This is a genomic window from Photobacterium sp. DNB22_13_2 (assembly GCF_052873915.1).
Genome location: NZ_JBNNXU010000014.1, coordinates 57,042 through 114,712, shown reverse-complemented (window position 1 = coordinate 114,712; position 57,671 = coordinate 57,042). Strand labels below are relative to the sequence as shown.

Annotated in this window: 50 protein-coding genes (2 of these 50 cut by a window edge); 22 read left to right on the top strand and 28 right to left on the bottom strand. The window is 44.8% G+C overall.

Annotated features, from left to right (window positions below):
- Nucleotides 1-1,928 carry the 3' portion of a helicase-related protein gene (locus tag ACVA58_RS19025; RefSeq protein ID WP_446511937.1) on the top strand. It extends 451 nt beyond the left edge of the window, so 1,928 of the gene's 2,379 nt are visible here — the last part of the coding sequence; its start codon lies off the left edge, out of view; the stop codon is at nt 1,926-1,928.
- 144 nt (nt 1,929-2,072) lie between these two features.
- Here ACVA58_RS19025 and ACVA58_RS19020 read toward each other — a convergent pair whose 3' ends face one another.
- Together ACVA58_RS19020 and ACVA58_RS19015 are read right to left on the bottom strand one after the other, a co-directional pair.
- A complete protein-coding gene (locus ACVA58_RS19020; RefSeq protein WP_446511936.1) occupies nt 2,073-2,369 on the bottom strand; it encodes a DUF3861 domain-containing protein in 297 nt (98 codons plus the stop codon).
- 54 nt (nt 2,370-2,423) lie between these two features.
- The gene (locus ACVA58_RS19015; RefSeq protein WP_446511935.1) at nt 2,424-2,915 is read right to left on the bottom strand and encodes a DUF2798 domain-containing protein; all 492 of its coding nucleotides are present in this window, start codon (nt 2,913-2,915) and stop codon (nt 2,424-2,426) included.
- Nucleotides 2,916-3,015: 100 nt separating this feature from the next.
- Between ACVA58_RS19015 and ACVA58_RS19010 the strand changes: the two genes are divergently transcribed.
- Both ACVA58_RS19010 and ACVA58_RS19005 read left to right on the top strand, forming a co-directional pair.
- The gene (locus ACVA58_RS19010; protein WP_446511934.1) at nt 3,016-3,450 is read left to right on the top strand and encodes a MarR family winged helix-turn-helix transcriptional regulator; all 435 of its coding nucleotides are present in this window, start codon (nt 3,016-3,018) and stop codon (nt 3,448-3,450) included.
- A 96-nt stretch (nt 3,451-3,546) separates the two neighbouring features.
- Nucleotides 3,547-3,915, top strand: a complete 369-nt coding sequence (locus ACVA58_RS19005; RefSeq protein WP_446511933.1) for a hypothetical protein — start codon at nt 3,547-3,549, stop codon at nt 3,913-3,915.
- A gap of 117 nt (nt 3,916-4,032) precedes the next feature.
- Here ACVA58_RS19005 and ACVA58_RS19000 read toward each other — a convergent pair whose 3' ends face one another.
- The 3 genes from ACVA58_RS19000 to ACVA58_RS18990 form a co-directional block, all read right to left on the bottom strand.
- Nucleotides 4,033-4,662 (bottom strand): SGNH/GDSL hydrolase family protein, encoded by a 630-nt coding sequence (locus tag ACVA58_RS19000; RefSeq protein ID WP_446511932.1) that lies wholly within the window; start codon nt 4,660-4,662, stop codon nt 4,033-4,035.
- A 129-nt stretch (nt 4,663-4,791) separates the two neighbouring features.
- Complete coding sequence (locus ACVA58_RS18995; RefSeq protein WP_446511931.1) at nt 4,792-5,253, bottom strand: tellurite resistance TerB family protein; 462 nt, start codon at nt 5,251-5,253, stop codon at nt 4,792-4,794.
- 194 nt (nt 5,254-5,447) lie between these two features.
- The gene (locus ACVA58_RS18990) at nt 5,448-5,981 is read right to left on the bottom strand and encodes an LA_2272 family surface repeat-containing protein (RefSeq protein WP_446511930.1); all 534 of its coding nucleotides are present in this window, start codon (nt 5,979-5,981) and stop codon (nt 5,448-5,450) included.
- A gap of 181 nt (nt 5,982-6,162) precedes the next feature.
- Here ACVA58_RS18990 and hrpA point away from each other — a divergent pair, with 181 nt between their 5' ends.
- Both hrpA and ACVA58_RS18980 read left to right on the top strand, forming a co-directional pair.
- Nucleotides 6,163-10,077 (top strand): ATP-dependent RNA helicase HrpA, encoded by a 3,915-nt coding sequence (hrpA, locus tag ACVA58_RS18985; protein WP_446511929.1) that lies wholly within the window; start codon nt 6,163-6,165, stop codon nt 10,075-10,077.
- Between the two features lie 305 nt (nt 10,078-10,382).
- Nucleotides 10,383-11,180: a hypothetical protein gene (locus ACVA58_RS18980; RefSeq protein ID WP_446511928.1), complete on the top strand. Its 798-nt coding sequence runs from the start codon at nt 10,383-10,385 to the stop codon at nt 11,178-11,180.
- Between the two features lie 34 nt (nt 11,181-11,214).
- Here the strand turns inward: ACVA58_RS18980 and ACVA58_RS18975 are convergent, their stop codons facing one another.
- Entirely contained in the window at nt 11,215-12,141 is a 927-nt protein-coding gene (locus ACVA58_RS18975; RefSeq protein WP_446511927.1) for a LysR family transcriptional regulator, read from the bottom strand.
- Nucleotides 12,138-13,142 (bottom strand): LysR family transcriptional regulator, encoded by a 1,005-nt coding sequence (locus tag ACVA58_RS18970; RefSeq protein WP_446511926.1) that lies wholly within the window; start codon nt 13,140-13,142, stop codon nt 12,138-12,140. The genes ACVA58_RS18975 and ACVA58_RS18970 overlap by 4 nt, the downstream gene beginning before the upstream one ends.
- A gap of 166 nt (nt 13,143-13,308) precedes the next feature.
- Here ACVA58_RS18970 and ACVA58_RS18965 point away from each other — a divergent pair, with 166 nt between their 5' ends.
- From ACVA58_RS18965 to ACVA58_RS18945, 5 genes are all read left to right on the top strand, one after another.
- Entirely contained in the window at nt 13,309-14,346 is a 1,038-nt protein-coding gene (locus ACVA58_RS18965; RefSeq protein WP_446511925.1) for a DUF1214 domain-containing protein, read from the top strand.
- 84 nt (nt 14,347-14,430) lie between these two features.
- Nucleotides 14,431-15,270: a hypothetical protein gene (locus ACVA58_RS18960; RefSeq protein WP_446511924.1), complete on the top strand. Its 840-nt coding sequence runs from the start codon at nt 14,431-14,433 to the stop codon at nt 15,268-15,270.
- A 322-nt stretch (nt 15,271-15,592) separates the two neighbouring features.
- On the top strand, nt 15,593-18,019 hold the full coding sequence (locus ACVA58_RS18955; protein ID WP_446511923.1) for a DMSO/selenate family reductase complex A subunit: 2,427 nt from the start codon (nt 15,593-15,595) through the stop codon (nt 18,017-18,019).
- Nucleotides 18,020-18,029: 10 nt separating this feature from the next.
- Nucleotides 18,030-18,647, top strand: a complete 618-nt coding sequence (locus tag ACVA58_RS18950; RefSeq protein ID WP_446511922.1) for a DMSO/selenate family reductase complex B subunit — start codon at nt 18,030-18,032, stop codon at nt 18,645-18,647.
- A 1-nt stretch (nt 18,648) separates the two neighbouring features.
- Nucleotides 18,649-19,428, top strand: a complete 780-nt coding sequence (locus ACVA58_RS18945) for a dimethyl sulfoxide reductase anchor subunit family protein (protein WP_446511921.1) — start codon at nt 18,649-18,651, stop codon at nt 19,426-19,428.
- A gap of 82 nt (nt 19,429-19,510) precedes the next feature.
- Here ACVA58_RS18945 and ACVA58_RS18940 read toward each other — a convergent pair whose 3' ends face one another.
- Complete coding sequence (locus ACVA58_RS18940) at nt 19,511-20,713, bottom strand: multidrug effflux MFS transporter (RefSeq protein ID WP_446511920.1); 1,203 nt, start codon at nt 20,711-20,713, stop codon at nt 19,511-19,513.
- Nucleotides 20,714-20,726: 13 nt separating this feature from the next.
- Between ACVA58_RS18940 and ACVA58_RS18935 the strand changes: the two genes are divergently transcribed.
- Complete coding sequence (locus ACVA58_RS18935; protein WP_446511919.1) at nt 20,727-20,855, top strand: hypothetical protein; 129 nt, start codon at nt 20,727-20,729, stop codon at nt 20,853-20,855.
- A 331-nt stretch (nt 20,856-21,186) separates the two neighbouring features.
- Here ACVA58_RS18935 and ACVA58_RS18930 read toward each other — a convergent pair whose 3' ends face one another.
- Both ACVA58_RS18930 and ACVA58_RS18925 read right to left on the bottom strand, forming a co-directional pair.
- Nucleotides 21,187-22,491 (bottom strand): inosine/guanosine kinase, encoded by a 1,305-nt coding sequence (locus tag ACVA58_RS18930; RefSeq protein ID WP_446511918.1) that lies wholly within the window; start codon nt 22,489-22,491, stop codon nt 21,187-21,189.
- A gap of 315 nt (nt 22,492-22,806) precedes the next feature.
- A complete protein-coding gene (locus tag ACVA58_RS18925; protein WP_255042984.1) occupies nt 22,807-23,502 on the bottom strand; it encodes a DUF2786 domain-containing protein in 696 nt (231 codons plus the stop codon).
- A 274-nt stretch (nt 23,503-23,776) separates the two neighbouring features.
- Here ACVA58_RS18925 and ACVA58_RS18920 point away from each other — a divergent pair, with 274 nt between their 5' ends.
- Nucleotides 23,777-24,739: a hypothetical protein gene (locus tag ACVA58_RS18920; protein WP_446511917.1), complete on the top strand. Its 963-nt coding sequence runs from the start codon at nt 23,777-23,779 to the stop codon at nt 24,737-24,739.
- 71 nt (nt 24,740-24,810) lie between these two features.
- Here the strand turns inward: ACVA58_RS18920 and ACVA58_RS18915 are convergent, their stop codons facing one another.
- Together ACVA58_RS18915 and ACVA58_RS18910 are read right to left on the bottom strand one after the other, a co-directional pair.
- Complete coding sequence (locus tag ACVA58_RS18915; RefSeq protein WP_446511916.1) at nt 24,811-25,260, bottom strand: DUF411 domain-containing protein; 450 nt, start codon at nt 25,258-25,260, stop codon at nt 24,811-24,813.
- 120 nt (nt 25,261-25,380) lie between these two features.
- Nucleotides 25,381-25,761 (bottom strand): hypothetical protein, encoded by a 381-nt coding sequence (locus ACVA58_RS18910; RefSeq protein ID WP_446511915.1) that lies wholly within the window; start codon nt 25,759-25,761, stop codon nt 25,381-25,383.
- 272 nt (nt 25,762-26,033) lie between these two features.
- Between ACVA58_RS18910 and ACVA58_RS18905 the strand changes: the two genes are divergently transcribed.
- On the top strand, nt 26,034-26,390 hold the full coding sequence (locus tag ACVA58_RS18905) for an XRE family transcriptional regulator (RefSeq protein WP_446511967.1): 357 nt from the start codon (nt 26,034-26,036) through the stop codon (nt 26,388-26,390).
- A 149-nt stretch (nt 26,391-26,539) separates the two neighbouring features.
- Here the strand turns inward: ACVA58_RS18905 and ACVA58_RS18900 are convergent, their stop codons facing one another.
- Together ACVA58_RS18900 and ACVA58_RS18895 are read right to left on the bottom strand one after the other, a co-directional pair.
- Entirely contained in the window at nt 26,540-27,418 is an 879-nt protein-coding gene (locus ACVA58_RS18900; protein ID WP_446511914.1) for an AEC family transporter, read from the bottom strand.
- A 197-nt stretch (nt 27,419-27,615) separates the two neighbouring features.
- Entirely contained in the window at nt 27,616-28,368 is a 753-nt protein-coding gene (locus ACVA58_RS18895) for a phosphatase PAP2 family protein (RefSeq protein ID WP_446511913.1), read from the bottom strand.
- 102 nt (nt 28,369-28,470) lie between these two features.
- Here ACVA58_RS18895 and ACVA58_RS18890 point away from each other — a divergent pair, with 102 nt between their 5' ends.
- Both ACVA58_RS18890 and ACVA58_RS18885 read left to right on the top strand, forming a co-directional pair.
- Entirely contained in the window at nt 28,471-29,406 is a 936-nt protein-coding gene (locus ACVA58_RS18890) for a Gfo/Idh/MocA family protein (RefSeq protein WP_446511912.1), read from the top strand.
- Nucleotides 29,407-29,669: 263 nt separating this feature from the next.
- Nucleotides 29,670-31,244: a BCCT family transporter gene (locus ACVA58_RS18885; RefSeq protein ID WP_446511911.1), complete on the top strand. Its 1,575-nt coding sequence runs from the start codon at nt 29,670-29,672 to the stop codon at nt 31,242-31,244.
- Between the two features lie 80 nt (nt 31,245-31,324).
- On the opposite strand, the gene dgcA is transcribed toward ACVA58_RS18885, so the two are convergent.
- Nucleotides 31,325-32,293 carry an N-acetyl-D-Glu racemase DgcA gene (gene dgcA / locus ACVA58_RS18880; RefSeq protein WP_446511910.1) on the bottom strand — a complete coding sequence of 323 codons (969 nt, stop codon included), beginning with the start codon at nt 32,291-32,293 and terminating at the stop codon, nt 31,325-31,327.
- A 10-nt stretch (nt 32,294-32,303) separates the two neighbouring features.
- The gene (gene dgcN, locus ACVA58_RS18875; protein WP_446511909.1) at nt 32,304-33,308 is read right to left on the bottom strand and encodes an N-acetyltransferase DgcN; all 1,005 of its coding nucleotides are present in this window, start codon (nt 33,306-33,308) and stop codon (nt 32,304-32,306) included.
- 168 nt (nt 33,309-33,476) lie between these two features.
- Here dgcN and ACVA58_RS18870 point away from each other — a divergent pair, with 168 nt between their 5' ends.
- Nucleotides 33,477-34,817 carry a patatin-like phospholipase family protein gene (locus tag ACVA58_RS18870; protein WP_446511908.1) on the top strand — a complete coding sequence of 447 codons (1,341 nt, stop codon included), beginning with the start codon at nt 33,477-33,479 and terminating at the stop codon, nt 34,815-34,817.
- Between the two features lie 408 nt (nt 34,818-35,225).
- Here the strand turns inward: ACVA58_RS18870 and ACVA58_RS18865 are convergent, their stop codons facing one another.
- The 4 genes from ACVA58_RS18865 to ACVA58_RS18850 form a co-directional block, all read right to left on the bottom strand.
- Nucleotides 35,226-36,764, bottom strand: coding sequence for an efflux transporter outer membrane subunit (locus tag ACVA58_RS18865; protein WP_446511907.1), 1,539 nt, complete (start codon nt 36,762-36,764; stop codon nt 35,226-35,228).
- On the bottom strand, nt 36,757-39,888 hold the full coding sequence (locus ACVA58_RS18860) for an efflux RND transporter permease subunit (RefSeq protein WP_446511906.1): 3,132 nt from the start codon (nt 39,886-39,888) through the stop codon (nt 36,757-36,759). The genes ACVA58_RS18865 and ACVA58_RS18860 overlap by 8 nt, the downstream gene beginning before the upstream one ends.
- A 13-nt stretch (nt 39,889-39,901) precedes the next feature.
- On the bottom strand, nt 39,902-41,080 hold the full coding sequence (locus ACVA58_RS18855) for an efflux RND transporter periplasmic adaptor subunit (RefSeq protein ID WP_446511905.1): 1,179 nt from the start codon (nt 41,078-41,080) through the stop codon (nt 39,902-39,904).
- 104 nt (nt 41,081-41,184) lie between these two features.
- A complete protein-coding gene (locus tag ACVA58_RS18850; RefSeq protein ID WP_446511904.1) occupies nt 41,185-42,072 on the bottom strand; it encodes a LysR family transcriptional regulator in 888 nt (295 codons plus the stop codon).
- 405 nt (nt 42,073-42,477) lie between these two features.
- On the opposite strand from ACVA58_RS18850, the gene ACVA58_RS18845 reads away from it, so the two are divergent.
- The gene (locus tag ACVA58_RS18845) at nt 42,478-43,995 is read left to right on the top strand and encodes a hypothetical protein (protein WP_446511903.1); all 1,518 of its coding nucleotides are present in this window, start codon (nt 42,478-42,480) and stop codon (nt 43,993-43,995) included.
- 90 nt (nt 43,996-44,085) lie between these two features.
- On the opposite strand, the gene ACVA58_RS18840 is transcribed toward ACVA58_RS18845, so the two are convergent.
- The 7 genes from ACVA58_RS18840 to ACVA58_RS18810 all read right to left on the bottom strand — a co-directional run bounded on the left by ACVA58_RS18840 (nt 44,086) and on the right by ACVA58_RS18810 (nt 50,835).
- Nucleotides 44,086-44,646, bottom strand: a complete 561-nt coding sequence (locus tag ACVA58_RS18840) for a hypothetical protein (protein WP_446511902.1) — start codon at nt 44,644-44,646, stop codon at nt 44,086-44,088.
- A gap of 185 nt (nt 44,647-44,831) precedes the next feature.
- Entirely contained in the window at nt 44,832-45,548 is a 717-nt protein-coding gene (locus ACVA58_RS18835; RefSeq protein ID WP_446511901.1) for a DUF3581 domain-containing protein, read from the bottom strand.
- Between the two features lie 717 nt (nt 45,549-46,265).
- Nucleotides 46,266-48,035 carry a bifunctional molybdopterin-guanine dinucleotide biosynthesis adaptor protein MobB/molybdopterin molybdotransferase MoeA gene (locus ACVA58_RS18830; protein ID WP_446511900.1) on the bottom strand — a complete coding sequence of 590 codons (1,770 nt, stop codon included), beginning with the start codon at nt 48,033-48,035 and terminating at the stop codon, nt 46,266-46,268.
- A complete protein-coding gene (mobA, locus tag ACVA58_RS18825; protein ID WP_446511899.1) occupies nt 48,032-48,616 on the bottom strand; it encodes a molybdenum cofactor guanylyltransferase MobA in 585 nt (194 codons plus the stop codon). The genes ACVA58_RS18830 and mobA overlap by 4 nt, the downstream gene beginning before the upstream one ends.
- Nucleotides 48,600-49,307: an ATP-binding cassette domain-containing protein gene (locus ACVA58_RS18820; RefSeq protein WP_446511898.1), complete on the bottom strand. Its 708-nt coding sequence runs from the start codon at nt 49,305-49,307 to the stop codon at nt 48,600-48,602. Before ACVA58_RS18820 ends, mobA begins: the two co-directional genes overlap by 17 nt.
- Before the next feature lie 13 nt (nt 49,308-49,320).
- On the bottom strand, nt 49,321-50,022 hold the full coding sequence (locus ACVA58_RS18815) for an ABC transporter permease (protein ID WP_446511897.1): 702 nt from the start codon (nt 50,020-50,022) through the stop codon (nt 49,321-49,323).
- Nucleotides 50,023-50,835 carry a substrate-binding domain-containing protein gene (locus tag ACVA58_RS18810; RefSeq protein ID WP_446511896.1) on the bottom strand — a complete coding sequence of 271 codons (813 nt, stop codon included), beginning with the start codon at nt 50,833-50,835 and terminating at the stop codon, nt 50,023-50,025.
- 286 nt (nt 50,836-51,121) lie between these two features.
- On the opposite strand from ACVA58_RS18810, the gene ACVA58_RS18805 reads away from it, so the two are divergent.
- The 3 genes from ACVA58_RS18805 (at nt 51,122) to ACVA58_RS18795 (ending at nt 55,462) form a co-directional block, all read left to right on the top strand.
- Complete coding sequence (locus tag ACVA58_RS18805) at nt 51,122-52,615, top strand: sigma-54-dependent transcriptional regulator (protein ID WP_446511895.1); 1,494 nt, start codon at nt 51,122-51,124, stop codon at nt 52,613-52,615.
- A gap of 8 nt (nt 52,616-52,623) precedes the next feature.
- Nucleotides 52,624-54,663, top strand: a complete 2,040-nt coding sequence (locus ACVA58_RS18800; protein ID WP_446511894.1) for a sensor histidine kinase — start codon at nt 52,624-52,626, stop codon at nt 54,661-54,663.
- 409 nt (nt 54,664-55,072) lie between these two features.
- Nucleotides 55,073-55,462 (top strand): hypothetical protein, encoded by a 390-nt coding sequence (locus ACVA58_RS18795; protein ID WP_446511893.1) that lies wholly within the window; start codon nt 55,073-55,075, stop codon nt 55,460-55,462.
- 43 nt (nt 55,463-55,505) lie between these two features.
- Here the strand turns inward: ACVA58_RS18795 and ACVA58_RS18790 are convergent, their stop codons facing one another.
- Nucleotides 55,506-56,699 (bottom strand): transglycosylase SLT domain-containing protein, encoded by a 1,194-nt coding sequence (locus tag ACVA58_RS18790; protein WP_446511892.1) that lies wholly within the window; start codon nt 56,697-56,699, stop codon nt 55,506-55,508.
- 221 nt (nt 56,700-56,920) lie between these two features.
- Between ACVA58_RS18790 and ACVA58_RS18785 the strand changes: the two genes are divergently transcribed.
- Both ACVA58_RS18785 and ACVA58_RS18780 read left to right on the top strand, forming a co-directional pair.
- On the top strand, nt 56,921-57,436 hold the full coding sequence (locus tag ACVA58_RS18785) for a lecithin retinol acyltransferase family protein (protein ID WP_446511891.1): 516 nt from the start codon (nt 56,921-56,923) through the stop codon (nt 57,434-57,436).
- A gap of 171 nt (nt 57,437-57,607) precedes the next feature.
- On the top strand, nt 57,608-57,671 hold the 5' end (the start) of the coding sequence (locus ACVA58_RS18780; RefSeq protein ID WP_446511890.1) for a polyhydroxyalkanoic acid system family protein. The gene runs 218 nt beyond the window's last position; the window shows 64 of its 282 coding nt (coding positions 1-64); the start codon lies at nt 57,608-57,610; its stop codon lies off the right edge, out of view.

Below are 57,671 nucleotides of genomic sequence, written 5' to 3'. Positions count from 1 at the left end.
GCGAACGACTGGCGACTTACCTTCAAGGTGAGTGTTTACGGGCTGAAGGGCGAAATTTCCAGGTAACAGTTGAACATATTGCGACCGATAGCCGCAACATGCCAGACAGCCGCCATGTTGAAAAGAAGGTTAAAGAAGCAGTCGTAACCCGGTATGAAGATCATCAAGATATCTTGGTGTTCTTGCCGGGCCGAAAAGAAATCGCGCAATGTCTTTCGACGCTGAAGCAGGCTTTGCGAGATCACATTGAATTGGGTGTGCTCGACATCATTCCTTTGCATGCTTCGGTCAGTGATGATGAGCGTCATCGCGCGCTGACCGAAAGTGATAAACAGCGGATTATTCTGGCTACCAATGTAGCGGAAACCTCGCTGACGATCCCCGGCGTGACCTTGATTATTGATACTGGTCTAGAGCGCCGAACTCACCAGCGCAATGGCCGAACAGTGCTGGGGTTACATGCGATTTCCAAGGCCAGTGCCGAGCAGCGAAAAGGGCGGGCAGGGCGAGTGACGGACGGTACGTGTGTCAGGTTATATGGCAAGGCTGCACCGCTTGAGTTTATCACCCCTCCAGAAATGCACCGTGAAGAGCTCGTTGAGTCCATGCTTGCAGCAGCCTGCTGTGGTTACCCATTCGAGACCTTGGGCTTTGTTGATACCGTACCTGAAAAATCTATGTTGCTTGCTAAGGATAAACTTTTGCAAATGCAGGCAATCAATAATGACGGGGCGGCGACAGAGCACGGGAAAATCTTATATCCACTACCCATTGATACATTGTTTGCCCATCTAATCACGGCGATGCCTGATAAAGCCAGCCGTGAAGCCATGGTCGATCTTGCTGCCTCGCTGAGTGTCTATCAGAGGGTTTGGCAGATGCCGTCGGGTGAAGAAGCCCGTGAAAAACTGGCGCAATGGGAACCAAAGCACTGTGACGCGATGGCGCTTATTAAGCTATTGCGCGGTAGTGAGCCGGAATGGCTAAGTTTTGACAAGGATGTGTTGGCTGAAGCGAGAATGCTATCTGAGCAGATGCGTGAGGCCCTCGGGTTGCCAGCACTTGAAGTGGCGTCTTCGGTAAAAAGAGATGTATGGCTGATGGCAGTAATGAAAGCGGCTCCTGAGTTGGTTTTTGTCTGTCGTCAGAAAAGGCGGCAGGCATTAGGCAATGGTTTTAGTGAAGTGAGTACAGGTCGTGAGAGTCGCTTCCCTGAAAATGCCGAAGCTGCGATTGTGTTTGACCAGTTTGCGTTGCCAGGTAAAGGGGTTAAACAAAATTTGGTGTTGGCTACATGTATGGCACCAATCACTTTTGATTTGATGAATCAGGTCGATATGGGGGAAGCGATCTTCGGCGAAACGCGTGTGTCGGATGACGGTTGTTTGGTTGAAAAACAGCAGGTATATGCCGGACGCGTGATTAAATCTGACTGGGTAGCACCGGAAGGGGCCTCTGCTCACGATACATTTGTCGATATGATTCTGGCTGGTTTAATTTTGCCTGGGTTAAGCGGAAAAATCACAGCTGATATCCATCAATGGAATTTGTACTTGGCTATGGGCAAATACCAATCTGATGTGTGTACTCGTGCAGCACAGCCTGTAGAAGTTCGCCAATGGCTTAGTGAGCAAATAGAAGCGCTTGGGGTCGAGTCAGCTGAAGACTTCGAGTTATTCACGACTGATGACTTCATTTTTAATGGTATACCTGATTGGGAGCGCGCCGATTTTGACCAAGCCTATCCTTACAAGGTTTTGTTGACCGATCTCACCATGCGGATTGAATACCATATAGCCCGAAAACTGGTATTGGCCGTCCATGAAAGCGGGAATCGCAAAGCCGATCCAAAGCGCTGGGAACTGCCACGCTGGCAAGGGTGGAAGGTACAATATCGTAAAGCCAGTCGGACGATTGATGTGAGGTAGTAAGGTCAGTCTATGGTATGGGGCAATTTGTAGCGAGCTCGCTAGATGCTACGATTAAGTTGAGTCATGGCTTGCTGTATAAACCTGAAGCTGCCTATATAATGCCGATGGAAATTGGGCAGCTTGGTTTTTCTATATTTAAGATTAACTGTTGTCTTTCAACTTGCTTTTCAAATTCTGCATGAATGTTTTGAAGTGCGGGAAGAAATCTACAAATACAGGGTGCTTACGGTCTTGCATCATCGCAGGACCAAGTAGACGCAACGCAACACCAACACGGGTAGACGTTTGCTCATCCAAGCCGCTGCCTTGCTTTAGCTTTTCAACAATAGCAAACATATCTTCGCGGTCTTGCATTTCAAACTGCAACGTTTGTGCGCTGTTTTCACTTTCAGTATTTGTGTGCTCGATAGTAATACGGTAGTGGTTTGACTGTTTCATGTTTCTCTCCAGATTTATCAATGCTTCATTCGCCAATTTATTCAATGGAATAACTTAGCTTTTTAGAAATCGTTCGATTTTCGGTTTAATTGTTAATGAGATCAAAGTGATCAAAGTTAGGCCAACAGGCAGGGCTGCAAGAAAGCCTTGTAGCCAACTATGGGTAAACTGATTTACGTCGCTAAAACCAATGTTATTCGCGGTCGTCGTAAAGGCCATAATAGACTCCATAATTACGGCCATACTCAAACCCACGACGAGGTTTCGTTTATGCTCGCTTGCATTTGGCATAAGCTTGGTAATGAGTTTGGTGACCAATGTCATCATGACCATCCCGATTGGCATCATTAGCAGGACAGTTTTAAGGAATGAAGTTAGCCAGTCTATTAAGAATGTGTCGGTGAAACCGACGTTCGTGTATGTCATGACTCCAGTCAAAGTGCCCCCCATCAAAGTCATCATTCCTAACACTACCAGTACCTTGTAGATCAAAGGTGTTTTCGTTTGAGTGGGAAAGGGGGCTGTCATTGTTGTTTCTACAGTCATCTTATTCTCCAGACTTGAATTTGCTCTCAATTAAGTTGATAATGTCAACTATAGTGTTTTGGTTGATAATGTCAACTAAATTTTATTTAAGGAGACCTGGATGTCAGAGTCAAAGTCACTAGAAAGCGTATTTCACTTAGTCCATATGCTAAAGCGCCACATGCATGAACATATTGAGCAACTGGATTTGAGCATTACGCCAATGCATATGCGTGTACTGAAAATTATCAAGAAAAAACAAATATGTACTGCTGTTGATATTGCTCAATTCTTAAATCGCGACAAAGCTCAGGTGACCCGTTTGCTCAATGAATTGATTAAACAGAGCTTGATCGAAAAAGTGCCAAACCCAGAAGATAAACGAAGCCAACGTTTGTTGGTTACTAGTGAAGGCAGTAAGATTTTGGCGAATCTAGCCATTATTGATGGTCAGATGAATGAGAAAATGATGAAAGGGATTAGTAACGAAGAGCTGAAAGAATTTGAGCGCATCACGGGGGTGATGACTGAGAATCTAGCAAAAAAAGAGCATTAAGTTAGATATCAAATAGATATTGACATTACTTTACCTAAAAAAACGTTATTTTAAATAAATTAATGTACAGTGTTCATAACAGAAAAGAGGTCCGTTATGAATTTACATCCGTATGCTAAAAAAGGTGGTTTAAATCCACATACAGTGAAATCTATTGTCACAGCCTTTGTGATTGTATGTGGCTTGGGTATGTCTTCGGGAGTTGAAGCAAAAAAGCATAACCACAATCCTAACAATAAAAGCAATAAGGTTACCGTTGTGAAAGCACCTGCAAAAAAGTCACCAACAAAGGTCGTTGTTGTTAACAAAAAACCGGCTCCATCACATAAACATTATCAACGAAATAGTTTGCCTAAGATCGCAACATTTGCGGTTATTTCTGGGGTAAGTTATGCGATCGTTGATAACTTTTACTATAAACGTCAAGGTGATAGCTATATTCATGTGGATAATCCACGCAGGTAGTGCAATAGAGCCAGAAGTCAGATATCTCTAGCTTCTGGCTGGCATCACGAGGTTAAAAAAATTTCTACAATGATATTGTGTTTTCCATATCCTATCGTAGATTCTTTACATGCTAACTTATGTTGTTGGCAGTAGAGTAGGTATGATCTCTGCTAACTTTGTTGCAAACTTCTGATGTTGGTCAACTTGCCAATGAATACCTTCTCGTTCACATGGGGTGATGAAGGTTGCTGCATCTAGAAAATGGCAGCCTAATTCTTTTGAGCGTAGCGCATAGTAATGAGAAAGCTCTTTCGACTTCGCTTCAGCATTAGTAAAGCCTTCTTTCAATGGGTCCACTTCGTATACATGAGCGGGAGAAACCAACAAAACTTCAGGTGCTTTTGGCATAAATGAATGCTTAAAGTTCTGTATGACCTGAACTAAACGTGCAGCACCTTTGGATATATCACTGGCGGTGACATTGAAGCGAGATTTAAGATCGTTAGTGCCAAGTAAAATTACAACGAGATCAGGATGGTGGCTCTCCAGACAAGGCAAAAGGTAATCGAGTCCTTTTTTACCTGGCTCATAAGGATCCTCAAGCACTGTTGTACGGCTATTCTGACCTTCTTCAATTATTCGGTAATTTGGTGCTAGATGTGACTGGAGCAGCATTGTCCAGCGCTCATCAGTATTGTATCTGCGTGGTAAATCAGGAGAACAGCCCCAAGTATTCGAATCACCAAAACATAAGATTGTTTTCATTTGCTCACACTAAGAATTATTTGAGAAACATTTGAAATATAATAATACAAAACGGTTTGGCCGTTGTCACTCACTTCTAGTTCACAAGTGCTTAAAAATAGATACTTAAAGATATTCTATGGTTAGGTGTTAGTTGTCCTTCAAGCTTTTCTGCACCGCTAATTTCGCACGAATAAATTCGGAGTGGTCGACATAGATCAGTTCGGCCACTTGGCGGATCACTGCTTCTTCCATCGGATCTAATACACCGTCGGCATAGGCAACCTGCCACATAGCTTCAATAAGCTCATAACGCTGCTCTGCTTCTAAGGTGCGTAGTTTACTTGTGAAGTCGTACAGGGATACGGATGACTTACTTTGCATTCGCGCTTTATCCAGTAGCGCATCGGCATTCTCTTCACTGATATCTAGCAAATAAACAAGCTGGTGGCGCTTGGCTTGGATTTCTCTTGGATCATCACTGTGATCGGCATTGGACACCTCACAAAGCAGGCATGCCATGGAGAGGTGAAGGGTCGGGGTATCTACAGCGCCGCCATCAGTTCCTTCATTCATGACTTGGCGGAAAATCGTACGCAATTGTTTGAACATGCTGAGCCTCAAGTTTCATTTCTATTAAGTATATGACTCTTTAGATAGGCTTGGAGTTCCTTACGCACTGTTTAGTTGGGTGTTTAGTCAGCAGTTATTCAACAAAAAGGGTCGGAGAGAGGGGGCAGGAATTACTGAAAAATAGCAGTCTGGAGTCTTGGCTCCGGACTGCAATCATTTATCAGTATTGGTAATTAGAAACGGGCGTTGATAATCGGGAATACTGGGATATCTTTGCTGATGAAAGTACCAGATTTGTCATAGTTGATTAGACCAATCTGAATACCTTTCTCAATGCGGTCAGTGGCGTTGATGAAACCAAACTGAAGACCGTTTAGGCTACCTGCGTAGTTAAGCGCACCAAACTGAAGGCCAGTGAATTGGCTGCCTGTGTAGTTGGCAAAGCCAAAATCTGCACCTGTTGCTGTGTTGTCGTTCCAGTTAGCTAGACCGAATTTAACACCGGTAGAGTCACCCGTAACACGGTTGGCACCAAACAGAATACCGAAGCTCAGACCTTTGAAAGTCTGAGATTCAGCCAAACCTAGCATAGGTAGCTGGAAACCCGTTACAGATGGAGTCTGTCCGTAAAGAAGAGAAGCACGGAAACCATGAACATTGCCGTCAGGCAGGTTGTTGCCTGGTACTGAAAGCTGTACAGGTTGGTTAGCAAAAGCAGGTGATGCCATCACAGCTGCAAGCGCAAGGCTAACTAGTGTTTTTTTCATTATTTTTACTCTATATATGAAGTTGCGACAAAATAATACCTGAAGACATAAAACTGCTGCAAATTATGTCATACATTTATTCTGAAATTGGGCTGCAATTCTCGTATGCCGCAAAACCAGAGAATTGTGGTAGAATTCGTCCAATTTTGTGAAATACCCAGCTGAAATATCAGGAATTCCATTGACTCAGTCGAATACTCCTCAGGCTAACGTTTTAAACAACGACAAAACCCTTAAAGCCGCGATTAAAGATTGCATGATTCGCGATCAGTTTCGTTTGCACAAGCGCGTGCAAGGTGCGGCCAGAATCAAGAAAGAGCAGGCAAAGCATGCCGTGTTTGATGAAATTGCACTAGACATTGCCAAGTCGATGCAAACCGTTGAAATGCGTACTACCCAGCGTCCGAAAATCTCTTATCCAGAGTTGTTGCCGGTCAGCCAGAAAAAAGATCAAATTGCCGAAGCTATTAAGAACAATCAGGTCGTGATTGTTGCCGGTGAAACCGGTTCAGGTAAAACGACCCAGCTTCCAAAAATCTGCTTGGAGCTTGGGCTTGGTACCAAGGGCATGATCGGCCACACTCAGCCACGCCGTTTGGCGGCACGCTCGGTAGCGAGTCGTATAGCTGAGGAGCTTCAGTGTGAATTGGGCTCGTATGTTGGCTATAAGGTTCGATTTAACGATAAAGTATCGGATCGTAGTCAGGTCAAGCTAATGACTGACGGTATCTTGCTGGCCGAAATTCAGAACGACCGCTTCTTGAGCCAGTATGACACCATCATTATCGATGAGGCCCACGAACGCAGTCTAAACATCGATTTTATCATGGGTTATTTGCGTGAATTGCTGCCAAAACGCCCTGATTTAAAAGTCATTATTACATCGGCAACCATTGACCCTGAGCGTTTCTCTAAGCACTTCTTCAATGCCCCTATCATTGAGGTGTCAGGGCGTACTTATCCTGTAGATGTCCGTTACCGTCCAGTATCTGAAGACAGCGAAGACAACGACCGTGATCAGCTTCAAGCGATTTTTGACGCGGTTGATGAACTTTGCGATGAAGGGCTAGGTGACATCCTGATCTTCATGAACGGTGAACGAGAAATTCGTGATACCGCCGATGCACTAGAGAAGCGAAACCTGCGCGATACCGAGATACTGCCACTTTATGCCCGATTGTCGGCAGGTGAGCAGAATCGCGTGTTCCAGTCTCATGCTGGCCGCCGTATCGTACTGTCGACTAACGTGGCTGAAACCTCGTTGACGGTGCCGGGCATCCGCTATGTTATCGACCCAGGTACTGCGCGCATTAGCCGTTATAGCTACCGTACGAAAGTACAGCGTCTTCCTATCGAGCCTGTTTCACAAGCGAGTGCTAATCAGCGTAAAGGTCGATGTGGTCGTGTGGCTGAAGGTATTTGTATTCGTCTGTACTCGGAAGAAGACTTCTTGTCTCGCCCTGAGTTTACCGATCCAGAAATCCTTCGTACTAACCTAGCATCAGTTATCTTGCAGATGACGGCAATTGGTCTTGGTGATATTCAAGCTTTCCCATTCGTTGAAGCGCCAGATAATCGCAATATCCAAGATGGTATCCGCCTGCTTGAAGAGTTAGGTGCTATTAATCCCAAGGCAACAGATCCGCGTAAGCGCTTGTCAGTGATTGGTCGCCAGTTAGCCCGTTTGCCGATTGACCCACGGCTTGCCCGTATGGTGTTGGAAGCGCCTAAGAATGGTTCATTGCGTGAAGTGATGATCATTGCTTGTGCACTGTCTATTCAAGACCCGCGTGAGCGACCATCGGACAAAAAACAAGCATCTGATGAAAAGCACCGTCGATTCAATGATAAAGAGTCGGATTTTGTGACTTTTGTTAACTTGTGGGACTACATTCAAGAACAGCAAAAAGCGCTGTCCGGTAATCAGTTCCGCCGACAGTGTAAGAAAGATTACCTCAATTACATGCGTGTACGTGAGTGGCAGGATATCTACTTCCAAGTTAGCCAAGTTGTCAAAGAGCTTGAATTCCGTATCAATGAGCAAGAAGCAAGCTACCAAGGTATTCATACTGCAATTCTTGCCGGTATGCTTTCTCATATTGGTCTAAAAGATCAGGAGAAGAATGAATACCAAGGTGCCCGTAATGCACGCTTCAATATCTTCCCGGGCTCAGGCATTTTCAAGAAACAGCCCAAGTGGGTAATGGTCGCCGAGTTGGTGGAAACATCACGCTTATGGGGCCGTATTGCGGCTAAGATCCAGCCGGAATGGGTTGAGCCGCTAGCGGAGCACTTGCTGAAACGTAGTTACAGTGAACCTCACTGGGAGAAGAAGCAGGCATCTGTCGCTGCCTTCGAGAAAGTGACGATTTATGGCATTCCGGTAGTTGCTAAGCGGAAAGTCAATTACGGCAATATTGATCCTGTTATCTCTCGTGAACTCTTCATTCGCTCGGCATTGGTAGAGGGGGATTGGGATACCAAGCACAAATTCTATCAGCAGAACCGCAAGTTATTGCGTGAAGTTGAAGAGTTGGAGCACAAGTCTCGCCGCCGCGATATATTGATCGACGATGATGAGCTGTTTAACTTCTATGATCAGCGTATTGAACACACTGTGGTATCTGGCCGTCATTTCGATTCTTGGTGGAAGAAAGCCTCGCGTGAAAATGCTGAATTGCTTAACTTTGAACGTGAAATGCTGTTCAAGGGCGATGCAAGCCATGTTACCGATTTGGATTATCCTAACTTCTGGCATCAGGGTAACTTGAAACTTAAGCTGAGTTATCAGTTTGAGCCAGGTGAAGACAGTGACGGTGTAACGGTACATGTTCCGCTACCTATTCTAAACCAAGTAGAACCCGACGGCTTTGATTGGCAGATCCCAGGCTTGCGTCAAGAGCTGGTGGTGTCGCTAATTAAATCGCTACCAAAACCGGTACGTCGTAACTTTGTGCCTGCGCCCAATTATGCTGATGCGTTCTTGTCCCGTGCAGAAGCAATGGCCATGCCGCTGCTTGACTCGATGGAAAAAGAGCTCAAGCGTATTTCTGGTGTGACGGTATTGCGTGAAGACTGGAACCTTGAACAGGTACCGGATCATTTGAAGATCACTTATCGTGTTGTTGATCATCGCAACCGTAAACTGCGTGAGAGTAAAGATCTTTATAGCCTAAAAGATGGCTTGAAAGAGAAGGTTCAAGAAACGTTATCGAAAGTGGCCGACGATGATATCGAGCAGGAAGGATTGAAGACATGGAGCTTTGGTCAGTTACCTGAACGCTATCAGCAAAAACGCGGTGGTTTTGAAGTGAAAGCTTACCCTGCAATCGTCGATAACAAAGATTCTGTCGGTATCAAGCTGTTTGAGACCGAAGAAGAGCAGCGTACAGCCATGCAGCAAGGTCAACGCCGTTTGGTTTTATTGAACGTACCTTCACCGATTAAATATCTGCATGCTAACTTGCCGAACAAGTCGAAGCTGGGCTTGTACTTTAACCCTTACGGGCGAGTGATGGACTTGATTGATGACTGTATCGCTTGTGGTATCGATAAATTGATCGATGAAAAGGGCGGCATTGTTTGGCAACCTGAAGCGTTCGAAGTGTTGAAAGAACATGTGCGTGGAGAGCTCGGTGATACGGTAGTGGATATCGCCAAGCAAGTTGAAGAGATCCTAACCACAGCATTCAATATCAACAAGAAACTCAAAGGCCGTGTTGATCTATCGATGGCCTTTGCGCTGTCTGACATTAAGGCGCAAATTGAAAGTTTGATTTTCAAAGGCTTTGCGACGGAATGTGGTTGGAAGAAGTTGCCTGATATTCTTCGCTATATGCGGGCTATCGAGCGTCGAATGGAGAAGTTGCCAATCGATCCGAATAAAGACCGTATGCATATTCTGAAAATCGAATCGGTGGTTTCTGATTATAAAGAGCTACTGAATAAGATCCCTAAAGGTCAGCCTGTCCCTGAGAAGGTGAAAGAGATCCGCTGGATGATTGAAGAGCTTCGTGTGAGCTATTTTGCCCAGCAGTTGGGTACCCCTTACCCGGTGTCGGACAAACGTGTGCGTAATGCGATTAATGATTGTTAAGTAATTCTGCTTGTTTCATGTGATGAAAAGGCAACCCACTTGGGTTGCCTTTTTTATTGGGGAAAATGCTATGTGAATTAAAGGACTTTTTTAAAGCGTTCTGATTCCATTTAAGAAAATCCATTCGTCGTTTAAATTACTTCTATCGAAATGAACAGGCCGCAATAGCGAGGTGTTTCGCTAACGATATATGGCAATAAACCTGCCATCACTACTCAAAAGTATTCAAGGAAAATTCGCACAGGGATTGTGCCTCTTAATTGCGAATTAAAGCAGAACAAAATTTAAAGCTATAGGCACAAACAATGAAAAGCAGCAAAACGATTCTTTCTCTTAGTCTTATTACGGCGATATCATTTTCAGCACCTGTATTGGCTTCAGACACAGATGTTCAAGATATGTCAGACCCACTTGCTGTCTACACGCAAGCGGGTATTGGCTATACAGACAAAGGCTTTAATTTCAAAGTTGGTCAAACGTATGATACTGGCAGCGATACCACCATGGGTATGAATGTGGTTGAAATAAAAGGGGTTGCCGGAGATGCGCTAGGCTGGAATGGTCGTGGGGCTGATGACAGCATAGACTCTATCCGATACCGTAACTTCAATGTTGATTTGACTAACGGGCGTGGTGCACAGCTGGATGTTAATGTGGCATTTACGGAAGAGCAGGGTACACAAGGGACAGCGTCATATAGTTTCATTCAAGCTCTGCCAAAGATGGGACCGGTAAACCTTTACCCCCTAGCTGGTGTTGGAGTCGCATTTGGTGAGACGTTGGACGGCAGTGGGAAAGGTGCAGATTCAGCTCAAGAGCGTTGGGACTTGCATGGCAGTTTTTATGTGGTTGGGCTATACGGCAAGTTAGAAATTACAGATAAAATTTGGCTGAATTATAACCCTATGTATATGGGAACAATGTCGGGGTCAGACACCTTCAAGAACTATGGCTTGGAAAATGACGATAGTGTATTACTTCATGAAGCCGCATTGAGTTACCAAATAAACCCTCGTGCTAATGTTCGTTACTTTGCCAACTGGAGCGAAAATACAAATTATGCCAATGGTGATCATAGGATAGAAGTTAACTATCAGTTTTAATGCAAAAGCCCTCAGTCAAAGAGGGCTTTTTGTATTAATAAAGTTCATCAATTGCTTCTTGTATCACCTGGATCAACCATTGTGAGTAAGGTGTTACCTTTAATTTATGAGAGAGGTAACAGGCGATGGGAAGGTGATGGACATCTTCCCAATGGTTTATATCGACCAATACCAACTCTTCAAACAACTCTTTTTGAACAACTTCGCTGACCACCATAAAACTAGGTATTTTACGTACCGTTTCTAGGCAAATATCAACTTTGTCGGAGCGTAATAATATTTTAGGGGTCAAACCACGTTTTTTAAAGTGTTTAATTAAAAGACTTTCTTTTTGATTGAAACTTGGCTGAATGGCTAAGACTATTGGATAGTTAGCAACTTCATGAGGCGTGACAGATTTATTCTTTGCTAATGGACTATCTTTATGAAAACACAATTTGAATTCAGGATAACAAATTGGAATTTGGGTAATGTCTTTTGATAGTTCTAATGGATAGAGATTGATACCTAGATCTACAGTGCCTTGCTTGATATTTTGCTCAGTAATAGGAGACCAGTTTTCTAATACCAGAGTTGCATTTGGGGCCAATGAATGAATTTTCTTAAATAGGTTTGCCATTATGCCGTAACTCAGTACTGAGTTAATTTGAATTTTTATGTCTCCAGTATAATTCTCGGGGTTAAAGTCACTTAGTCCACCATAGAGATCGTCTAAACAGCTCATAACGGTAGGAAGTCGATTCAGTAATCGAACACATTTTTCTGTAGGCTCTAAACTGTATTTTTTGCGGATGAACAAATCGTCATTGAATTGCTCCCTTAGCCTGCTCAACGCCTTGCTAACGGCCGATTGTGTGATGTATAGGCGTTGAGCTGCTTGTTTGCTGCTCTTCTCCTCTCCAAGCACTTTGAGTAGTTTTAGGCTATTAAAGTCAATCTTAAATAAATCCTCGTCTTTCATGATTGACCGCTCTTGTAGTATTCTGGGGTGAGTCTTGGATAGGTATATTGGTGCTGTGGGTTTTTATACATCAATGTAAGGTCATTTATCACCTCTGTTACTATCTGGATTAACCATTCGGAATAAGCGGAATCTTTTACTCTATTATTAATAAAGTATGCGATTGGATAATGTTCGACATCATCAAGGTGATCAACATCAATTAGAATTAAACCTTCCTCTTCCATGATAGGGCTTACTATTTCACTTACAGGGCATAGGCTATTAGTCATCTTGATCACCTTGCTACAAACTTCTAATTTGTCAGTGCGAAGCAGGACGTTAGGAATATAACCACGGCGCTTTAAGTAAGTTTCAATATAATTTTCTTTGTTATTATATCCTGGCATGATGGCCAATACTAACGGTGAATTAGCGATATCATCTAATGTTATCCTATCTTTTAATGCAATTGGATTGTCTTTGGCACAGCATAGTTTAAATTTTGGATAACAAAGTGGCTTTTGAAAGATTTCTTGTGAGACATTTATAGGATAGAAATTGATTCCCAAGTCTATTTGGCCGATTTTTATCTGTTGCTCTGTATTGTATGACCAATCTTCAAATTGCAGTGTTGCTTTGGGAGCAAGCTGATGAAATTTTTCAATCAGAATACTGGTTAAGGGATGACAGAGTGAGGCATTGATATGAATCTTAATGACCCCGTCGAATTGATCTGGTTCGAATGTATGGTTATCCCTAAAGAGTTCTTCGATTTCACTTAGCACATGAGGAAGACGGGTAAGCAGAAGCTCACATTTCGGTGTCGGCTCTAAACCATGGAGTTTTCGAGTAAATAATGGGTCATTAAACTGCTCTCTTAAGCGTTTCAATGTTTTGCTTACAGCCGATTGACCCACCTTCAAGCGTTCTGCTGCTTTATGTGTGCTGCTCTCTTCGCCAATAATTTTCAATACTTTCAGGCAGTTGAAGTCTAGCCTGAACATATCTTCATCATTCATTTTTCATCCCTTACTTTAGGATTCTGTCTTTAGCATATATGAATTTTAGGACTTTTTAAAAGTATCTTGATTCCATTTGAGAAACAGCACTTGTCGATTAAATTACCCCTATCGAAACGAATGAGCCGCAATAGCGCGGTATTTAACAGACGATAAGAGGCACAAAATGTGGAATCTAACTAAATCACGTATCACTTTAGGCGTAGCACTAGCATTATCATTCAATGTTGTAAATGTTGCAGCAGAACCAGCTCCAAAACCTGTAACAGTAGAGAATTTTGCTGAGGTTGAAATGGATGCACGTATATACCGTTTTTTCGACGAGGGTGGAATGAACCATGGTCTGGTTTATGAGGAGCCAACACCAACAGATAATCAGCCTGTTCCTCGAATGAACCGCGATACACTTTATGCGGGCATTCCGGTTGATACCAGTGAAGGCTACAGCATTACTATCCCAGAGCATGCTGATGACAGATATGTGTCTGTTTATGTGTTGGATAATGAGCATAAAACCTTGCATATCCTTAAAGGCGCTGGAACTACTCATACTTTCGACAAACAAGAATTTTCTCGCTGGGTAGTGGCTATTCCTCGTATTCAGCTATTTGATGCGACGGATGAAGCAGATATCGCAATTGCTCGTGATGTGCTTGCAGGCGTGAAGGTTGAATCTGGCAGCATGGAGCCAAAGCCAATGGTTAATTGGGATTGGCAGGGCATGCTTGAGATGCGCTCGACATACGAAAAAGGGATGCGAGATACCATTACTCAGTATCCGAATGATTGGCAAGGTGAAAGAGGAAAGGTCGATCGCTATGAAGGGCATAACATGGCAGTCGCAACATCTTGGGGCTTATTCCCAAGTTCAGAAACGGTGTATATCGCTCAGGCACCTCAACTAGGTACAGACGTATGTTATACCGCGAACTATGAAGTACCAGAAAATGACGCATTTTGGTCCATCACGGTATATAACGATGCGGGTTATATGTTCTCTGACCACAACAATATTAATAGTGCCACGGCAGATATGCACGCAGATGGAACTTTTACGATGCATTACGGAGATAAGGCAGTTTGTGGCGATGTGGCTAACCGCTTGGATACTACCGACGGCTGGAATTTACTAATGCGCGTTTATGAACCCGCTCAAAATATAATTGATGGCGAATATAAAATGCCAGCCATCACTACTCAATAAATTTCAGGGAAAATTCGCACAAGGATTGTGCCTCTTAATTGCGAATTAAAGCAAACAGAATTTAAAAAATTATAGGCACATACAATGAAAAGCAGCAAAACTCTTCTTTCTCTTAGCCTGATTGCGGCTATGTCTCTTTCAGCTCCAGCTCTGGCTTTAGATACAGAGGTTCATGATGCGGATCCACGAAACACATCATGGCGCGGTGGTATTGCATCGGATGATAAAGGCGAAATAAAGCTCGTTGCTGGCGGTGGTTTTGATAACTTATACGGTAATGGCGAATACCAGACACAAACGATTATGATTGGCGAATATTTTACCCAATCAGAAGACTTTAGATTCCGTTTAGCTAATTTTGATGAGCGTTTTGGCGGTGTCTACGCAGATGTTAACTTAACGGATGCTGCAAATTTCTACACAGCAGGTTATATGCTCCCTTTGACCGCAACCAATGGCAAGACGCTATTCTTCCCGTCCGTCAATTATTCCTATGTTGATATTGATACTGATGGAATAGCCAAAGGATTTAACGGCGAAGCCAATAACAGTATGCTGAAGGGGTATTCGACAGGTACAAATAGCATGACTATTAATGGGGCTGATGTAAAACAGTTGCTTGGCGGTGACCACGCACATATGGCATCGGTTAACCTTTATGGGCTTCAGCCTTGGAATGATACCCACTATACCGTGTTTCAAGCATTTGGTGGTTCAAGCTACGGTGGTGTAGATATGCAGATGGTCGATTTGGTGCTACTGCAGGGCATCCGTACACAATTGGGTGATGCGGTGTTCAATATTTACCTTGAAGGCAAATATACCAATATTAAAGTTAATGATATCAACGATCCGACAGGTAGTATTGACTCTTTACGTGGAGAAGAAACCAAGGTTTCAGTAGGTTTTGACTGGCGTTTCTAAATAATGTATTCCCAATGGTGAAAAACGAATAATTGTCTCATTCTAAAAGAATCGTCTTACAAGGTCATAGTGCAGTTGCTATGGCCTCTGGGGTTATAAAGTTTCTTTTATTCAAAGTTAACTTTGTAATTAATTATCATTTGTTGTTTTTCTGATTTATTACAAATATTCCGCGAGCGAATATCTGCTGTTGTTAGTGATCGTAATACCACTTTGTGGTTATGAGATCTTGTGCTGATAAATCTGTTGATATTAATCAATGCTCACAATGTCAGCCGCCGTAATCTGATGTGAGAATTTACAAAAAGTTAAGGCGGTGGCAATGGATAGTCATAAATTTAATGCCTTCATGAAGGGATTGTCTCGTAGGCAGTTTCTTGGGCATTCGGCCAAGGCAGGGGGAATGGCAGCAATTGCTGCGAGTGTCCCACTTCCTTTCTCTAAAACAGCACAAGCGCAGACACCAGCGAAAGGCACAGAAGAAAAAATCTCTTACAGTGCTTGCTTGGTCAACTGCGGTAGTCGCTGTCCACTGAAAGTCCACACTCAAGATGGTGTCGTGACTCAGATTTCAACCGAGAGCGGGATTGACGATGCAGTATGGGGTCAGCACCAGATCCGTCCCTGCCTGCGAGGTCGTTCCGTTAAATGGAAAACCTACAGTCCAGATCGTTTGAAATACCCGATGAAGCGAGTTGGTAAGCGGGGGGAAGGAAAGTTTCAACGTATTAGTTGGGACGAAGCCACCACAATCATTGCTGATAAGCTCAAATACACCATTGAGGAATATGGTAACGAAGCCATTTACTATCAATATGGCTCTGGCTCTACAGGTGCCAACCTGTTGGGGCGAAATGCCAACAAGCGCTTTTTGAATACCATTGGTGGTTTCTTAGAGCAGCACGGCACCTATTCGACCGCACAAATATCAACGGTTGAGCCTTACGTTTACGGTAGCGGCCAAGGTAGCTTGATTTCAAATATTGCCCATTCTGATCTGGTTGTGATGTTCTGCCAGAACTTGGCTGAAACCCGTATGTCGGGTGGCGGTCAGATCGCAGAAACATTTGAAGCTCTAAAAAGAAGCAATGCCAAAGTCATCATTATTGATCCACGTATGTCGGATAGCAGCATTGCGTTTGATGCAGAGTGGATCCCAATCAAACCGGGCACCGATGCTGCGTTGGTTGCCGCGCTAGGCCATACGCTGATCACAGAAGAGTTAGCAGATGATGAGTTTATCAATCGTTATACCGTAGGCTGGGATGCCAGTACGTTACCCGGTTCAGCCCCTAAAAATGCCTCTTATAAAGACTACATTATGGGCAAGGGGCCGGATGGTGTTGAGAAAACACCTGAGTGGGCAAGCCAGATCTGTGGTATTTCACCTGTCAGGATCAAGCAATTAGCCAGGGAAATGTCGGGAGCAAAAGCCGCTTGGATTTCACAAGGATGGGGTTTGCAGCGTACCGCCAATGGTGAGCAGTCAGCACGAGCGATTATGATGTTGCCGGTGATGACCAAGCAGTTCGGTAAGCTAGGTACCAATACTGGCAACTGGGGTAGCAGTGTGAAATATGCTGTTCCTGGCTTTGCCACGGCGAACCCGGTTAAGACATCAATACCTTGCTTTTTATGGACGGATGCAATTACTCGCGGGACAGAAATGACCGCAGAGAACAGCTTTATTCGTAACAAGGACAAGCTGGAAACAAACATTAAGTTCCTGTGGCATTTTGCCAGTAATGTCACCATGAACCAGCACTCTGATCTCAATAAAACCCATGAGATTTTGCAAGATGAATCCATGTGCGAGTTTATCATGGTATGGGATCATCACATGACGCCTTCAGCACGCTATGCAGATATCCTGCTGCCGGATGTCACCACGCTGGAAACCAGTGACCTGATAGATAACTCCTACGCGACAGGGGCCTACCACTATGTAACCCGCCTGCAGCCAGCAATTGAGCCCCTGTGGGATAACCGTCCGACTTACGATGTTTTGGCGGATATTGCCAAGAAAATGGGGACTCATGACGCCTTTACCGAAGGTCGTACTTATGAGGAGTGGATAGCGCATAGCTATCAGGGCTTGCGCAAAGCGAATCCACATTTACCGGAGTACGACAAAACTGATGGAATGGGCATCATCGACCGTAAGTTGGCGAAGAGTGAAGATCATATCGCGCTGAAGGCATTCAGAGAAGATCCAACCTCTAACCCTCTAAAAACACCGTCTGGAAAAATTGAGATGTATTCAGAGCGCTTGGCGACGATTGCCCAGACCTGGGAGTTGCCAGAAGGCGATAAAATCACCGCTGTTGCTGAGTATTGTGAGAGTTTCGAAGGGTTGGGTGACCCAGAGCGAATGAAGCAGTACCCGTTACAGATGACAGGTTTCCATACGAAAGGTCGCACACATTCGACTTACCATAATGTGCCTCAGCTTCGTGAAGCTGTACACGATGAGGTGTGGATCAACCCTGTGGATGCGGAATCGAGAGGGTTGACCCAAGGTGATCGAGTGCTCGTGTTTAACGATCGTGGCCAAATTCATATGCCGGTAAAAGTCACTGCACGGATCATTCCGGGGGTCGTCGCCGTTCCGCAGGGGGCATGGTACCAACCCAACAAGAAAGGGATAGATGTCGGAGGGTGTATTAATACATTGACGACACAGCGGCCTTCTCCTTTGGCAAAAGGTAATCCGCAGCATTCTAACTTAGTGGAAATCCAAAAGGCTTAGGGGGTGAGTAATGGCGCAATATGGATTCTATATTAATTCGGCAAAATGCACCGGATGCAAAACGTGTTCGGTGAGTTGCAAAGACAAGAAAGATTTGGATGTCGGTCCTAAGTTACGCCGTGTTTATGAATACGGTGGGGGAACCTGGGTACAAAGAGACGGTCTGTGGCAGCAGGATGTCTATAGCTATTATGTTTCGATAGCTTGTAATCATTGTGATGAACCGGCTTGTGCTCAAGGGTGTCCAACTGGCGCGATGGCAAAGCGTGAACAAGACGGACTTGTTGTGGTCGACCAAGATCGCTGCGTTGGTTGCCGGTACTGTGAAATGCGCTGCCCTTACGGTGCACCTCAGTTTGATGCTGAAAAGAAAGTCATGAGCAAATGCGATGGCTGTTTTGATCTACTAGAGCGGGGTAAATCTCCTGTATGCGTGGAGGCCTGTCCGCAACGGGCGATTGAGTTTGGTCCGATAGCTGAATTAAGGCAGAAGTATGGCCAGTTAAATGAAATAGCACCATTACCGAATGCAAGTTTAACTAAGCCTAATTTGGTTATTCATCCGCATTCAAAATCAAGGCCAAGCGGCGATAAAGCAGGTGCGATTCAAAATAGGGCGGAGGTGTAATATGCATGAATTACCTTTGGTATTTTTTACCGTATTGGCCCAAGCAGCAGCGGGCGCTTATTTGATTTTGCTATTGAGTCAGTCTTTCAATGGCATGAATGAGCGAAAGCTGTCTATTGGTATTTTGGTTTCAATGGTGTTGTTGTCTGTCGGGATGCTGGTTGGTATGTTCCATCTTGGTATGCCAGTCCGTGCCTTAAACCTTCTTGCCGGGGTTGGACGCTCACCAATGAGCAATGAAATATTGCTTGGTGGGGCGTTTGCAGGTTTCGGTTTATTGGTCAGCTTGGCTGGTTATTACGATAAAGGCACACCGGGACAGCGTAAGGCACTGCGATGGATTACGGCCCTTTTTGCGATTGCTTTTGTTGCAACCATTCCCAAGGTATATCAATTAAGCACAGTAGCAGCGTGGGATACGTCGCATACTACCATTCAAATGCTGACAACTGTCTTTATTACTGGTGGTGCATTAGCGGCAGTATTAGGCGCATTTCGTCATGGTGTCGCAGTATCAATTGCAGCTGTATTTGTCACGTTAGCATTGCGGTTTGACTATATTACCTTTGTCACAGGGGTAGAGCCTATTCTCGCCGCAGAACAAAGTAGTCTTTGGGTGATACAAGCTACAGCACTATTAGTTGGTGGAGGCTTGGCGCTGTTTGCGCTGTTGAAACAAAAAACAGCTCAGCCTATCTTGCTGTCAGTGTGTGGTTTGGTAATTATTGGTGAGCTTATTGGCCGTGTCAGCTTTTATAACTTGTGGGCAATAACCATGTAATTATCAGTTAGACATGATAATACATGCCAAAAAAAACAGGCCAAGGTGAAAACCTCGGCCTGTTTTATTAGGTTAGATCTTATTAATCTCTAACCAAATTATTGGTAACGAAGGGACGATTTCTTGCTAGCAGCCATAGGAAGCCGCCAGTGATACCGACAATCAGTTGAATGATGCCGAGATTCTCAATCAATGAATCAGGACGAGTGGATACTAAGAACATGCCCAGCGAACCACAGATCATGGCACAGAATTGAATCAAAGCCACGGCAGAGCCCGTATCCTGGTCTTGTTGGTCGAGCATTAAGTTGGTACCGGGGACTCGCATTGTGATCACCATCAAGGTTGCTGGTGCAGCAATACACGCGAACACAATAGGTGACAGATGACCAATAGTAATGGTTAATACACCAGCTGTAGCAAGAAGGAAGAAGCACAAGGTGATGATTTTCTGGACAGGGATCAAGCGGGATAGCTTCATATATATCGTCGGGCCCAATGAGGCACACAAAGCATTAAACGCAAAGGCGTAGCTAAATTGCTGCTCAGTAAGCCCAAAACCGTTAATGTAAATGTATGAACCTGCCGCCAGAAATGCCATTAGTGTCATTGGCGCAATGGAAAAAATGGCCAGTAAGGCAACAAACCTTGGATTTTTTAATACCACGCCAAGTCTGCTCCAAGAGCGCAAGATTGACCCGTCGTATTTAGCCTCAAGCGTCTCTTTATAGCAGAACGCCAGTAAAGAGGCGAAGACGCCAAATGCGGCAAGGGTCACGAACATCATTCGCCAGGACGCGATTTTAAGCAAAAAGGCACCAAGAACGGGGGCGACCATAGGCGCGATGATGACTAGTGACATGATGGTCGCCATGATTTTTTCACGCTCGCGTCCATCAAAAAGGTCTTTGACGATAGCGGTTGCGACAACAGTGATAGCACTTCCTGCGAAAGCTTGAAGTATCCGCGCACCAATTAGTTGTTCGATACTACCCGCCATTGCACAAAGTATGCTGGCAACTATGTATCCGCTGATGCCAACAAATAAGATCGGCTTTCGGCCAAACTTTTCGCTCAATGGTCCCCAAAATAGCAGACCAACAGCATAAGTGATGAAATAGCTGCTGAGCGTTAAGTTGACCATAGATTGATCGGTATTGAACACATTGACCATCTGCGGTAATGCTGGCAAGTATAAATCAATCGTTAGTGGCGGAAAGGCACTGATAATAACAAGGAAAAATAACGTACCGGATTTCCCCAGTATCGGTTGGGATTTCTTCAAGTGGATGCTCTCAATGTTTCACCGACAGAAGCATGTCAGTAAGGTGGATTCGTTCGGATTGAATTCGACAAAGCAGAATTTGGTTGATTATATCAACTATGTGGTGTTGGGTGTTGATGTCAATCAACCGAGGGAAGGTTAAGGGGAAACTTACTAGCGGTACTTTAGTCTTGGTATCGATTTACCTGCATTAGTTGTTATGGTATCTGGTGCTGTACTCTTCACGTGTACATTGATATTCAATATCGTTTTGCATGCAGTAATAGGGTGTCTCCATCGAGTCCATGTTTGATACGACCAGCCAAAATATGGCTACTTGGACGAAGCCGACTAATGCTATGAGTATCGTAAGTACGAATATTATTTTTTTGAATATACTGCTCATGCTGGGGTACACTTTTTAACTCAGTGATTATTTAGCGCATAAAAAACGGAGCAAATGCTCCGTTTTTTATGTTTAGCTGGTGACGAGATTAACGCTCCCAGTAAGCTTCTTCTAGGCAGTCTTCACGCTCTGGCAGGCCACGAGATAGGCGAGGGGCGTGCTGGGTCAATACTTCATAGCTCACGCGGTTTGAGTATTGGCAGATCTGAGAGAAAGAAGAGTAACTCAGGAATTCACCGATGTGCTTGCCTGAGTTTGGTACGTTTGCTTTGTGGAAACGGTTGGCAGACATGTCATGCAGCAATGCAGACAAGGCTGCATCACCAGCTCCGTTGGTGTTTTTTATTTCCACCGGGCCGCCAAGATATGGCGCAATGTGAGAGTAAACGCGGATTGGGTTTCCACATGAGTCTTTCTTCATTGGACGGCTGAATTCGTATTTGTTGAAATCAGCAATACGGCCAGGAAGAAGTGGCAGCGTTGATTCGCGCTTAAGCTCTTCATCGGTATAACCGGCCATATAAAGGCCAACAGGGCCTGCGGTACACAGAACAAGGTCTACCCATTCAAGTGCTTTGTCAGCAGCAATCAAAGGATCTTTCTCGCCAGTAAGCGCTTCTGCTTCTTCTTCGTTCATCGCCACACAGGTTACGTGTTCTTTTAGGAACTCGATCCACCAATCCTGCATGCCTTCAATAACGTATTTTGTACCTAGGGTCAGCACAACAGGTACATTGTTTTTCTTGGCATGCTCGATTGCTTTCAGTGCCGATTCTTTCATTGGATCGCCTGGCTTGCCACGCACCAAGTAAGAAGATAGAACAAGCGCAGAAGCATTTTCAAATGCACATTCTGGCACGAATTCAGGCTTAAGCTGGTTCATTTCCCCTTCGTTGATCGCAAAAGTTCGTTCACCATCTTCGGTGATAAGGGTATAGCAGCGACCAATAGGGCCTTCAACAGGTTGCAAGAAGTCTAGGTCCATTCGGCTAGAGGTATTGCAAAGGTAGCGGTAAGCGTAAGATCCGATCTTTAGATCTTGGCTCATTACGCCAAGAAGAATAGATTTGTCATCAGCCAGAACAGAATAGTTATGAAGGGTGTTACCAATGGTGTCACCTGGGTATTCATGGCTGATAAGGTTGCGTTCTTTAAGCTCTTGGTAAAGTAATTCAGCTTTATCTTCTTCAAGAACAAGTGAATGGCCTTTACTTAGATTGTGACGAGCCAAAAATTCATCGTCGATACGCGCTTCGATATCTACGATAGTTTGGCCGACACCAACAAGGTGAGTACGAGATAGCGGATTTTCTTGCTGGATTTGAGCTACTAATGGATCGCGGGCATTGACTGGAAAGTAATGCTTGGATTTACGCTGACCAGGGAATTTCATGTTTGAAGGCTATCGGTTAAAGGGGATTTTGTTTCATTGTATCATAAAAACGAGATTTACATCCCACTTCATGACGTTAAGATGACATTTTAGGATTGGTTGCTGTTTTTTTGCCCAGGAGAAAATTGTTACCTTGCCGTATTCGGTATAAATGCTTATTTTACAAACAAAAAAACAGCCTCAATATGGGCTGTTTCTATTAAAACGAAAGATAATTATACCTTAGTGTTCATATATCCCCAAGTAGCTATGGCTACCCAGTTCTTTGGATGCAGCGCATTCAAAGTGAAAGTAGGTGCTTCGTTTATCACTGAGTTATGAAAGCAATTTTGGTTTGAATGCTTTCTCGCCTGCTACCGGTCGGTTTACTGAAATTGACCGACCTTTTTTCATCCCTTTCTCGTAGTCATCCGTAAGGGCATTCATGGCTTCTTGCAGTTGCTTCTTAAAGGTCTCACGATCTATGTTTTCGAACTCTTTATCGATGAAGTTAGACATGCGTTTATCATGGTCATCATCGGTATTGAGCTCAGGTAGTTTTTCCAACGCACCTTCAAGCCAACCGGCCAAGAAAGAGTTTACACGACGAGTGACTTCGGCATTACTGGTGCCGGAGCCCTGGAAACTGTTTCTGAATTGACCCGTCTGTTGGTTCATTTCACGATACACAATGTCAAAAGCAAACGCGGCAAAGATTGCCCTTTCTGCAACCCCAATGAACTCAGCTTGTTTGAGCCCTTTGTGGTTGGTTAGAACACATTCAACCCCAAAGCGGCGGTTGATCCCGCGGATGATTTTCAATATCTGCTGGCTGATGTCGGCTGGAAGCAGGGTTTTGGTTTTGGTTTTACCCATCTTGATAAATTCGATGTCATCTTGTTCAAGGCCGTATTTCAGCATCAGACGATGAGCCATCTTAATTGCTTGTGCGGCTTCATTGACGTTTGCAGAGTTACCCAGCTCGAGGCATTTTGCTATTTTTTTGAGCGCCTTTCGCTTTTGTTCAGACATTCGATTGCACCATGATAGAAAAGGGCACACATTTTAACGTTTTCCCTTAGCTAGCACAATTCTCTTTAGCGGATAGTTTATGCAGTTTTTATCTTAATGATATTCGAGTGTAGCGACCGTTAAATGCTTGGTCGATATTTGCACTGTGTCGGCAATGGGGCAGGGATAGCTTGAATTATGATGAGGTTTCTCCTTTGTTTGACCATGCACTGTCTTGAGTCTTGGTGACATGACACGCATAATATTCACAGTTTTTCATTTGGGTATTTTTGCTATGACAGCGACCTACCAATCCGTTGATGTACCTTTCGATTATCGCCATACCTGTTGGTTTTGTGGTGAACCTTATTTTGAATCGTACGCCTTTTTACCCTCACCTAACTATGATCACCAAAAGCTGCCAATCCTTCTGCCTAGTTGCCAAGAGTGTTATGGCATATGCAAAGGCATTAAAGCGAGTGATTTGGAGCTATTGCGCGATAAGGTGAAAGAGCAACTTCACCGTAAGTACCAAAAGCACTTGCAGATAGGGGTGAATTGGACAAAGGAAGAGTTAGAGCAATCAGAATTTGAAGGCAAGGCACTTGAAGGATTTAGAGAAAGTGCCTGGAGTATGTTTGAAATTGCCAAGGAGCGGGTTAACTACCTGGGCTGGCCGTTAACCATTGATGGGTTGCCTGTCGCGAGTATGAGTACCAGTTTCCATGTCCAGTTCGATGGCATTACCTACACTGGCCTCAGCCATGCGGTAGAGCAACTGGCAAAGTCGTACAATATTCCGCAGCAGTACTTAGAGGAAGTAGTGGAAGTCGTAGGGCGTGACCGTTTGTCCTATGCCATACGCTTTGCCAAAGCGACGTACGGGTATTCGACTGCAGAGCGAGCGGCGAGTATTGATAGTCTGAAAGCGTTACTTGCAGAAGAAGCGGCGTTATTATTGCCTGAGCGACAGATAGATAAGGGTATTGATGTGAATATTGGTGATATTGCCGAGTTGATTTTGCATCGTACTTTGATTCCGCCACATGCGACGCAATGGATATTAAAGCAAGGTATCAAGAGCTTGAATCAATTAGCTGAACAAGAAGATGCCTTCTTTGAGCATTTCGGTGCCGATTCTGAGTTGACGGCGTTTACTTATTTTACTGCGATGCAAATTTATCTTGAGCATAGAGAGCTTGAGCCAGAATGGGCGGAGAATCAAGATCCTAATCGGACGTGGTTTGATAAGCTATAGACTGCAATAATTCAGTACGTTACTTAATTTAAAGGCGCCATACGGCGCCTTTAACAGTTAGATTTTAACCGTTACTGGTTCTGGCGAGACCACACCATAGTTCGGCCATTTTCGTCAAAGGCCAAAACCTCATATGGGTCTTTTTGATCGTTATACTCCATACCTGGAGAACCCATTGGCATGCCCGGAACCGCTAGGCCAACCATGCGCTCTGGTTTGGATTCGATAAAACGCAGAATATCTTCTGCAGGGACGTGGCCTTCAAACGTATATCCTTCAATTTCTGCAGTATGGCAAGATGCATAATCTGGGCGAATACCGAGATCAATCTTGGTTGGGGTCATGTTTTCCTTGTAAACGACATCAAGTTCAAAGCCATTATCTTCCATATGCTTTACCCACTCTTTACAGCAGCCACAGTAAGGCGATTGGTAGTTGGTACCTTTGATCACCTGTGCGAATGAGAATGTGCTTGTTGCGAATAATGCTGTTGCAATTAGGGCTTTTGAAGATGTTTTCATAAATATTCCTGTCATTAGACTGTTAGTTTTAAACAAATAACGTATTGCAGAGTTGAACCACGTATCGACGTCATTTCAATCGGAGCGTCAATATAGTGGTGGGCTTATTTCAAGCCAGAGTTAAGCAATGACAGGAGGGCGGAAGATGATCCGCTGAATGAGTCGGTGATTACCTTTAATTTCTTTGAAGCGATATGATCCAACAAGCGGAACCACGACAAGCTCCTTGGCAAGTATGGCCAAAGGAATTTGCCCAGAATGGCACTGGTTGTCTTTACAACAGTTATCTGTGGGCGTTGCTTTTATGAGACTACAGCTGCTGCCGGTATCGGAAACAATTACATTCGTTGATATAGGACTGCAACAATGAGACATCGCTATAGGTGCGTTGCAGTCATCATAGTTTATTGAGGAATGTGGTGATACAGATGCACTTGATGCTACTGATACGAACAGCATCATGAAGATAACAACATTGGCAATCATCTTTTGTAAGTGCATAGAGAGCCTCAATAGAACATACAAGCACATTATATCCAGCATTTAGTCAATTGAACAATCTCAAGTACAAGACAGGCTATCGTTTGGACAAAAAATGACAAGTCTATGATCGCACTTTTGTTTTTAATGAAACTGAGTTCAAGCCTTATGTGACGTGGCTTTGAAAGCAATAAAGCCTTACTTTTCTCTGACAAAACTGATTTAAGGATCAGCTTAAATAAGTACAACGAAAAAATACTAATGCGCTAGGTACAGTGCGCAAGGAAACGATGATGCAATATACTGAACAAGACCGTCAGGTTCTTCATGACACTTGGATGAGCTACAAGGCAAAGATGCGAGTTACCCAAATTGAAATGGCAAAACGTCTTGGCGTCAGTCAATTGGTCTTCTCTGATATCCTTCGTGGCAGTGTTCCTCTTGAGCACCGTTTTGTTAACCAGTTTTGTAACTATATTGGTGTAGATCCTTTGCTGACATTACCGTCACTTCGCCGCCAAATGGGCGGAGAGCTACCTAATTCGGTGACGCTGACCAATACATTTATCGTTGATGGTGAAATTAAGAATGTACGCTACGACGGTAATCAACTGGTTGTTGAATACGTTCACAGTGTTGAAGTGCATTAATACATTTTATATACCTAAGTGACTTACAGTTGCTGGGTGTAAAGCCTTTATAATGCCGGCTCTTCATTGACACCTCTGCGGTCCATTTTTGCAAAGAAAACGAGCCGCAGAGGTGTTTGTCGTTAGCGGGCTGATTTATATTGCTCGCTTTAAGCGAGTGACAGTGCAAACATCAATAACAGTGGTAAGGCAAAAATACTGAAGAAATTGCCAAATAAAACCATAGAGGCCACATTGGCTGGCTCAACGACGAACCGTTCTGCGTATAAGTAATTCATCACAGCCGGCGGCAGCATGGTAAACAGCACCATCATCTGTAATTGTAAGGTTGGAAGAGGGATAAAATAGTAAATAATCGCAAATGAAACCGCACCAGTAGCCAATGATTGGCATGTACACCTTATACCCACCTTTAGTCCACCCAACCGCAAATTACACATCTGAGAGCCCAGTGAAAGCAGCATGACAGGAACGGCAGCTTGTCCCAACAGGGCTGTTGCGTCATAGAGCGGCTTCCAAACTCCCATACCGCTAATATTAACCACGATCGCGGCACAGGTTGCGATAAAAATCGGCATGCGGATCATTTGTTTTATTGGATTACCTGTACTGAGCATGGCTAAGCCAAGGCTGCTGTGAACACAGGCAGAAACGACAAACAATAATACTGCAGGCGCTAGCGCCGAATCACCAAATGCATAAGTAAATAGAGGGATAGCCAAGTTACCACTATTTCGAAACATCTGTGGTGGCGCCCAAGCTTTATAGTTTAGCTTACTCATTCGGCAGATAGGTATCATCAGTATACCGGGTATCAGCACGGCAATTAATGAGGCGTAGAGCAGGGGGAGTTGCTCTGTATCGAGTGGCATGACAACCAGTGAAGAAAATACCAATGCTGGGGTAAACGCATCCATATTGATACGGTTGATTGGGCGAAAGTCAGGTTTTAGCCAGCGACCGACGGCAAAGCCGATTAATACCAGAGTGAAAACGGGAAATAGGATCCCTACGATTTGCTCAAGCACATTATCCCTTATGCGATGTTTTGTATGACTTTTGGGTAAACCTAAGTTCAACTTATCGTATTTTATGGGGTGTGAATAGTGATTCGTATTAAATGAATGAATGTCGAAGGGGGTATATTTCTTTTTTCTAAGCAATGTTTTACTGGTTAAGGGGCTTAACCAGTAAAACCAACTGGGCTATGGGCTCTTTAGTACCGCTATTTAGTTTCTTGAAGTGTTTGCTGCCTAGCCATCTTTACTGGCGAAATCCCCCATTCAGGGATGCATAGGTATAAGCAAGCCGCACCAAAAATTGAGGCGAGTAGATCTGTCGGCCAGTGCATGCCGAGCCAAATGCGGCTGATCCCAACGCCAACAGCCCACGTAATGATGATGCCAGCCGCGATAAACTTACGGCGCCTTAGGAAAAAACCTCCCCAAAAAGCAACACACACAGCTGTAAAAATGGTATGGCCAGAAGGTAGCGAGTAGTTTGTTTCGCCTTGCCAGTGAGTGATGCGCCAATGGCTGACACTTTCGCTTGCCTGTTTAACCGCTTCATCCTTTTCTATATTACTGAGCGCATAAAAAGCTTCTGGAGTTTTTACGATGTTTAAGTTCTGTAGTTGATGAGTATATGGGCGCGGCACCTCAGTAATGTGCTTCATTACAGTTTTGGCGACAAAGCTTAAGGCAAGCAGAAGGGCAAATTGAACACCTAAGATCATTAGTGTTTTGCGGGGAAGCTTCAGGACGATAGGGATCAGCATTAACAATCCAACGGTCACCAAGAAGCCAGGGTTTCCTGCTGAATGGGTTAATAAAGAAAAAAGCATGCCGCTAAAGTCAGAAACTGGACCATTCAAGTCGGCTTGAGAATAAAAGACCAGCACCGCAGACAATAGGGTGGTCATTAACAATAATGCGAAGAGGCCAGGGAGTTTGCGCTCAATGAATGGACGGAGGAACATAATCAATACACTTCATAAAAATTGAGACGGGATTCTAGCAAAGTATACGCTTTAAAAAGTAAAATAAGTGTCATAAATGGTTAATTTAAGTTTAGGATTAAAATGAAGATTGCCCTGATAGGATTAGGCGATATCGCAATAAAGGCCCATTTGCCGGTATTAAGCCAATTACCGAATGTTGAATGGGTGTTTTGTACCCGAACCCCAGAACGGTTGCAGCAGCTCGCTAATCAATACCATGTGACTGAAACTTATACTGACTATCGAGAATTAGCCAAGGCAGGTATCGATGCGGTGATGATCCATAGCGCGACATCTTCGCACCCTATGCTGGCAGCGTATTTCTTGAACCTTGGCTTACCGGTCTTTGTTGATAAGCCTCTCGCTGATAGCTATGATCAGTGCGAACGCCTTTATGATCTTGCTGAAAGTAAGCAAGCTCCCTTGTTTATGGGGTTCAACCGCCGGTATATCCCTCTTTATAAGCAGCACCTTCCAGGAGTAACGGATCAAGCGCAGGCATCAGCCTCTCTATTGTCATTGCGCTGGGAGAAACACCGCCATGACTTACCCGGAGAAACTCGAACCTTTATATTTGACGATTTCATCCATCCGTTAGACAGCATCAACGTGAATGCGAACATTGAGCCGAAAGAACTCTATATTACTTGCCAATCGGCCTCCAGCGGTGCTCAGCCATTACTTGGGCGTCTTGATGTGCAATGGCAGCAGCAGGGAGTGCTATTTCACGCGTCAATGAACCGCCAGCACGGTGCGACAATGGAAACGGTTTCTGCCAATTATAAAAATGTCAGTTATCGGTTTGATTCTTTTACCGAGGGGAGCCGCTGGCAGAATAATATAGAAGAACGTTTAAAGCTTGCAGACTGGACACCAATGTTAGCTGCAAAGGGCTTTCATGCGATGGCAGAGCATTGGCTCGACGTTGTCAGTTCGGGGAAACAGGAACATTCTTTAACTCAGCGAAATCTCCATAGCCACTTGCTAGCGGAGTACTTGGTCAGTCAAGTGAAATGAGGTGAATATCACAAGCAATTGATGACTTTGTGTTTGGTCTAATTTTGAACTACATCACAAAAAATATTTCGTGTTCAAAACAATTGCTGCATAGAAAGTAACGTATGCGATAACTCCCTATTATGGCTAGCTATTTTTAGACAATGACAGTTTTATTGGCTAGGTGCTTGAGTTGTAATTATAAATCTTTCAGAAATATTTCACTGGTGTGCTGGGGGATGAGCTGCTAAAGTGCCGCCCCTCACACACACCGTGAGATAATTATGCTAAGCAATACCCTAAAAGGTAGCGACAAAACAGTTTCAGTTCTAAGTATTGGTTTCCTAGGATTGTTTCTTCTCTTTTCCCTCTATGATTTGACTTTAGTCAGCCAGATCATTGATTCCGCGTTTTCCTATTCTACTGCTATTTTTGGCCAGTTTTGGCAATGGCTGATGGTGATTAATTTCGTTATTGCCCTAGTGATAGCGGTTAGCCCATATGGCAAACAACGCCTAGGTGCCGTGAACAGCAAGCCAACAATTGGTACATTCCGTTGGTTGGCGATGATCATGTGTACGCTGCTCGCAGGTGGTGGTGTGTTCTGGTCAGCTGCAGAGCCTATCTATCACTTTATGACGACACCACCGAGCTTTGATGGCGTTCAAGCAGAGTCTGCTGCTGCGGTCGTTCCAGCTCTTAGCCAAAGCTTTATGCATTGGGGCTTTTTGGCCTGGGCATGTCTTGGCACACTAGCGACGATTGTGTTGATGTATGCGCACCACCAAGGTGGGGTAAAACTACGTCCACGCGCTTTGCTTTATCCTATTGTTGGTGACAAGCTAGAAAACCACTGGTTTGGTTCTGTTATTGATGCATGCTCAATTATTGCTGTTGCAGCAGGTACAATCGGTCCAATTGGTTTCTTGGCTTCTCAACTAGGTTACAGCCTAGAAGTCGTTGCAGGCATTGATAACAACTCTACTAGCCAGATGGTCATTTTGGCCGTGGTTGTTGCGATTTATTCGATTTCTGCTTTCACTGGTATGGACAAAGGCCTTCAGTGGCTAAGCCGTTTCAATATCGTGGGTGCTTTTGCCCTACTGATGGTGATGTTGGTGTTTGGCCCAACCCAGTTTATCTTTGAGAACTTTGGCCTAGCATTCGCTTCTTATATTCAGCATCTGCCTGAAATGAGTGTGAATGCGGATAGCCCTGCTTGGAGCCAGTGGTGGACGTGGTTCTTTTGGGGTTGGTTTATCGGTTTTGCACCTATGATGGCGATTTTCATCGCACGCATTTCTGAAGGTCGTAGCATCCGTGAGCTGATTTTGACCATTGCTGTGGCTGCACCTATTGTGACTAACTTCTGGTTCACCGTTCTAGGCGGCACAGGAATCTTCTTTGAACTTCAGGTTCCAGGAACTATTTCAGGCCCGCTTGCTGACTCTGGCCTACCAGCGGTATTACTTGCATCATTGGCACAATTGCCGTTCAACGAACTAATGATCCCTGCGTTCTTAGTGTTGACGACGACATTCGTTGTTACAACGGGTGACTCAATGGCTTATTCAATTGCACTTGTTGTGTCTGGCGATAGCCAACCTTCAAAATCACAGCGTCTATTCTGGGCGTTGGCGATGGGTGTTATTGCCGGCGTTCTGTTGCTTGCGGGTGACGGTGGCTTGAATGCGTTGCAGTCATTTATTGTGATCACTGCGGTTCCTGTGTCTATGCTATTGGCTGTGACATTGGTCACTGGTCCTTTGGCTGTTCTGCGAATGCAGGGCAAGAAGGCTGAAGCAGAAGCTCAAGCGCAGCAAGGCTGGGAACAAGCAGAAGTTGCTAGTCAGTCGTAAAGACAACATTTAAGAAACATTGAAGCGCAAGCCAACGTATGTGGCTTGCGCTTTTTTTATGATTAAAAGCTGGTAGCCAGTTAAATCACTATCATTCCACCTTGGTATACCAGCCCATTTTTTCTGTCGTGTTTTAACAAAACCGGCCCATCGAGGTCGATCAGAACTGCCTGACTGGTGATAGGAAGTGCAGCCTCCATCGCCATTGATGTGCCAACCATACAGCCGACCATGATATCGAGTCCTGTCTCTTTTGCTTGCTGGGCCAGTTTTAGTGCTTCGGTTAACCCACCGGTTTTATCTAATTTAATGTTGACCATCTCATAGCATCCCTCCAAACCTGCGAGATCTTCGCTGGTATGGCAACTTTCATCTGCACATAACGGAATTGGGTGGGGGATGTCTTTTAGCAAAGTATCTTTCCCAGCCGGGACCGGTTGTTCAATCATACGAATGTTATAGCTGGCCAATGAAGCGAACAGCTCGTGAAGTGGCAGGGCCTCCCACGCTTCGTTGGCATCTAAAATGATCTCGCATTCTGGTGCTGCCATACACACGGCAGTAACACGTTCAATCACGTTCTTTGCATCTAATTTAACTTTGAGCAGCTTTGCGCCTTGGCTACACAGCTCACGTGCTTGTTGGGCCATGGATTCAGGGGTATCGATAGAGACTGTCATGGCCGTTACTATTTGGTGTTTGATATCAAATAGTGGAACAGGAAATGACTCTTCTGCGTTGAGCCTCCAGAGGGCACAATCGATAGCGTTCCTTGCAGCACCCGCTGGCAGTAGTGGAACTAAGTCTTGCTGAATGGATTTGGCCGACAGAGTAGGGTATTGATTAAGAAACTGATTAAAGTCTTCAATTTGCTCGATAACACTGTCGATACTCTCGCCATATCTGGCATAGGGTGTACATTCTGCGCTTGCGCTGCGATCACTGAGCGTTACAGTGGCAACGACAACATCCTGATGGGTGCGGCTACCGCGAGCAATGACAAAAGGCCTTGCGAGTTCAAAACGTTCATGATGTGCTGAAAATTTCATTCCCACCCCCTTAAAGCTGGTGCAACTGTTCAGCAATAGTCGAAACACCAAATCGAACAGGGTCTGTAACCGGTAATTGGAATTGGCTAGCCAACTGTTCGCAGTATGCTTGGGCGTTTTCTTTATCTAAAGCTGATGTGTTTAGGCAGATCCCGACAAAAGTTGCGTTAGGGTTCGTTAAGCGCGCTGCAGTCAGGTTTGCCTCCATGACCGTTTTGATCTCAGGTATCGGCATATGGGGCAAATGGCGAATATGCTGGCGGCCAACTTCATGGCAAAGCACTAATGCATCGGCTTGAGCCCCATGCAGAAGCCCCATGCTGACACCGGCAAAAGAAGGGTTAAACAGCGACCCCTGACCTTCAATGATATCCCAGTCATGATCGTCAAAGGCAGGACTTACCGTTTCGGTTGCTCCTGCAATGAAATCAGCAACTACAGCATCAACGGCGATCCCTTTGCCGGAGATAAAAATCCCTGTTTGTCCGGTGGCGCAAAATTGAGTGCTAAGCCCCTGCTGGTTCATCTCTTTTTCAAGTGCGAGTGATGTATACATTTTCCCCACAGAACAATCAGTACCGACCGTCAGAAGCCTTTTGCCAGAACGGGGTTTTCCATTCCCCACTTCGAGGTTGCCATCAAAGTGGCGAACATCAAATAGTTTGCAGTTATTGACTCGGGCTTTTTGGGCCAGTCTCGGGCTATCGCAAAGGCGTTGATGCATTCCCGAGGCTATGTTGAAACCGATACTTAGTGCCAACTCAAGAGTAGTGAGCCAATTTTGCGAAATGAACCCACCCGCATTGGCGGTTCCCAAAACCAGTGTTCGAGCGCCTTTGGCATAAGCTTCTTCAAGAGATAGGTCCGGTAGTTCAAGGCTAACGGTTTCCGATGTCAATCTTAGCTGGCCAACGCAGAGTTCAGGCCGCCATTGCTGGATCCCTTTGGCTGTTTTGGCCGATAGAGGGTCTATGACATCACCGAGAAAAAGAAGATACGGCTGTGGGATTTGCATGGTTCATCCTTGGTTTTAGCTAATGTAATAACACCATAGTTGAGCTCGGAGTGAAGCTCGAATACTTTAATGTTTCATAGGTATAACCTCAGGTTATAGTCGCTTTGTTGCTACACCTTACTTCTGGATTTTCAACTATCTTGAAAGAAAAATAGGACGGTGATTAACATGCGTATAGCTGTTATTCCTTTTGGTGGTGTGCTGGGGATCGTGCTGTCGGGTTGTACAACGTATGGAAAAGTGGTGAATGACCCTAAGCTTTCATTAACGTCAGATGATACTTATTCATTAACGACTGCAGCAAAACGGGTCAATAAAGGTGAGATGACGATTGCGATTGCTATGTCAGGTGGTGGCACCCGTGCTGCTGCTTTATCATATGGGGTAATGAAAGCGCTTAGGGAAACCTCATTATTAGATGATCAATCCAACAAGCCAGTAATAGATGAACTGGATTTTATCAGTTCAGTGTCCGGTGGAAGCTTTACCGCGGCTTATTATGGATTATTTGGTGATAAGCTCTTTACCGATTTTGAAGAGGACTTTCTCTACCACCGGATAAGCGATGATCTCTTTTCGCGTGTCATTAGCCCAAAAACCTGGTTCACCACCGGTGGAAGAACTCAGCGAACTATCGACTATTACCAAGAGAACCTATTCTACGGTGCTACTTTTGCAGATATGAACCGGCCGGATCGGCCCATTGTGGTTGTTAATGCATCGGATCTTGGTGGCGGGGTAAGGTTCTCATTCCTGCAAGAGTATTTTGACTTACTTTGTTCGGACTTATCGACGTATCCGGTTGCCAATGCGGTAACTGCTTCGTCTGCTGTACCACTGGTCTTCAATCCGGTCGTACTGAAAAACCATCAAGGTTGTGAAGAAAGCCAACTGATCGCTTTATCCTCAGGGGACGAACGTAAAGCGCATGCACGGCATACCATTGAAGGGCTGAAAAGTTATCAGGACAAATACGATAGAACATTCATTCACCTTGTTGACGGTGGGATCACCGATAACCTCGGTTTGCTCTCTTTTTATGATGTGATTGAGAGTTCTGGTGGTGGCGAAGTCTTTTTTCAGCAGATTGGCGCCACAGCATTGCCTCATTTCGTGATGATTGTGGTGGATGCATCGACATCACCTGATTTTGAGATGGAGCGCTCAACCAGAGAGCCGACGATCAATGAGACATTATCTGCAATGACGGATATACAGCTTCATCGCTATAACGACGCATCGAAAAGTCTATTTGTTGCAACGATGGATCAATGGGCTTCAATTCTATCAACTGACGAGATAGAGGTATCAACTTACTTTATCGATATCAACCTAAATGATGTATCCGATATAACTAAGAGGCATTATCTCAATCAGATACCAACTGACTTGAGCCTAGACCCTGAACAAGTTGATGCATTGATAGAAGAGGGATATCAGCAATTGATTAATAACGAAGACTTTCAAACCTTCCTAACAGACTATCGTAAGAAGGATGAAGAGATATAGGTGGCGTGTTATGTATATATACCCAAGTTACTTGGGCGTGTACCCCAGAGTGGGGGAGAAATCATATCATATAGAATATAACGTTTTGCTTATCGCTTACGAGTGAAGCTATTTACGCTTTTGCTTCGATTGTGCTTTCACACGCTTAGAAACGATGTAGTGCATTGCCATAAGAGAATCATAAGTCATGGGGTAACTCCTTTGTAATTAATTTACATTCTGTGGCTATATTGCTACCACAAGGAGAATTTTAGTGTGACTTGAATCACTATTCAAGCGTTTATTATCATGCGTAATCGGGTGTTGTGTAATTTAATTACATAAATCAAAAGAGGTACGATCAGCGTTATATATGATTGTTGTGAAGCGTCAAAGTTTATGTAATTAGAACAATTCACTACCACTTTTTCATTGGCTTTCGTATAAAGCTCCTGTTGAAGGCAATGAGTCAGGTATTGGTACATCAGTTTCTACCCAGCCACCACCAAGAACTTTGTATAGTGTCACCAGATTTAGTTCTTCTGAGAGCTTAGTGTTTATCAACTCTTGTTGGGCGGTGTAGTACTCTCGCTGTGAATCTAGCACCGTAAAGTAGTCATCAACCCCTTCATCAAAACGGAGGTTAGATAACCTGAAGCTCTCTCCGGTGGCATCAACCAGCATCTGCTGTGCTGACACCTGATCATTTATCGTGGCTTGGTTCGCCAATGCATCTGACACCTCCCTGAATGCGGTTTGTATGGCGAGTTCGTACTGGTTCAACGCAATTTGCTGATCAGCAATAGACACATCTAACTGGCTATCCAGCTCACCCCAATTGAAAATGGGTAAAACAAGGTTCGGCGTGAATACCCAACTTCGACTATCTCCGGAAAAGAGATCATCGGCAGAAGCGCTAAGTAGACCACCTGTTGCCGTGAGAGAAATCGTCGGGAAGTAGGCCGCGCGCGCTGCACCTATGTTTGCGTTAGCAGAGCGTAGTTGGTGTTCGGCAGATAAGATATCTGGTCGACGTAGAAGTACATCTGACGGTACGCCGACATGAACTGGGGCAAATCCAATATTATCCGTTAACTGGGGAAGAAGATGTATGGGGACTGCTTTACCTACCAAGGTATTCAGTGCATTGATGTCTACATCTACTTGGCTAGTGAAAACAGCCACATCTTTGAGTGCGGTAGCAACTGTCGTTTTAGCTTGAGCCACGTCCAACCCTGTTGCAACGCCACTGTTGAAGCTTTTTTCAGTCAGGGCCAAAGAGTCTCGTTGCACCCTAAGGGTATCTTCCGCTAAATGTAGCAAACGTTGATCGGCAATCAGGGTGAGGTATGACTCAATCACGCTGCTGATCAAACTGAGTTGGGTATTCTTACGTGCTTCGATAGTGGATAGGTATTGTTCCAGCGCTTGCTGTTCTAGGCTTTGAATTCTGCCCCAGAAATCAATTTCATAATTACTGACGCCAAGATCCACGCTGTATTGACGGCTAATCGTTGAATTTCCATTATTTACGTTTTCCGACAAACGCTGGTTGGCACCGGTTACGCCTAGATCAATATTGGGTAAGCGGTTTGCTCGCTGGATACCGTATTGAGCTTCTGCGCGCTGGATATTTAAAACGGCAATACGCACATCACGATTGTTGCGAAGGGCAAGCTCTATAACTTGGGTGAGCTTATTGCTTTGAATAAATGCCCGCCAGTCTTCATTGGGGGAAACCCGGTTGATTGCAGTCGGGGATGGTACTTGTGAATCCGAAGCGTTTGGAACTGAGGTGCCTGGGATATTGCTGCCAGTGTAGATAGAGAAGTTATTTGCACTCTCATCTACTGGCCAATCCATTTCGACGGGGGCCTCAGGCTGCTGATAGTTAGGAATCAAGTTAGTACACCCGGCTAGGCTGGTAGTCAGGTATATGCAGAATGCCAGCGACGTGAGTCTAGTCATGCTTGGTCTCCTCTGCAGGGTCTGATGGTTTGTCTGGACCGTAGAATAACCGTGTTACAACAACAAAAAACAATGGCACAAAGAAGATACCGAGGAAGGTTGCAGTAATAACACCACCAACAACACCTGTACCTACCGCATTCTGTGCACCTGAACCGGCACCGCTGGATATCGCCAAGGGGACAACCCCCATACCAAAAGCGAGAGAGGTCATTAAAATAGGGCGCAGACGGATTTTGGCGGCATGAATGGCTGCTTTGAACATGTCCTCACCTGAGTCATGATACGACTTGGCAAACTCCACAATCATGATGGCGTTCTTTGAACCAAGGCCAATGGTTGTCAGTAAGCCAACCTGAAAATAGACATCATTATCAAGCCCAAACAGCAAGGTCGCTGATACCGCACCCAATACACCAAGGGGGATAATGAGGATAACGGAGAAAGGGACTGCCCAGCTTTCATAAAGTGCAGCTAGGCAGAGGAAAACAATGAGGATGGACAGGGCATAGAGTAGCGGTGCCTGACCACTAGAGATCCTTTCTTGATAAGACATGCCTGTCCATTCAAGTCCGACACCTTTTGGTAATTGACCAACTATTTGCTCCATCTCCAACATGGCTTCACCGGTACTGACACCGGGGGCGGGCTCTCCAAGAATCTCCATAGCCGATGTGCCGTTGTAGCGCTCGAGTCGGGGGGAGCCGTAGGTCCATTCCCCTTTACTGAACACTCGCATTGCCACCATTTCGCCAGATTGGTTCCTGACTTTCCACTCCATGATGTCTTCTGGGTTCATGCGAAAGGGCATGTCAGCTTGCACATAGACTTGCTTTATTCGGCCCCGATCAACGAAGTCATTAACGTAGTTACTTCCCAAAGCGGTACCGAGTGTGCTGTTTATATCGTTAATCGAAACGCCTAGCGCCCGGGCTTTCAGTTGATCGATTTGAATATGGTACTGTGGTGTATCATTCAGTCCGTTTGGCCTGACTTGAAACAAGTTGGGGTTTTGTGCCGCCATGCCTAATAACTGATTTCGTGCTTCGGTCATTTTTTCATGACCGAGCCCCGAACGGTCTTGCAAGAACATGTCAAAGCCGGTGGCGTTACCTAGCTCCATAATAGCGGGAGGAGCAAAGGCAAAAATTAACGCTTGCGGTATTTCGGTGAAGGCCATCATCGCCCGGCCGACGATAGCGTTTACCTTGTCACTATCTGCGGTGCGTTCATCCCAGTCATTGAGTGCAATGAACATCATACCGGTGTTGGCACCAGAACCCGCAAAACTAAAGCCTGAAACAGAGAAAACGGATTTCACATTTTTCTTTTCTGTTTCGAGGAAATGATCTTCTACTTGATCAAGGATATTCAATGTCTGCTCTTGGGTCGAGCCGCTGGGGAGCTGAACCATACTCATCATGATGCCCTGGTCTTCATCAGGAAGGAAACCACTTGGAAGACGCAAGAACAACAGGGCCATTACAACGCCAATACCTAGGTAAATCAGCAGGAAGCGAGCGCTGCGGTGGGTGATAAATGTCACTGCCGACGTATATTTTTCGGTCGCTTTATTGAAGTTGCGGTTAAACCAGCCCGCAAATCCAGTGGTTTTATGGCCGTCAGATGTATTGAGTAGACTGATGCATAAGGTAGGGGTTAGGATGATGGCAACCATCACCGAAAGGGCGACTGCAGTTACTATGGTAATGGAAAACTGGCGATAAATTGCCCCAGTTGAACCAGCAAAGAAAGCCATGGGGATAAATACAGCACAGAGCACCATACCAATACCAACGAGGGCACTGGTAATTTCAGTCATTGACTTTTCAGTTGCTTCCCTAGGCTCTAACCCTTCTTCTTCCATAATCCGTTCAACGTTCTCAACCACCACGATTGCATCATCTACCAGCAGGCCGATCGCCAATACCAGCGCGAACATAGTTAGCGTGTTAATTGAGTAGCCCAGTGTAAGCAAAACAGCAAATGTGCCCAAGACCACGACAGGTACCGCAATGGTCGGTATCAGGGTCGCCCTAAAGCTCTGCAAGAACAGCAGCATTACCAAGAATACGAGGAAGATGGCTTCGAGTAGGGTTTTTACCACTTCTTCAATTGATATTTCGATAAAGGGGGTCGTATCGTAGGGATAAACAATGGTGATCCCCTCAGGGAAAAACGGGACGAGTTCTTCGAGCTTAGCCCTGACGGCATCGGCGGTTTCCAAGGCATTTTTACCCGTTGCAAGGGCGATAGATATCCCGGTTGCGGGCTGTTTATTGTAGTTGGAAACGGTTTGGTATGAGGCCGAGCCTAACTGAACCTTGGCAACATCTTCCATCAGAACCTGTGAGCCGTCAGCGTTGACCTTGAGTAGAATTTTTTCGAATTGCTCTACGGTTTGCAATCTGGACTGGGCGGTAATGGTGGCATTAAGCTGTTGGCCTTGGACCGCTGGTGCGGCGCCGAGTTGACCGGCTGAAACCTGGGCGTTTTGCTCTTGAATAGCGGCCACAATATCGGATGGCATTAAATCATAGTTTTCAAGTTGGTACGGGTTGAGCCATATCCGCATTGCATATTCAGCCCCGAAAAGCTGGGTTTGACCGACGCCATCGACCCGACTGAGGGGATCCAATACATTACTGGAAACATAGTCTGAAATGTCTTCATTGGTTAAAGAAGGGTCATTGGAGACAAACCCAATCACCATCAAGATTGAGTTACTCGCTTTTTCTACTTTTACCCCTTGGTTTTGTACTTCAAGTGGTAGTAAGGGGGTTGCGACTGAGAGTTTGTTCTGTACCTGTACCTGTGCAATATCAGGGTCGGTACCCGCACCGAAAGTCAGTGTGGTGGTAATATTACCGAATGAATCAGAAGTCGATGACATGTACAACAGGTTATCGAGCCCGTTCATTTGTTGCTCTATCACCTGTGTAACTGAATCTTCTGCGGTTTTTGCCGAGGCGCCAGGGTATGTGGCAGAAATTTGTATCGCAGGTGGCGCAATGGTCGGGTATTGGGCAATAGGTAGCTGAATAATCGCAATGATCCCTGCAAGCATTACCATAATGGCAAGCACCCATGCGAAAACAGGTCGTTGTATAAAAAAATGTGCCATGACCCCGTCCTATTTACTTCGAAGGATTGTTAGTCTTTGCGGTGCTTACTTCGTGCGACTTACTAACAGGTGCCCCTGAGCGGACAAACTGCAAGCCATCGACGATCACTTTCTCGCCAACGTTTAACCCCTGAGTGATCAACCAGTGATTATTTATAAGCCGTTCAGTTTTGACGGTGCGGACTTCAACTTTATTGTCTTGGCCAATAACACTCACCTGTGCATCACCTTTTGGCGTACGGGTTAAGGCCTTGGCTGGGATCAAAATGGCGCTATCGACAATCCCCCGAGGCAGTGATGCCCTAACGAACATGCCGGGAAGAAGAATTTGTTGTGGATTGGGGAATGAAACTCTAAGAACAAACGAGCCAGTTGTCTCATCAATATTGATATCAGAAAACAGGATAGTACCTAATTTGTCGTATATCGTGCCATCTTCAAGGGAAAGTTGGATATCGCCAAGCTCTGCTTTTGTCTGCTTGAAAGCCCCTTGTGCTAATTCTCGCCGATACAGCAAAAGCTCAGTGCTTGACGCCGTCAGGTCGACATGCATCGGGTTGTAAGTTTGTACAGTAACCAGAGGCGCAGATTGGTTTGCGGTAACCAAAGCGCCTGCTGTGACGGATGAGCGGCCAGCCCGCCCATCAATCGGGGCGTTGACTTTGGTGTAGTTAAGGTTAATTTTGGCGTTTTCAACACCAGCCTTCGCACTGGCGACATTCGATTGTGCTTCTTGGTATGTCGCAACAGCATCGTCATAATCCTGCCTTGAAACAGCTTTTTCTCTGACCAGGCGTCGGTAGCGGTCTGCACGATTTCTTGCTGTAGCTAGGTTTGCCGAAGCCTTACTTAGTTCTGATTGTGCTTGGTCTAACGAAAGCTGAAATGGAGCCGGGTCTATTTGGTATAGAGGCTGTCCCTTTTGCACCATCGTACCTTCTTCAAACAACTGCTTGAGGATAATGCCACCCACCTGCGGTCGTACTTCAGCCTCGTAGGACGCGACTGTTCTTCCCGGCATTTCATCACGGAGTTCGACCGACTTAGTCACTACCGTGACATAGCCGATATCGTATTGTGGCCCTTGAGGTGGTGCAGTCTCTTTATCTTCGCAGCCCTGTATAAACAGTAAGCTTAATAGGGCCAAAGACAAAGAGAACGGTTGTAACAGTTGCTGCTTAACACTGATCATTACGCCAACCTACCTTAGAGCTACAAACTAAAAGCGTGATTAAGCCATACACTAATCATTAAGAGTAATGAATAGCTTATTCAGGTTTAGGCTGGGGCATTGTCTTATCTTTGCACAGGATTCTCTAAAAAATGTTGGCAAAGAAGCTCAACAAATCGATTAGCTGCTGAAGATAAAGGTGAATTGTCGGCAAAAAGCAGGCTAATTGAGACAGGGATTTGTTCTGACAATGAGATAACCGATACTTTATCTTGGTAGTTTTTTGCTGTCCAAGGGTCAACGATGGCGAGCCCCATGCCCTGAATCACGAGTTCTGCCGCTGTGGAGTAAGAGCGAACGGATAACTGAAAGTGATGTTCAGGTAGAAATTTCTCAATGGTCTGTTTGACCGCAAGCCCTAGAGGATCTCGACTATCAAGCCCGATAATCGGGGCGAGTTCAATCATTTCGTGTATAGAAATGGTGTGAGATACCAAGGGAAGATTTTTGGACTGCAGGGCAACCATTCCTGCTGTCTCTAATGGTTGGCTAATGATCCTTGGTGGCGCAACATGACCGAAGCTAATGGCTAGGTCGAGTTGATTATCAAGTAGGGCGTCACACAGCTCATTTTGATTACCGGTCGAGATTTCCGCTGAGACAGAAGAGTCTTGGCACAATTTGGCTAAAACAGGCGGTAATAGACTGGTTGATAGCACGGGAGGTGCACCAATGCGCAGGTGGGACTGGCCTTTCTTTAACTTACAGGTCAGAGATTGCAGGTTACCAAGTTGGCGATAGACTTTTTCTGCTTCTGGCAACATGGCTTGGGCTTGATCGGAAGCGATTAAACGTCCTTTATGGCGGTGAAACAGAGGAAAGCCAAGTTGAAGCTCTGTATGAGCGAGGACTCGAGTGATATTGGGCTGAGATACATGCAATAATTTTGCAGCCCCAGAGACACTGCCAGTTTTCATTACAGCGTAAAAGACTTCAATCTGACGTAAGTTCAAAATCTATCCTGCCTATACGTATCTAATCTGATCATCAACATCCTGATTTTTAACATACCACCTATCCATGCGACTAAACAATCCAGTAAATGGTCTGACTTTATAAAAAAACATATTGCTAATATAAAGATAAAAGTAATCTTTCAGCTCGGGCTGACAATATATTGTCGTCTTTTTGTTTTGGTGACATTTTATTGTCTCATTGTGTTGTTAAGTTATTAATATTACAATCACCAAAGAAATTATTTCTATCTATAAACCTGTAATTTTTGCCATATTTTTATGTTTGGCTATATTAAATATATTCACCTATCGGATATTTGCCTTTTATCAATGATCCCATTGTCTCAATTGTCGGCGCTTGTTTGTTGTGAAAACAGAGAGCGAGCATTTCAAGTAAAACAAATGTTTGTGAAAGCAGGTGTTATTAATATCGATGTTACTGATATTAATGCGCTTAATCGTATTCGTAAAATTTATGATATTCATTTCATTGATTACGGTTATCAATATCAAAGTAACGTATCTACGTATATTGATGAACAGAGGAATAGTACCTTTTTTAGGTGTTATTCATTGTTTCTATTGGGTTTGCCTGAACCTGCAACAACACTAGACTGTGACAGTGCTCGTTCGCTGGATGCTGATCACATTGTGTCTGGATTGTTTAGCTACGATCAATTCAATGCTTTGTTATTGCGCCTTTTAAAACACAAGTCGTTTTATGAATATGTCTTCAATAGTGCAGGGCAAGATTTAGACAAGTTTGTCGTAAGTGTTAGCCAGTATGAAAATATAATTAAGAACCCTCAGTTACTTAACCTGTCATTACTGTCACTTTACAAGAAGAACATGAGTGACGCTTTTCTTAGCTTATACCATCAACATGAGCGGGCTTTAATTGAACCAAGCAATATTATTTATTTCAGTGATTTTTGCTCTGAACCAGTAAAAAGTATTGCTGCTTTACAATGGTTACTGAAAAAAAATGAGCTGCCTTTTCGGGTACATACTCGCTTGGCAGAGGAGTATCAAAAGCTCAATAATGTCGAGGCTATTTTTCAGCACCGCTTTATTGCCTTTGATACCGATCCTACGAGCCAAGAGGCTTTCATTCAACTGGTTTACTGCCTAATCGAGCAGGATAAAATAGAGTCTTTTCCTACTATTGTATGCAAGCGTTTGAAGTATATGCCGGCTACTCTTGAAGATTACAGCCAGCTAGCCATCGTGCTTTCAGAAGCATTCATGTCATCAGCGCAACAGATCACTAAAGAGCAATATCGGCTATATTTTGATCCTGTGCTGAGAAGTATGTATAAGCGGCTCGGGAGAGATAAGCGAGATGAACTCGCCGCATTGGTTAATTTGCTGAAGACTCTGCACATAAACCTATCAGGCAAAGGGTTGAAAGCGAGAGCGATGGCGTTAGAGATTTATCATAAAGACGTTATGCGTAAAAGAAAATGCGGTATACATCTTAATCTCGTGGCTTTGCGAACACTGGCAACATTTGGAGAAATGAAGCTGTGCATTCAATTAGTGAATACGATTAACGCTTTAGAATTATCGGATAAACATAACGACATGTTTAAATGGGCTGCAAAGCCATATAACCAGTTACAGAAAGTGTATCTGTGGCTTAAGAAACTGTCGAATGGCACTCACTGCTGTGTTCTAAAACAGACAATGAATTTAGAGAGAGTGGAGCGATACTATCCATATTCTTTTGATATCAATTGTATGATTCTCACTGCGTTATTAGCTGTTGATACGACTGATAAGAGACAAGCCATGTATGTGATAAGGCGCTTGAAGCGGAGCAATTACATCATTCGTTATCTCGAGCTTGAAAAGGAAGTAATGAGGTGTAAAACATACATGGATGCCTTGCAAAAACATCCCGTCGCACGTACAGCCTAAGTAAAAACCATGAAGTGCATTATCGACAGGTTAGAAAACCCAGCTATTGCTAGCTGGGCTAATTATTATGTCTTGATTTGAAGATGTTAATTACTTGTCTGCCACTGGCACCATGATATGTACGTAAGGCGTGTCTTTCCACATGACGTAAGGCCCGCCTGTTGATGGGTCATCGGTCAGTCCTTCAAGCATTGCTTTTGGTACAATGATCATTAGATGTGGTCCCGTCTCAACATAATCGTCAGCGGACTTAGGATCGGAATGATAAGGGTCTGAGTTACTGACACCAGCCCCGCGGTCACCTTGCAGCATGTAGGAAATACCAATTTTTGTGGCAGTGAAGTCTTCTTTATTGACCATCGCCGTGAGCATTTCCATCCACACCGCATCGTTACACATAGGCATACCGTCATCAGGAAACGTATCAGGCATACATGTCCAACCGTTTGTGCCTTCAACCACCACCTTGCCGTCAACAATGACTGTTGCATCGTCACTGATAGAGGCGGGGGCAGCGGACTTCGCTCTGCCAATGTGTTCGGTCATTAGTTCTTCCGACATCTTATTTTCTTCAGCCATTACAGGCATCGCCATTAGGCTAGTAGAAAGTATAGCAGATATACAAAGAGCTGATTTTAAATGGTTTACCATGATTATTTCTCCACCTAGTTTGAAATTATCATCATGGATTGAATTGTCATTACTGTATGACAACATAAAGTATAGGGGCTTTGCAGATGTTAAATGGTAAATAGTGCTGGTGGGACGGGGAGAAGATAAGAAAAAGCCGTCTCAAGGACGGCTTTTATAAGGGTATTCACGGGTAAGTAAGTCGATTATGCAGCGAGTGAAGAAAACGCTGTTTTACGCTCGTTAAAGCGTTCAACCAAATCGTCGATAGCTTCTTGGCTGTATGGCTTTAAGCCACTCATCAGCATACGCTTACGACCTGTACCCACCACTTCACCATTTTCTTTAAAGTGGAAGTTCAGTGTCACGCTGCCTCGCTTACCTTCAACGTCGATTTGTGATTCAGCGAGTTCAACTGTAGGAGCAGTAAGATCTAAACGATCAAAACTAAGCTCCATGCTTTCGTAGATCACCAATGGGCGTGCCGTATTGATCATGATGTCTTTAGATTTCATCAAAGGCACCATGATGTGCGGGAAATTCATGCCCGAAAACTGAACATAGTTTTTGGTAACTTGTTCAATAAGCGTTTTATCGGTGTTGATATCACCTTCACGGGTAACATGAAGGTATTCTTTCCCTGCGTTGTCAACAATCGCGAAATCGTTGAAGCAACTATGATGTGCTTTCAATCCGACACCATCGTTGATCATGCCGGCAAATTCGAACCGCATTTTTTTGCTGATGCCTGCACGAGCCAGCACAACAGAAAACAGAAGATCCCCAGGAACGCAGAAACGTTTGTTATCTTCATCATGAATGGGATTGAAATCGCCAGCGATTTTCTTTGCAAAGTGACTCGCTTGCTCACGGGTGAAGCTGAATACACCATTCTCTTCTAAGTAATATGAATCTAGAAACATGCCTAACGTACTGATAGTGGATTAATTAAACTGTCATCTATTCTACCCGATATCTTCACGTTAAATGGTCTAGCCAGTGAAATAAATGTCACGAATATGGGTAAAACAAAATGGCGATAAAGGTTGCAAATGACTCAAAAGTTCACGAAGGGTTGGCCGATTATTATACCAAATCTTAGTGATTGATTACATTTGTCACACTTATGATAGCTAGTATAGCGTGCAAAAATATTTTTAGTGCAACTCAATACATAATTTTGTACTATTGATGAAAACGATTGGAATGACAATAACATACAAATCATTACTAATAATGATAGAACGTCGTTTTCTACTGACTTGATAAGCGAAGATTCAGTTTTGGTACTGAAGCTCCTTTGAAGGCTGGTATTCAGACAGGTTGTCAATTATTGACGAACAATGGCTAGGTTACTTTATCTGAGCAATTCCAAGTTGCTATGTACAGGCTAAGTTCCAATGTACGTAGCACGATAAAACCATCTTCTAGACGTGTAGAAGCTCAGGAAAAATAAAGTAGCATGGAAGCTGCAAAAAAATAAGCACTCAGTAAACGGTGGCTTAAACGCCGTTTGCTGAGTGCTCATAATAAGGCCAAACGGCTAAACCGTATTGGTTATATGCAGCAAACTCTCAGGCTGGTAGTCTCTGCGACTGTAAATTTACAGGGCAGAGACCTTACCTTCATCTCTTGATCGATTAAATACGGTTTTCCAGCGGAATTACTCGCACTTTCTCACCAATATCTACGCCCGGTTGCTCTGGTAAAATCTCGATCAGGCAGTTGGCTTCGCTCATTGAACGTAAAATCCCCGAACCTTGTTTACCGGCGCTTCTTACCGTTAGGCGGCCGTTGGCATCTATACCGAAAGTGCCACGGCTGTATTCTGTGCGGCCAGGGCGAGAACGTAACTTTTCTTCGGCAACCGCATTAAAGAACGGTGCTTGCCAATCAGGTATCCCTTGAAGCTTGCGAATAGCTGGCTCGACAAACTGCATGAATGCGACCATTACAGCGACAGGGTTGCCCGGCAGACCGAAGAACGGGGTGGTATCAATATGACCGAAAGCGAGAGGTCGACCCGGTCTCATATTGATACGCCAGAAATTTATTTGACCGAGTTTATCGAGAACCGTTTTGATGTAATCGGCATCACCAACCGAAACACCGCCTGAAGAGAGGATGAGATCTGCTTGTTGGCTCGCAGATGTCAACGTAGCTTCGAGGGCTTGCTCACTGTCTTCAATGATACCGAGGTCAATCACTTCGCAACCGATTTTGCTTAGCATTGCATGCAGCGTGTATCGGTTTGAATCGTAAATGCAATTTGGTTTTTGAGCTTCACCAGGGTGCTGAACTTCATCACCAGTTGAGAACATTGCCACTTTGATTTGTGGTCGAATAGCCACAGAATTTAGCCCTAGTGACGCGATCATACCTAGTTCAGGTGCCGTGATTTGTTTTCCTGCCTGTACAGCAGCTTGGCCAATAGCCAAGTCTTCACCTGCTTGGCGAACGTTCTGACCTGGCTTTATTGCACCCATGCTCAAATTGAAGGTGACGCTGTCACCACTTTGAGTGGCTTGCTCACGCATGATCACTGTGTCGGCATTTTCCGGCACAGGTGCACCAGTCATAATCCGAACGGCCTCACCAGTGTTCAGCGGCTTGCCATAGCTATGACCTGCCATAACTTGTGCGACAACTTGATAGCTGTCTCGGTCCAAATCATCACCTCGAACGGCGTAGCCATCCATTGCGGAATTGGTGTGCTGGGGCACATTCACGGGTGATAAAATATCATCAGCGACAATTTGTCCCAGTGCCGCTTTAAGTTCCACCGTGATTTGCGCGGTAGGTGGGACAATCTGGCTCAAAATACGATCTCGGCCTTCAGCCACTGATAGCATGCCTGATGGGTCAAGATCGCTGCAATTGAGTGATTGAGCCGATTTCGTCTTGGCAAATTGGGCTACAAATCCGGTGAGATTATCGAGATCGTTGATATCAAGTTGTGGCAGGTCAGTCTCGGCACTTGTGTCAGAGGCAACGGCGATAATATTGCTATCTTCTGTGAACAACCATGGTTTGCCGATTTCTTCACGGTGTAATTCTATCTTCGGGAAGCTGAGCTGTTTGAAACCTTCAACCAGGATAAGATCTAGTGCATTGAGATCGAGCTGGGCAATCAGATGTGGCAGGTTGGCTTCATCTTCCGGTGTCTCTGTGATCATCGCGCGGCGGTAGCGAGAAGAAATTAGCATCTGTGCCGCGCCCGCCTTACGAAGGCGGTAGGAATCCTTACCTTCTTTATCGATATCGAAGTTATGGTGGGCGTGCTTGATTACAGCGACACGAATGCCCTGTTCAACGAGCTTAGGCAGCATCGCTTCTAGCAGTGTCGTTTTACCTGTTCCGCTCCATGCGGCAAAGCCAAGTATCGGCAGGGTAGATTGAATAGGGTTCATAATGCTTGTCCGAATTGTTCTAGTTCTTCAGGCGTATTGAGGTTTACAAAGGCATTAGGTTGATCACTAAAGTCAACGGTGATCATATTGCACTGTCGATAGAGTAAAATGATTTTTCGGTCGCCATTATCCAAAAACTGCTCTAACTTGGGCAAAATGCGGCGATTAACCAATGTGACGACCGGCTGGATATGCTCACCATCATGGGCTACCGCAATATCGGTATTGCTATCGCAGGCATTGCTCATTCGGGTGACTAGATCGGCGGGCAGGGCCGGGCAATCGCAAGGAACAAAACCAACCCATTCCGTATCAAGGTGATGAAGGGCTGCATGCATACCACCCAGAGGGCCTGGGTAATTCTTAATGTGGTCACCAAAGACAGTACCGTATTGACGGTAGGTGTCTTGGTTTCGGTTAGCGTTGATGGTAATTGAAGAGGTTTGTGTACCAAGGATGTCGATGACATGTTCGATCATTGCTCGCCCAGCAAGCGTTACTAGTCCTTTGTCGTTTCCACCCATTCGGCTGGCTTGACCACCAGCTAAAATGACCCAGCTTGTGTTATCCGGCGTAGGCATACTTATTATTGTCCTCGTCAACGAGCTGAAGATCAGCGCGCTCAATGAGTTGGGAATCAGAAATAGTCCATTGGCGACGGCACAGCTCTGTCAGTGCATTCTTTTGGTGGCTTGTGATCACCAAGCTAGTACCACGAGACAGAAGATCTTTGCATAGGACAACCAAGCGCTCGGTTGACTCTTGGTCAAGGCTAGCACTGGATTCATCCATCAGCAGCACCGCGGGTTTAATCACCCATGCTCGAGCCATAGCCACTCGTTGCCTTTCACCACCAGAAAGTACAGAAATATGTTCATCGGCCAATGTTTCCAAGCCTACCATACGAAGGGCATTGATTGCCTCTGTTCGTCTGCTACGGCGTTCTCGAACGGTGAATTTAAGACCATAACAGACATTATTAAGCACGGTTCCATCGAACATATAAGGGGTTTGATGCATATAAATCACCCCGTTATTGGACTGAGCGCAGAATAAGCGTCGTAAAATAGATGGTTTATTGATGTTTAGAGAGCCTGTTGTCGGGCGCTGCAATCCACTGAGGACTTTCAGCAAAGTTGTTTTACCTACGCCATTATCGCCGCTTAGGTAAACGGCATCTCTTGGTCCGAGAACAAGATTAGGGATATGGAATAAGAGCCGGTCTTTGAACCTAACCGATAGGTCTGTGGCCTCGATAGAGAGATGTGTCATCAAATTCTCCGGCTTAGTTCGTACGCAGGTGGGCTTTGCCACGCGCAATAGATAGGAAGAAGTTTAGCCCTAATGCCAAAATCAGCAGCACCATTCCTAAGGCAACACCTTGTGCAAACGCCCCTTTGGAACTTTCTAATGCAATGGCGGTTGGTATATTCCGTGTCGAATTGAGGATATTACCACCAACCATCATGGAACAGCCAACTTCTGTGATCACTCGGCTAAATGCGGCAATGACTGCGGCAAGCAGAGGAAAACGGCTTTCCCACATCAGGCTCATAAAGGCCCTTGGCAAGCTGGCACCCAATGTCAGTGCTGTTTCCCATGCCCGTTTATCACTATTTTGAAAAGCGGCATGCATCATAGACACGAGTATCGGCAAACAAATCAGTATTTGCCCCAATATCATTGCTTGTTGGGTGAACAGCATTTTCCAATCGCCCAGCGGGCCTGCTCGTGAAAGTAGCATATAAAGCAACAGTCCGATCACCACGGTAGGGATAGATTGGCAAGTATTAAACAAAGACAAAATCAGCCAACGCCCAGGGAAGCGACCATAGGCGAGGGCAAAGCTGATCAGCATTGCTGGCAATAGCACAATGCCAATTGCCAGCAGAGAAACCGAAAATGAAACACCAACGATCCCCCACAGAGCGGTATCACCGCTCATGAGTAGTTGGATCGCTTGGTGTGTGGTTTGCCAGATATCCATTTACTGAGCAATAGCATCCGCGACAAATAGCTGTTCGCCATGTCGCTCGTAGCCGTTGATCATAGCCTGAGCTTTCGGGTTGACCAGCCAATCACTGAATGATTTCGCACCTTGGTAGTTGATATCTGGGTAGCGGCTTGGGTTCACCAGAATGACTTGGTAAGGGTTGAACAGGCGAGCGTCACCTTGCAGAACGATTTTAAGGTCAAGGTTGTTCTGGTATGCCAGCCAAGTACCACGGTCAGTCATGGTGTAGGCTTGTAATTCAGATGCCATATTCAGTGTCGGTCCCATACCTTGACCAACCGCTTTGTAGCCACCGAAGTTTGGTTCCATTTTAGTTTGCGACCAAAGTTCAAGCTCTTTTTTGTGGGTGCCTGAATCATCACCACGAGAAATGAAGGTTTCATTGTCGTTGGCGATGGTTTTAAGTGCCTGTGTCACTTCTTTTACATCAGTGATATCGGCTGGATCAGATTTAGGGCCAACAATGACAAAATCGTTGTGCATCAATTTCCGTGGTAGCACACCGAAGCCTTTCTCAACGAAAACTGCTTCTGCTTTCGGGGCGTGGGTCATCACCAAGTCGACATCCCCATTTTCACCCATGCGTAGAGACTTACCGGTACCGGCGGCAAGGACTTCTACAGTGTATCCGGTGTCTTTTTTAAACTCAGGTAGTAAGTAGTCCAATAGGCCAGAGTGATATGTACTGGTAGTTGTCGCCAATCGCACCGTCATATTCTCTGCAGCTTGAATTGCTGCTGAAGAAGCAAGGGCTAATACAATAAGAGTCGTTTTTAATAGTTTCATAGGTCTTCCTGACTAAACGTCATTTATCATTTATTTTACGCAAGTGAAGCGGAGCTCTCCAAAAGAGATATTCCCCATCGCTATGAACGAGTCAATAAGCAAATCAAATGCCAACTTGAACTTGTTGCGTATAATACCTCTGGTCGCATGTATAAGATAATGATTTAAAACAAAATAAAAGTTACTCTTTACATTGTTGGAAAAACATTTTGAAACATCTTTGACAGAGAGAATGATACTGGGACAAAATGTCTCACCACTATAACCATAATGTATTTAAGTTTTTATGTCTGAAAATGCGTCAGTGTCATGGTCTGCGGTTTCTGTTCTGGTTGTTGATGATGAGCCGGGAATGCGCGCCATTTTGAAAAAAGCGCTGAGCAAACAATTTGCTCAAGTTGATGTAGCAGGAAGCATCGAGGAAGCAGAAGAGCTTCGTAAGCGTTGCCATTTTGATCTGCTCATTGTTGATATCAATTTACCTGGTCGTTCAGGGATTGAATGGCATGAAGCCTTTGATCCTCAAACTCGCCGTAGTGATGTGATCTTCATGACTGGCTATGCCGACCTGGAAACGGCTATTAGGGCATTACGGGCCGGCGCATCAGATTTTATTCTCAAACCGTTCAATCTGGATCAGATGATGCAGTCGGTGCAGCGCTGTATTGAGCGGCGTTTGGTCGAAAGGCAGAATTTCGCTCTGCAGCGTGATGTAGAGCGAAGTTATCCGGTTGATATTATTGGAGATGCCCACAGTACGCTGTCGATGAAAAAACTGATTGGCCAAATAGCGCCTTCCCAAGCTGCAGTGCTGGTTGAAGGTGAGTCGGGAACGGGTAAAGAACTGGTTGCCCGTGCGCTTCACCAGTTGAGTAATCGCAACGGTCCGTTTGTTCCATTGAACTGTGGTGCGATAGCGCCGGATCTACTTGAAAGTGAATTGTTTGGTCATGTATCGGGGGCATTTACTGGCGCCAAGAAAGGGCGCGAGGGCCTATTTCGTGTGGCTAACAATGGTACGCTGTTTCTTGATGAAATCGGTGAAATGCCGCTTTCGATGCAGTCTTCTCTGTTACGTGCCTTGGAGCAAAAAGCCATTCGTCCAGTCGGTGCCGAACGTGAAGTGAATGTCGATGTTAGGATCGTGGCAGCCACTAACCGAAACCTAAAAGAAGAGGTGGCAGAAGGGCGTTTTCGTCGTGATCTTTATTATCGTCTCAATGTATTAACGATTGAGTTACCGGCATTGCGTGAACGGTTAGATGACATTCCGGCTCTGGCCCATCACTTTACCCAGCAGTTAGCTAAAGATCTTGGCTCTAAGCCAGTGAACTGGATGCATGAAGATATTAAAGCCATGCAAGCCTATGACTGGCCAGGCAATATCCGTGAACTGCGAAATATGATGGAGCGTTGTTTATTGCTGGGTAAACCACCGGCAGATTACTGGCGGGAGTTGGCAGGTGAGGCGCCTGCTGGTAGCTATGCGGAAGGTGACCCTGTCACGCAGGGTGGGCAATTGCCAGATGAAATATTAGCGGAGGACAGTGCGGGCCATCAGCCTTGCCGCTGCCATGACAGTGAGGGGGGGGAGACAACCTTCTGTTACCCAAGCGACTGGAGCTTGAAGGACGTTGAAAAGGCGCACATTATGCAGGTTGTTGATTCCCATGCAGGGAATAAATCGGCTGCTGCGAGACAGCTCGGTGTTGCTCGTAAAACGCTGGAGCGCAAATTCAAGGAATGGACAGATGAAGTCCTGAGTGCAACGGAACAATAAGGCCAACGATGAAACAATGCATTGCGATTTGGGTTCGACGCTTTCGGACGATGGTCCGTTACCGGCTACTCCTGCTAACCTCTGTGCCCATTGTCATTACCTTGTTGGCGTTGATCGCTTTGACCATGTATTGGACGGTGATGTACACCTGGCAGAATGCGCTGATGAACGTCCGAGCAGATTTGGCCGTTGCACACCATAGTATGGAACTACTGCAAAAAGAGCAGCGGATGCGACTGGGCTCATTGACAGAGTCTTACCAGTTTCAGACCTTGCTAAGGGAAGATCAAAGTCAGTTGATTGACTGGGTTAAGCAGCAAGCCGGCGAATACGATCTGGATTTTGTGGTGATCCACCCAGCTTCAGCATTAGGAGAGTTCCCGAAAGCCAATCGTCAATTATTGCAAAAAGGCCTGGAGCAAACCTTTTTCGAGCGCTTAACCTCTTATGAGCTGGATTATCTTCATTCCGATCTCCCAGCTCGGGCGCAAATACCATTGCTTAGTGAACACACTTTGGTATCTGATGGTTTGATAAGCCGCAGTTTAATACCGATATTTAACCAACACGGTGATTTACAGTGGATTGTCGATGGTGGCATTTTACTCAATAACAGTACCCAGCTTGTCGACCGTATTCGTGACTTGGTTTACGCCTCAGACACCTTGCCTGAAGGAAGTATTGGTACCGTTACGCTATTTATGAGTGATATTCGGGTCAGTACTAATGTGCCTTTGGACAGCACTCAATTGAACGGGCGAGCGGTAGGAACGCGAGTTTCAGATGATGTAAAAGAATCGGTCCTTGAGCTGGGGGAAATGTGGGTGGATCGGGCCTTTGTCTATGACGACTGGTATGTCTCTGCGTATGAGCCTTTGAAAGATTACAACGGCAATATTATCGGTATGCTTTACACCGGTTATCTAGAATGGCCAATGATTAAGATTTACCTGACCAATATAGTTGAGCTTGGGGTAGGGATCCTCATAGTTTTGCTGATCTCAGGGGGGGTTGTGTATCGTGGGGCCCGAGATTTGTTCAGGCCCATTGAGAAGATGCATCAGGTTGTATCTGCGATTCAATTAGGGCTTGATCGCCGAATAGGGTGCTTGGATCTTACCCGTGGCCATGAGTTACAAATTCTCGGTAAGCAGTTTGATACCATGCTAGACCAATTGCATCAGCGTAATGAAGCGATACAACAGTCGTCGGTACAGTTGGAAGATAAGGTACAACGGCGTACCCAGAGCCTGAGGGAAAAAACCGAAGAGTTAGAACAGCACATTAAACTGCTTAATCAAGCCAGAAGTAAATTGGTGAGTAGTGAAAAGTTAGCGGCACTAGGCGAGCTTACGGCTGGTATTGCCCACGAAATCAATAACCCGACGGCAGTTATCTTGGGCAACGTAGAGCTGATGCAGTTTGAGTTAGGTGGTGAAACCGAGCGAGTTCGCGAGGAACTAGAAGCCATTCATGAGCAGATAGACCGCATTCGGAATATCACCCGCAGTCTATTGCAATATAGCCGGCAAGGTGGTGTACAAGATGAAGTGATTTGGCAGCATTTGAATCCTATTGTCGAAGAAAGTTTAACGCTGGTGAGAAGTGGAACCAAGCAATTCGATGTTGAGATTCATACTGAGCTCAATGCTCGCTGCAGTATCGAAGTGAACCGCCACCAAATGCTTCAGGTGCTCGTGAATCTACAAATGAATGGTATTCATGCTATGGACGATCGAGGCGTGCTGCATGTCTGTACGGAAGACTGGTTCGATGAGAGCGGTCAAACTATTGGGGCAATGGTGAAGATCATTGACCATGGTTGTGGTATCAGTGAAGACCAGATAGAACGCATTTTTAATCCATTTTATACAACCAGAAGAAGTGGTACTGGATTAGGGCTTTCCGTAAGCCAAGGTATAGTCAGCGGGATCGGTGGAGATATTGTGGTGGAGTCAGAAATAGGGAAAGGGTCGGTATTTACCGTTTACTTACCTGAAAAAGCCAACAGTAACAACAAGATGGTTGTTGATTTAGAAACAATTTGATTGTGACGAAAAGTAAAAAGGGCATGTTGTTAACATGCCCTTTTTACTTTAATGAACGCTTTAATAGTAAAAGTTTCATTGCTAATTACCGTTAGGTGGTTACATGAGAATAAGGCCAACAACCATAAAGGCAAAGCTTGTAAATACAGTGCGCGTGATGATGCCAGTGTGAGTTGGATTAATCATTTCCTGATGCTGCATATATTACCCTTTTATGACAAATTGAAGATCTTTGTGTTTTTCTTTTCACTTTTTCATCATAGATCAAATTTCTCATGAATAAAGCACTATTTGATAAAATTGTGCACATTATCAATTTGTATGACTTATTCCGGTTGCGCATAAATATTTCGGGTAATATTTTTTCAATGTCTATACTTGCAGAAAAAGCCAAGTTACGGATGACACGATGAAAATAGCAGTTTTATTACTCGGAGCCTTGCTTCAATTTTTTGCTCTTTATATTGCTTTTTACTCTGGTTTACCGGGGGGAATTTATCTGGCGACGTTAATTTCAGTTGCCGCTATGGCGAGCATGTTGGTTGTTAGGCACTTGGTTGCACCAGTGTGCTTGGTGGCTGGGGTGTTAATAGGGTTATCATTATCCCATAATGAGGCAGATCTAAAGACGCTCTCGTTGTTTGAAAGCCATGCATTAGCATTGCTACAGGCAGATAGTCGTGGCTCACTTCAGTACAATGAAACCTCAACGGAAATTACTCAGCTAAATGTCACGCCGATAAAAAGCGATATTCCAGACAAGAAAGATACCACTCTGGTAGCGGTTGCTACTAAATAAGATCGAAGCCACGGTGAGAGCGCTTCGCACACCGTGGCATTTATTATTCGTTAATCGATAATTTAGGTATGAGCAGTTTTTGGCCGGCAAAGATAGTGGACCCGTTAAGATTGTTAACTTGCTTTAGTAAGTCGACAGAAATGTTGTTGATGTTAGCGAGTTGATTCAATGAGTCACCCACTTTTATGTCATATACATCATAGGTTTGTCTGGCATAAGTGCGGGCATTTTTGTGTTCAAAAAACAAGGTCTTGTTCTCAATAGGCATTAAGATTTTGTTATCCTTGTTACGTCGAGTATAACCTGCGGTGTAGCCTGGATTATAATGATACAACGCTTTGCTGGATAAGCCTGAATACGCAGCTACCGTACCTAATTTCACTTTTCTGCTTATTGTTATTTCATCGAGAACAGCCTCAGCCTTGATTGGGTGGAGGGGGATGTCATAACGGTGGTCATGATGTTTGACTAAATCTGCCATCGCTAACAGTTTGGGCACATAATGGCGTGTTTCTTTGGGTAACTTCAAAGACCAAAAATCGGTAGACTTTCCCTGCTTTTTATTCTGCTTGATTGCCGTTCTAACTCGACCACCTCCTGTATTGTATGCGGCGATGGCGTGGAGCCAGTTTTCATCGAATTTATCGTAAAGGTATTCCAATAAATCCAGAGCAGCGTCAGTTGAAGAAATAATATCCCGTCTGCCGTCATAGCCTTTAATGATGTCCAGTCCGAATGATTTACCGGTAGGCTCAGTGAATTGCCATAGTCCTGCGGCACCTTTGTGAGAATAGGCGAACTGATCAAAGCTGCTTTCAACAAAAGGAAGGAGTACTAACTCTATGGGTAAGTCACGGGCACTTACTTGTTGGTATATGTAGTGGAGGAAAGGCTCGGCACGGGCAGTAACCTTCTCGATATGATAAGGATTGTTTACATACCAGCGTTTATAATAACGGATCGTGCGGTTATTAGGCACTGTCATTGTGAATTCACTGGCCAATAGATCCCACATATCGGGGTCTTGAGAAGGTTCTGCAACAGAGCCTGTCGCAATAAAGCTACCTGCAAATAATCCTCTATCGATTTCACATAAGTCATTGACATCAGCAGGCAATGATTGGACTGAAGCCGTTGCTGTTGGTGTGCTTAAGTCATCTTGATTGACCGTTGGAACTGATTGACACCCAATTGTGAAACCCATGAACAAAAACAAAAAAATACTTTTTATGATCATAATAAATTGTCGCCAGTCAAAAAATTATTGTAATAGCTGTCATTATCTTGACGTTAATTTTATGTTAGCAGTGTTCGAATGGATTGAAAGCAAGGTAACAAAGGTAAGTCGCATGATAGACCGATAAAATTCGTTCTTATCCAAAATGAGACAAATTTCACATTATTGTGCAGCAACAGCTAGGCTTTACGGTACTGATAGCGACTTGAATAGATGTATTTATGCAGAACGCAAATTTCCCGGCCGGTACGGTATTGAGGATTCGCTGTAGTACTTATTGGCACTACGGAATTGCAGACGGGTATGGCCATGTGATTCATAATTCGAAAAAATGGCGGCGGATAGAGCGAGAAACTGAGCCTGAATTCTCAGAAGGCCGACGCATAGAGGTGAGTGACATTATTGGATCAAACCCACGAGCAGCAGTACGTTATGCGACCTCAAAACTCGGGCGGACCTATAATTTATTTAACCGGAACTGTGAGCAGTTTGTTCGTGAAGCCCATGGTTTGCCCATTGAATGTACACAGTTTCAGCGATTGGTTGTTGCGGCAGCTGGTGGGTACATGACCGTTAGTGCCCCCTCTACATTAATAAAGATGGCAGGGGTGGGGCTATTTATTGGTGCCGTTCTCACATCATCAGAAAAACAACCTTACCAAAATGCGGTTAAAGGTGCGAAACTAGCTGTTGGGGCTAGCCTTATTTTACCGACATTGCTACGTCGCATTTTGTAGTGTGCGCTAACCGGTTATCAATCACCTGTAACGTTGACAGGTGAGGATTATTCCTATGAGGCATCTGCAACAAATTTCAATTTGTTAGATCTTGCCCACAGAAATTTTTATGGTTAGGCCGTATGTTAACAAAAGGTGACTGAGTAAATACACTAATGCGCGAGAACTTCTGTGACGATTTTAATTGAACGCCATCATGACAGAGCACATGATGACATTACTATGCTAAGCGAGA

Excerpts from the sequence above, each read along its gene's own strand:
- ACVA58_RS19020 (WP_446511936.1), bottom strand. The coding sequence starts at position 2,369 with ATGAAACAGTCAAACCACTACCGTATTACTATCGAGCACACAAATACT.
- ACVA58_RS19015 (WP_446511935.1), bottom strand. The coding sequence starts at position 2,915 with ATGACTGTAGAAACAACAATGACAGCCCCCTTTCCCACTCAAACGAAA.
- ACVA58_RS19010 (WP_446511934.1), top strand. The coding sequence starts at position 3,016 with ATGTCAGAGTCAAAGTCACTAGAAAGCGTATTTCACTTAGTCCATATG.
- ACVA58_RS19005 (WP_446511933.1), top strand. The coding sequence starts at position 3,547 with ATGAATTTACATCCGTATGCTAAAAAAGGTGGTTTAAATCCACATACA.
- ACVA58_RS19000 (WP_446511932.1), bottom strand. The coding sequence starts at position 4,662 with ATGAAAACAATCTTATGTTTTGGTGATTCGAATACTTGGGGCTGTTCT.
- ACVA58_RS18995 (WP_446511931.1), bottom strand. The coding sequence starts at position 5,253 with ATGTTCAAACAATTGCGTACGATTTTCCGCCAAGTCATGAATGAAGGA.
- ACVA58_RS18990 (WP_446511930.1), bottom strand. The coding sequence starts at position 5,981 with ATGAAAAAAACACTAGTTAGCCTTGCGCTTGCAGCTGTGATGGCATCA.
- ACVA58_RS18980 (WP_446511928.1), top strand. The coding sequence starts at position 10,383 with ATGAAAAGCAGCAAAACGATTCTTTCTCTTAGTCTTATTACGGCGATA.
- ACVA58_RS18975 (WP_446511927.1), bottom strand. The coding sequence starts at position 12,141 with ATGAAAGACGAGGATTTATTTAAGATTGACTTTAATAGCCTAAAACTA.
- ACVA58_RS18970 (WP_446511926.1), bottom strand. The coding sequence starts at position 13,142 with ATGAATGATGAAGATATGTTCAGGCTAGACTTCAACTGCCTGAAAGTA.
- ACVA58_RS18965 (WP_446511925.1), top strand. The coding sequence starts at position 13,309 with ATGTGGAATCTAACTAAATCACGTATCACTTTAGGCGTAGCACTAGCA.
- ACVA58_RS18960 (WP_446511924.1), top strand. The coding sequence starts at position 14,431 with ATGAAAAGCAGCAAAACTCTTCTTTCTCTTAGCCTGATTGCGGCTATG.
- ACVA58_RS18955 (WP_446511923.1), top strand. The coding sequence starts at position 15,593 with ATGGATAGTCATAAATTTAATGCCTTCATGAAGGGATTGTCTCGTAGG.
- ACVA58_RS18950 (WP_446511922.1), top strand. The coding sequence starts at position 18,030 with ATGGCGCAATATGGATTCTATATTAATTCGGCAAAATGCACCGGATGC.
- ACVA58_RS18945 (WP_446511921.1), top strand. The coding sequence starts at position 18,649 with ATGCATGAATTACCTTTGGTATTTTTTACCGTATTGGCCCAAGCAGCA.
- ACVA58_RS18935 (WP_446511919.1), top strand. The coding sequence starts at position 20,727 with ATGTTTCACCGACAGAAGCATGTCAGTAAGGTGGATTCGTTCGGATTG.
- ACVA58_RS18930 (WP_446511918.1), bottom strand. The coding sequence starts at position 22,491 with ATGAAATTCCCTGGTCAGCGTAAATCCAAGCATTACTTTCCAGTCAAT.
- ACVA58_RS18925 (WP_255042984.1), bottom strand. The coding sequence starts at position 23,502 with ATGTCTGAACAAAAGCGAAAGGCGCTCAAAAAAATAGCAAAATGCCTC.
- ACVA58_RS18920 (WP_446511917.1), top strand. The coding sequence starts at position 23,777 with ATGACAGCGACCTACCAATCCGTTGATGTACCTTTCGATTATCGCCAT.
- ACVA58_RS18915 (WP_446511916.1), bottom strand. The coding sequence starts at position 25,260 with ATGAAAACATCTTCAAAAGCCCTAATTGCAACAGCATTATTCGCAACA.
- ACVA58_RS18910 (WP_446511915.1), bottom strand. The coding sequence starts at position 25,761 with ATGCACTTACAAAAGATGATTGCCAATGTTGTTATCTTCATGATGCTG.
- ACVA58_RS18905 (WP_446511967.1), top strand. The coding sequence starts at position 26,034 with ATGCAATATACTGAACAAGACCGTCAGGTTCTTCATGACACTTGGATG.
- ACVA58_RS18895 (WP_446511913.1), bottom strand. The coding sequence starts at position 28,368 with ATGTTCCTCCGTCCATTCATTGAGCGCAAACTCCCTGGCCTCTTCGCA.
- ACVA58_RS18890 (WP_446511912.1), top strand. The coding sequence starts at position 28,471 with ATGAAGATTGCCCTGATAGGATTAGGCGATATCGCAATAAAGGCCCAT.
- ACVA58_RS18885 (WP_446511911.1), top strand. The coding sequence starts at position 29,670 with ATGCTAAGCAATACCCTAAAAGGTAGCGACAAAACAGTTTCAGTTCTA.
- dgcA (WP_446511910.1), bottom strand. The coding sequence starts at position 32,293 with ATGAAATTTTCAGCACATCATGAACGTTTTGAACTCGCAAGGCCTTTT.
- dgcN (WP_446511909.1), bottom strand. The coding sequence starts at position 33,308 with ATGCAAATCCCACAGCCGTATCTTCTTTTTCTCGGTGATGTCATAGAC.
- ACVA58_RS18870 (WP_446511908.1), top strand. The coding sequence starts at position 33,477 with ATGCGTATAGCTGTTATTCCTTTTGGTGGTGTGCTGGGGATCGTGCTG.
- ACVA58_RS18865 (WP_446511907.1), bottom strand. The coding sequence starts at position 36,764 with ATGACTAGACTCACGTCGCTGGCATTCTGCATATACCTGACTACCAGC.
- ACVA58_RS18860 (WP_446511906.1), bottom strand. The coding sequence starts at position 39,888 with ATGGCACATTTTTTTATACAACGACCTGTTTTCGCATGGGTGCTTGCC.
- ACVA58_RS18855 (WP_446511905.1), bottom strand. The coding sequence starts at position 41,080 with ATGATCAGTGTTAAGCAGCAACTGTTACAACCGTTCTCTTTGTCTTTG.
- ACVA58_RS18845 (WP_446511903.1), top strand. The coding sequence starts at position 42,478 with ATGTTTGTGAAAGCAGGTGTTATTAATATCGATGTTACTGATATTAAT.
- ACVA58_RS18840 (WP_446511902.1), bottom strand. The coding sequence starts at position 44,646 with ATGGTAAACCATTTAAAATCAGCTCTTTGTATATCTGCTATACTTTCT.
- ACVA58_RS18835 (WP_446511901.1), bottom strand. The coding sequence starts at position 45,548 with ATGTTTCTAGATTCATATTACTTAGAAGAGAATGGTGTATTCAGCTTC.
- ACVA58_RS18830 (WP_446511900.1), bottom strand. The coding sequence starts at position 48,035 with ATGAACCCTATTCAATCTACCCTGCCGATACTTGGCTTTGCCGCATGG.
- mobA (WP_446511899.1), bottom strand. The coding sequence starts at position 48,616 with ATGCCTACGCCGGATAACACAAGCTGGGTCATTTTAGCTGGTGGTCAA.
- ACVA58_RS18820 (WP_446511898.1), bottom strand. The coding sequence starts at position 49,307 with ATGACACATCTCTCTATCGAGGCCACAGACCTATCGGTTAGGTTCAAA.
- ACVA58_RS18815 (WP_446511897.1), bottom strand. The coding sequence starts at position 50,022 with ATGGATATCTGGCAAACCACACACCAAGCGATCCAACTACTCATGAGC.
- ACVA58_RS18810 (WP_446511896.1), bottom strand. The coding sequence starts at position 50,835 with ATGAAACTATTAAAAACGACTCTTATTGTATTAGCCCTTGCTTCTTCA.
- ACVA58_RS18805 (WP_446511895.1), top strand. The coding sequence starts at position 51,122 with ATGTCTGAAAATGCGTCAGTGTCATGGTCTGCGGTTTCTGTTCTGGTT.
- ACVA58_RS18800 (WP_446511894.1), top strand. The coding sequence starts at position 52,624 with ATGAAACAATGCATTGCGATTTGGGTTCGACGCTTTCGGACGATGGTC.
- ACVA58_RS18795 (WP_446511893.1), top strand. The coding sequence starts at position 55,073 with ATGAAAATAGCAGTTTTATTACTCGGAGCCTTGCTTCAATTTTTTGCT.
- ACVA58_RS18790 (WP_446511892.1), bottom strand. The coding sequence starts at position 56,699 with ATGATCATAAAAAGTATTTTTTTGTTTTTGTTCATGGGTTTCACAATT.
- ACVA58_RS18785 (WP_446511891.1), top strand. The coding sequence starts at position 56,921 with ATGCAGAACGCAAATTTCCCGGCCGGTACGGTATTGAGGATTCGCTGT.